General features: G+C 64.4%; 56 protein-coding genes (2 of these 56 only partly in view). 32 read left to right on the top strand and 24 right to left on the bottom strand.

Annotated features, from left to right (window positions below; all coding sequences use genetic code 11):
• From ggt to CK224_RS10890, 5 genes are all read left to right on the top strand, one after another.
• Nucleotides 1-1142: the 3' portion of a gamma-glutamyltransferase gene (gene ggt / locus CK224_RS10910; RefSeq protein WP_095781755.1), read on the top strand. The gene continues 445 nt to the left of window position 1, outside the view; the window shows 1142 of its 1587 coding nt (coding positions 446-1587); its start codon lies beyond the left edge, outside the window; its stop codon occupies nt 1140-1142.
• 50 nt (nt 1143-1192) lie between these two features.
• Nucleotides 1193-2722, top strand: a complete 1530-nt coding sequence (locus tag CK224_RS10905; RefSeq protein ID WP_095781754.1) for an acyl--CoA ligase — start codon at nt 1193-1195, stop codon at nt 2720-2722.
• On the top strand, nt 2722-3699 hold the full coding sequence (locus CK224_RS10900) for a 2-dehydropantoate 2-reductase (protein WP_095781753.1): 978 nt from the start codon (nt 2722-2724) through the stop codon (nt 3697-3699). The genes CK224_RS10905 and CK224_RS10900 overlap by 1 nt, the downstream gene beginning before the upstream one ends.
• Nucleotides 3700-3806: 107 nt before the next feature.
• Complete coding sequence (locus tag CK224_RS10895) at nt 3807-4160, top strand: nuclear transport factor 2 family protein (RefSeq protein WP_066988871.1); 354 nt, start codon at nt 3807-3809, stop codon at nt 4158-4160.
• A 184-nt stretch (nt 4161-4344) separates the two neighbouring features.
• Nucleotides 4345-4692 (top strand): ArsC family reductase, encoded by a 348-nt coding sequence (locus tag CK224_RS10890; RefSeq protein ID WP_095781752.1) that lies wholly within the window; start codon nt 4345-4347, stop codon nt 4690-4692.
• Between the two features lie 196 nt (nt 4693-4888).
• On the opposite strand, the gene CK224_RS10885 is transcribed toward CK224_RS10890, so the two are convergent.
• The 3 genes from CK224_RS10885 to CK224_RS10875 all read right to left on the bottom strand — a co-directional run bounded on the left by CK224_RS10885 (nt 4889) and on the right by CK224_RS10875 (nt 7570).
• A complete protein-coding gene (locus CK224_RS10885; RefSeq protein WP_095781751.1) occupies nt 4889-5236 on the bottom strand; it encodes a DUF488 domain-containing protein in 348 nt (115 codons plus the stop codon).
• 22 nt (nt 5237-5258) lie between these two features.
• Nucleotides 5259-6515 carry an aminopeptidase gene (locus CK224_RS10880; protein WP_066999089.1) on the bottom strand — a complete coding sequence of 419 codons (1257 nt, stop codon included), beginning with the start codon at nt 6513-6515 and terminating at the stop codon, nt 5259-5261.
• A 140-nt stretch (nt 6516-6655) separates the two neighbouring features.
• A complete protein-coding gene (locus tag CK224_RS10875) occupies nt 6656-7570 on the bottom strand; it encodes a LysR substrate-binding domain-containing protein (protein ID WP_095781750.1) in 915 nt (304 codons plus the stop codon).
• Nucleotides 7571-7666: 96 nt separating this feature from the next.
• On the opposite strand from CK224_RS10875, the gene CK224_RS10870 reads away from it, so the two are divergent.
• The 3 genes from CK224_RS10870 to sbmA all read left to right on the top strand — a co-directional run bounded on the left by CK224_RS10870 (nt 7667) and on the right by sbmA (nt 10479).
• Complete coding sequence (locus CK224_RS10870) at nt 7667-7864, top strand: hypothetical protein (RefSeq protein WP_066999065.1); 198 nt, start codon at nt 7667-7669, stop codon at nt 7862-7864.
• 72 nt (nt 7865-7936) lie between these two features.
• Complete coding sequence (locus CK224_RS10865) at nt 7937-9097, top strand: YbfB/YjiJ family MFS transporter (protein WP_066999062.1); 1161 nt, start codon at nt 7937-7939, stop codon at nt 9095-9097.
• A 122-nt stretch (nt 9098-9219) separates the two neighbouring features.
• Complete coding sequence (gene sbmA, locus CK224_RS10860) at nt 9220-10479, top strand: peptide antibiotic transporter SbmA (protein WP_066999060.1); 1260 nt, start codon at nt 9220-9222, stop codon at nt 10477-10479.
• 69 nt (nt 10480-10548) lie between these two features.
• On the opposite strand, the gene CK224_RS10855 is transcribed toward sbmA, so the two are convergent.
• Complete coding sequence (locus CK224_RS10855; RefSeq protein WP_095781749.1) at nt 10549-11553, bottom strand: polysaccharide deacetylase family protein; 1005 nt, start codon at nt 11551-11553, stop codon at nt 10549-10551.
• A 202-nt stretch (nt 11554-11755) separates the two neighbouring features.
• On the opposite strand from CK224_RS10855, the gene CK224_RS10850 reads away from it, so the two are divergent.
• Nucleotides 11756-12421, top strand: coding sequence for a tetratricopeptide repeat protein (locus CK224_RS10850; protein WP_095781748.1), 666 nt, complete (start codon nt 11756-11758; stop codon nt 12419-12421).
• Nucleotides 12422-12427: 6 nt separating this feature from the next.
• A complete protein-coding gene (gene der / locus CK224_RS10845) occupies nt 12428-13858 on the top strand; it encodes a ribosome biogenesis GTPase Der (protein WP_095781747.1) in 1431 nt (476 codons plus the stop codon).
• Nucleotides 13859-13966: 108 nt separating this feature from the next.
• Here the strand turns inward: der and CK224_RS10840 are convergent, their stop codons facing one another.
• On the bottom strand, nt 13967-14884 hold the full coding sequence (locus CK224_RS10840) for a LysR substrate-binding domain-containing protein (protein ID WP_095781746.1): 918 nt from the start codon (nt 14882-14884) through the stop codon (nt 13967-13969).
• Nucleotides 14885-15002: 118 nt separating this feature from the next.
• Here CK224_RS10840 and CK224_RS10835 point away from each other — a divergent pair, with 118 nt between their 5' ends.
• From CK224_RS10835 to CK224_RS10805, 7 genes are all read left to right on the top strand, one after another.
• Nucleotides 15003-16277 carry an MFS transporter gene (locus tag CK224_RS10835; RefSeq protein ID WP_095781971.1) on the top strand — a complete coding sequence of 425 codons (1275 nt, stop codon included), beginning with the start codon at nt 15003-15005 and terminating at the stop codon, nt 16275-16277.
• A gap of 140 nt (nt 16278-16417) precedes the next feature.
• On the top strand, nt 16418-17599 hold the full coding sequence (locus CK224_RS10830) for a cell wall hydrolase (protein WP_095781745.1): 1182 nt from the start codon (nt 16418-16420) through the stop codon (nt 17597-17599).
• A gap of 289 nt (nt 17600-17888) precedes the next feature.
• Nucleotides 17889-18281 (top strand): AtpZ/AtpI family protein, encoded by a 393-nt coding sequence (locus tag CK224_RS10825; protein WP_066999046.1) that lies wholly within the window; start codon nt 17889-17891, stop codon nt 18279-18281.
• Between the two features lie 65 nt (nt 18282-18346).
• Nucleotides 18347-19108 carry a F0F1 ATP synthase subunit A gene (locus CK224_RS10820; protein WP_066999043.1) on the top strand — a complete coding sequence of 254 codons (762 nt, stop codon included), beginning with the start codon at nt 18347-18349 and terminating at the stop codon, nt 19106-19108.
• Between the two features lie 79 nt (nt 19109-19187).
• Complete coding sequence (locus CK224_RS10815; protein ID WP_066999040.1) at nt 19188-19412, top strand: F0F1 ATP synthase subunit C; 225 nt, start codon at nt 19188-19190, stop codon at nt 19410-19412.
• Between the two features lie 62 nt (nt 19413-19474).
• Nucleotides 19475-20056, top strand: coding sequence for a F0F1 ATP synthase subunit B (locus CK224_RS10810; protein WP_066999038.1), 582 nt, complete (start codon nt 19475-19477; stop codon nt 20054-20056).
• Nucleotides 20057-20066: 10 nt separating this feature from the next.
• Entirely contained in the window at nt 20067-20558 is a 492-nt protein-coding gene (locus CK224_RS10805; protein ID WP_095781744.1) for a F0F1 ATP synthase subunit B, read from the top strand.
• 220 nt (nt 20559-20778) lie between these two features.
• Here CK224_RS10805 and CK224_RS10800 read toward each other — a convergent pair whose 3' ends face one another.
• Together CK224_RS10800 and CK224_RS10795 are read right to left on the bottom strand one after the other, a co-directional pair.
• Complete coding sequence (locus CK224_RS10800) at nt 20779-21477, bottom strand: ribonuclease HII (protein WP_095781743.1); 699 nt, start codon at nt 21475-21477, stop codon at nt 20779-20781.
• A 253-nt stretch (nt 21478-21730) separates the two neighbouring features.
• Nucleotides 21731-22885 (bottom strand): PA0069 family radical SAM protein, encoded by a 1155-nt coding sequence (locus tag CK224_RS10795; protein WP_141245809.1) that lies wholly within the window; start codon nt 22883-22885, stop codon nt 21731-21733.
• 148 nt (nt 22886-23033) lie between these two features.
• On the opposite strand from CK224_RS10795, the gene CK224_RS10790 reads away from it, so the two are divergent.
• Together CK224_RS10790 and CK224_RS10785 are read left to right on the top strand one after the other, a co-directional pair.
• Nucleotides 23034-23537, top strand: a complete 504-nt coding sequence (locus CK224_RS10790; protein WP_095781741.1) for a glycosyltransferase — start codon at nt 23034-23036, stop codon at nt 23535-23537.
• Between the two features lie 193 nt (nt 23538-23730).
• Entirely contained in the window at nt 23731-24705 is a 975-nt protein-coding gene (locus tag CK224_RS10785; protein ID WP_095781740.1) for a hypothetical protein, read from the top strand.
• Between the two features lie 14 nt (nt 24706-24719).
• Here CK224_RS10785 and moaB read toward each other — a convergent pair whose 3' ends face one another.
• From moaB to CK224_RS10755, 6 genes are all read right to left on the bottom strand, one after another.
• The gene (gene moaB / locus CK224_RS10780; RefSeq protein WP_095781739.1) at nt 24720-25268 is read right to left on the bottom strand and encodes a molybdenum cofactor biosynthesis protein B; all 549 of its coding nucleotides are present in this window, start codon (nt 25266-25268) and stop codon (nt 24720-24722) included.
• Nucleotides 25268-26149, bottom strand: a complete 882-nt coding sequence (locus CK224_RS10775) for a 4-(cytidine 5'-diphospho)-2-C-methyl-D-erythritol kinase (RefSeq protein WP_095776218.1) — start codon at nt 26147-26149, stop codon at nt 25268-25270. The genes moaB and CK224_RS10775 overlap by 1 nt, the downstream gene beginning before the upstream one ends.
• Before the next feature lie 26 nt (nt 26150-26175).
• Nucleotides 26176-26361: a hypothetical protein gene (locus tag CK224_RS10770; RefSeq protein WP_066999017.1), complete on the bottom strand. Its 186-nt coding sequence runs from the start codon at nt 26359-26361 to the stop codon at nt 26176-26178.
• 83 nt (nt 26362-26444) lie between these two features.
• The gene (locus CK224_RS10765) at nt 26445-27302 is read right to left on the bottom strand and encodes a S49 family peptidase (RefSeq protein ID WP_066999014.1); all 858 of its coding nucleotides are present in this window, start codon (nt 27300-27302) and stop codon (nt 26445-26447) included.
• Nucleotides 27303-27410: 108 nt separating this feature from the next.
• A complete protein-coding gene (locus tag CK224_RS10760; RefSeq protein WP_176477906.1) occupies nt 27411-28205 on the bottom strand; it encodes a methyltransferase in 795 nt (264 codons plus the stop codon).
• The gene (locus CK224_RS10755) at nt 28205-28429 is read right to left on the bottom strand and encodes a DUF2007 domain-containing protein (RefSeq protein ID WP_066999078.1); all 225 of its coding nucleotides are present in this window, start codon (nt 28427-28429) and stop codon (nt 28205-28207) included. The genes CK224_RS10760 and CK224_RS10755 overlap by 1 nt, the downstream gene beginning before the upstream one ends.
• A 162-nt stretch (nt 28430-28591) precedes the next feature.
• Here CK224_RS10755 and CK224_RS10750 point away from each other — a divergent pair, with 162 nt between their 5' ends.
• From CK224_RS10750 to CK224_RS10730, 5 genes are all read left to right on the top strand, one after another.
• The gene (locus CK224_RS10750) at nt 28592-29605 is read left to right on the top strand and encodes a polyprenyl synthetase family protein (RefSeq protein ID WP_095781969.1); all 1014 of its coding nucleotides are present in this window, start codon (nt 28592-28594) and stop codon (nt 29603-29605) included.
• Between the two features lie 107 nt (nt 29606-29712).
• Nucleotides 29713-30378, top strand: coding sequence for a GntR family transcriptional regulator (locus CK224_RS10745; RefSeq protein ID WP_066999005.1), 666 nt, complete (start codon nt 29713-29715; stop codon nt 30376-30378).
• A 212-nt stretch (nt 30379-30590) separates the two neighbouring features.
• Entirely contained in the window at nt 30591-31199 is a 609-nt protein-coding gene (locus CK224_RS10740; protein ID WP_095776217.1) for a biotin transporter BioY, read from the top strand.
• Nucleotides 31196-31612 carry a DUF1284 domain-containing protein gene (locus tag CK224_RS10735; protein ID WP_066999000.1) on the top strand — a complete coding sequence of 139 codons (417 nt, stop codon included), beginning with the start codon at nt 31196-31198 and terminating at the stop codon, nt 31610-31612. Before CK224_RS10740 ends, CK224_RS10735 begins: the two co-directional genes overlap by 4 nt.
• Nucleotides 31613-31799: 187 nt before the next feature.
• Complete coding sequence (locus CK224_RS10730; RefSeq protein ID WP_095781738.1) at nt 31800-33575, top strand: tetratricopeptide repeat protein; 1776 nt, start codon at nt 31800-31802, stop codon at nt 33573-33575.
• Nucleotides 33576-33625: 50 nt separating this feature from the next.
• Here CK224_RS10730 and CK224_RS10725 read toward each other — a convergent pair whose 3' ends face one another.
• Nucleotides 33626-34087, bottom strand: coding sequence for a GNAT family N-acetyltransferase (locus CK224_RS10725; protein WP_066998995.1), 462 nt, complete (start codon nt 34085-34087; stop codon nt 33626-33628).
• 172 nt (nt 34088-34259) lie between these two features.
• Here CK224_RS10725 and CK224_RS10720 point away from each other — a divergent pair, with 172 nt between their 5' ends.
• Nucleotides 34260-35204, top strand: a complete 945-nt coding sequence (locus CK224_RS10720; protein ID WP_082954005.1) for a glycine--tRNA ligase subunit alpha — start codon at nt 34260-34262, stop codon at nt 35202-35204.
• Here CK224_RS10720 and CK224_RS10715 read toward each other — a convergent pair.
• Nucleotides 35201-35383, bottom strand: a complete 183-nt coding sequence (locus CK224_RS10715; protein WP_095781737.1) for a hypothetical protein — start codon at nt 35381-35383, stop codon at nt 35201-35203. The genes CK224_RS10720 and CK224_RS10715 overlap by 4 nt on opposite strands.
• A gap of 253 nt (nt 35384-35636) precedes the next feature.
• Here CK224_RS10715 and CK224_RS10710 point away from each other — a divergent pair, with 253 nt between their 5' ends.
• A complete protein-coding gene (locus tag CK224_RS10710) occupies nt 35637-36038 on the top strand; it encodes a DUF559 domain-containing protein (protein WP_095781736.1) in 402 nt (133 codons plus the stop codon).
• A gap of 69 nt (nt 36039-36107) precedes the next feature.
• On the top strand, nt 36108-38540 hold the full coding sequence (gene glyS, locus CK224_RS10705; RefSeq protein ID WP_095781735.1) for a glycine--tRNA ligase subunit beta: 2433 nt from the start codon (nt 36108-36110) through the stop codon (nt 38538-38540).
• A 57-nt stretch (nt 38541-38597) separates the two neighbouring features.
• Here glyS and CK224_RS10700 read toward each other — a convergent pair whose 3' ends face one another.
• Nucleotides 38598-39080 carry a hypothetical protein gene (locus CK224_RS10700; RefSeq protein WP_095781734.1) on the bottom strand — a complete coding sequence of 161 codons (483 nt, stop codon included), beginning with the start codon at nt 39078-39080 and terminating at the stop codon, nt 38598-38600.
• Between the two features lie 276 nt (nt 39081-39356).
• Between CK224_RS10700 and CK224_RS10695 the strand changes: the two genes are divergently transcribed.
• From CK224_RS10695 to CK224_RS10685, 3 genes are all read left to right on the top strand, one after another.
• The gene (locus CK224_RS10695; protein ID WP_176477905.1) at nt 39357-40319 is read left to right on the top strand and encodes an L-threonylcarbamoyladenylate synthase; all 963 of its coding nucleotides are present in this window, start codon (nt 39357-39359) and stop codon (nt 40317-40319) included.
• Nucleotides 40320-40398: 79 nt separating this feature from the next.
• The gene (locus CK224_RS10690) at nt 40399-41829 is read left to right on the top strand and encodes an FAD-binding oxidoreductase (RefSeq protein ID WP_095776210.1); all 1431 of its coding nucleotides are present in this window, start codon (nt 40399-40401) and stop codon (nt 41827-41829) included.
• Between the two features lie 184 nt (nt 41830-42013).
• Nucleotides 42014-42580 carry a DUF6101 family protein gene (locus tag CK224_RS10685; RefSeq protein WP_095781732.1) on the top strand — a complete coding sequence of 189 codons (567 nt, stop codon included), beginning with the start codon at nt 42014-42016 and terminating at the stop codon, nt 42578-42580.
• Between the two features lie 164 nt (nt 42581-42744).
• Here the strand turns inward: CK224_RS10685 and ubiA are convergent, their stop codons facing one another.
• Complete coding sequence (ubiA, locus tag CK224_RS10680; RefSeq protein ID WP_095781731.1) at nt 42745-43728, bottom strand: 4-hydroxybenzoate octaprenyltransferase; 984 nt, start codon at nt 43726-43728, stop codon at nt 42745-42747.
• Between the two features lie 403 nt (nt 43729-44131).
• Here ubiA and purD point away from each other — a divergent pair, with 403 nt between their 5' ends.
• On the top strand, nt 44132-45412 hold the full coding sequence (gene purD / locus CK224_RS10670) for a phosphoribosylamine--glycine ligase (protein WP_095781730.1): 1281 nt from the start codon (nt 44132-44134) through the stop codon (nt 45410-45412).
• A gap of 102 nt (nt 45413-45514) precedes the next feature.
• Here the strand turns inward: purD and CK224_RS10665 are convergent, their stop codons facing one another.
• The 6 genes from CK224_RS10665 to CK224_RS10640 all read right to left on the bottom strand — a co-directional run bounded on the left by CK224_RS10665 (nt 45515) and on the right by CK224_RS10640 (nt 54497).
• Nucleotides 45515-46882 carry an alpha-glucosidase/alpha-galactosidase gene (locus CK224_RS10665; protein WP_095781729.1) on the bottom strand — a complete coding sequence of 456 codons (1368 nt, stop codon included), beginning with the start codon at nt 46880-46882 and terminating at the stop codon, nt 45515-45517.
• 20 nt (nt 46883-46902) lie between these two features.
• Nucleotides 46903-48573 carry an ABC transporter ATP-binding protein gene (locus CK224_RS10660; protein ID WP_095781728.1) on the bottom strand — a complete coding sequence of 557 codons (1671 nt, stop codon included), beginning with the start codon at nt 48571-48573 and terminating at the stop codon, nt 46903-46905.
• A 10-nt stretch (nt 48574-48583) separates the two neighbouring features.
• Nucleotides 48584-49717: an ABC transporter permease gene (locus CK224_RS10655; protein WP_095781727.1), complete on the bottom strand. Its 1134-nt coding sequence runs from the start codon at nt 49715-49717 to the stop codon at nt 48584-48586.
• Nucleotides 49718-50725 (bottom strand): ABC transporter permease, encoded by a 1008-nt coding sequence (locus CK224_RS10650; protein ID WP_066998120.1) that lies wholly within the window; start codon nt 50723-50725, stop codon nt 49718-49720.
• Between the two features lie 112 nt (nt 50726-50837).
• Complete coding sequence (locus tag CK224_RS10645) at nt 50838-52922, bottom strand: ABC transporter substrate-binding protein (protein ID WP_095781726.1); 2085 nt, start codon at nt 52920-52922, stop codon at nt 50838-50840.
• Nucleotides 52923-53030: 108 nt separating this feature from the next.
• Entirely contained in the window at nt 53031-54497 is a 1467-nt protein-coding gene (locus CK224_RS10640; protein ID WP_095781725.1) for an alpha-glucosidase/alpha-galactosidase, read from the bottom strand.
• A 251-nt stretch (nt 54498-54748) separates the two neighbouring features.
• Between CK224_RS10640 and CK224_RS10635 the strand changes: the two genes are divergently transcribed.
• Nucleotides 54749-55591, top strand: coding sequence for an AraC family transcriptional regulator (locus CK224_RS10635; RefSeq protein ID WP_095781968.1), 843 nt, complete (start codon nt 54749-54751; stop codon nt 55589-55591).
• 12 nt (nt 55592-55603) lie between these two features.
• On the opposite strand, the gene CK224_RS10630 is transcribed toward CK224_RS10635, so the two are convergent.
• On the bottom strand, nt 55604-56242 hold the 3' portion of the coding sequence (locus CK224_RS10630; RefSeq protein WP_095781724.1) for a glycoside hydrolase family 25 protein. Its footprint extends 522 nt past the window's final position; only the last 639 of its 1161 coding nucleotides appear in the window; its start codon lies beyond the right edge, outside the window — the gene reads right to left on this strand; it ends in the stop codon at nt 55604-55606.

Here is a 56242-nt window from a genome sequence, read left to right as displayed (position 1 = left end):
TGCACGACCGCGTCGCCTTCGACTGGGAGGATCCGGAAACCGACCTGTCGGCCGACGAAGTGGCGGCGCGCATTTTCCTGCCGGGCGGCAAGCCGCCAAAGCCCGGCGATGTGCATCGCCAGCCGGAACTGGCGGAAACGCTGCGCATCATCGCGAAACGCGGCCGCGCCGGTTTCTACGAAGGCGCCGTTGCGGAAGACATCGTGGGCCGGCTTCGCCAACTCGGCGGCCTTCATACTCTGGACGATTTCGCCGCGACGAAGGGCGACTACAAGACGCCGGTCAGCACCTCCTATCGCGGTCATGACATCCACCAGATGCCGCCGAACAATCAGGGCCTGACCGCGCTATTGATGCTGAACGTGCTCGCCGGCTTCGATCTCGGCGCGCTTGACCCGAATGGCGCAGAGCGCCTGCATCTGGAGATCGAGGCCGGCCGGCTGGCCTATCGCGACCGCGACAACCTGCTCGCGGATCAGGATCACGTTGCGGTGCCGGTGAAGGAACTCCTCTCCATCGCCTATGCCGACCGGCTGCGCGCCGAGATCGAGCGGGAACGCGCCATGACGCATTTGCCGCGCGTCGATTTGCCGGGCAGCGACACGGTCTACATCACCGTCGTCGACCGCGACCGGAACGCAGTGAGCTTCATCAACTCGACCTATTATTCCTTCGGCAGCGGCGTCGTCGGTCCGAAGACCGGCGTCGTGCTGCAGAACCGCGGCACTTCGTTCCGGCTCGATCCGAAGCATCCGAACGCAATAGCGCCGGGCAAGCGGCCGATGCACACGATCATGCCGGGCATGATGGTGAGGGACGGCCGTGCCGTGATGCCCTTCGGCGTCATGGGCGGCGGCTATCAGCCCTTCGGCCATGTCCATCTTTTGACCAACATGATCGACTTCGGCATGGATCCGCAGCAGGCCTTGGATGCGCCGCGCGTCTTTTACAATCACGACGTCGTGGAAGCCGAGCGAAGCGTGCGTCCCGATACGATCGAGGGCCTGCGCCGCCGCGGCCATCGTGTTGTCGAGCCAGACCATCCGCTCGGCGGCGGGCAGGCGGTGCTCATCGATTGGGAAAAAGGCACGCTGACCGGCGCCTCCGATCCGCGCAAGGACGGCTTGGCGCTCGGATATTGAGCAGCGCTTTGCTGGACATAGGCCGATCGTTCGAAACATAGTCTGGAACCATGACAACAAGCGAAAATCCCTTTGATCTTGCTCATCGCCTCGCGCCCGGCGCCGAAGACGCGCCAGCCATCGCCGCGCCCGACCGGACAGTCCTCTCGCATGGGGGGCTGCGCCGTCTGATCCAAGAGACCGTGACCCGGCTCAACACGCTCGGCATCGGCCGTGGCGACCGCGTTGCCATCGTGCTGCCGAACGGCCCGGAGATGGCAACGGCCTTCATCGCGGTCGCCGCCGCCGCGTCCACCGCGCCGCTCAATCCAGCCTACCGGGCCGACGAGCTCGATTTCTATCTCAGCGACATCGGCGTCAAGGCGATCCTTGTCGGCAAGGACGAGCAAGGACCCTCGGTCGAAGTTGCCGAACGCCTCGGCATTGCGGTGCTGCGGCTGGCGGTGCCTGAAGGCGCGCCGGCCGGCATCTTCACCATCGAGGGCGGCCCGGTCGGGCCGCCGGTTGCCTCCGGCTTGGCCGAAGACAGCGACACCGCTCTCCTTCTGCATACCTCCGGCACTACATCGCGGCCGAAGCTGGTGCCGCTCAGCCACGCCAACCTCGCCGCCTCGGCCGCGCATATCGGCGCCACGCTGGGCCTGGGCTCGGCCGACCGCTGCCTCAACATCATGCCGCTGTTTCACATCCACGGGCTGATCGCGGCGGTGCTGTCCTCGCTCGCCGCCGGCGCCAGCGTCTTCTGCACGCCGGGCTTCAACGCGCTGCGCTTTTTCCAATGGCTCTCCGAAGCGAAGCCAACCTGGTATACGGCGGTGCCGACGATGCACCAGGCGATCCTGCCGCGCGCCGCGCGCAATCCCGAGCAACTGGCCGAAGCGAAGCTGCGTTTCATCCGCTCGTCGTCGGCCTCACTCCCGGCGCAGGTCATGGCAGAGCTGGAGGCGACTTTCGGCTGTCCGGTGATCGAGGCCTACGGCATGACCGAGGCCGCGCACCAGATGGCGTCCAACCGGCTGCCACCCGGACTGCGCAAGCCGGGCAGCGTCGGCGCCTCGGCCGGACCGGAAGTGGCCGTCATGGCGCCGGATGGAAGGCTGCTCGAGCCCGGCGAGATCGGCGAGATCGTCATTCGCGGCCCGAACGTCACCGCCGGCTACGAGAAGAATCCGGACGCCAACGCCAGCGCCTTCGCGCATGGCTGGTTCCACACCGGCGACCAGGGCGTGCTGGACGAGGACAATTATCTGCGCGTCACCGGCCGGCTGAAGGAGATCATCAATCGCGGCGGCGAAAAGATCTCGCCGCTCGAGGTCGACGGCGTGCTGATGGATCATCCGGCGGTGGCGCAGGTCGTCACCTTCGCCATGCCGCATGACAAGCTCGGCGAGGAAGTGGCTGCCGCTGTCGTGCTGCGGGAAGGCCAGAGCGCCAGCGAGGCCGACATTCGCGGCTTTGCCGCGACGCGGCTCGCCGATTTCAAGGTGCCGCGCAAGGTGGTGATCCTGGACGAGATCCCGAAGGGCGCCACCGGCAAATTGCAGCGCATAGGCCTCGCGGCAAAGCTCGGTTTGAGCTGATGCGCATTACAGTCTTCGGCGCCGGCGCCATCGGCGGCTATCTCGCCGCCAAGCTGGCGACTGCCGGCCGCGTCGATCTGTCGATCGTCGCGCGCGGCGCGCATCTCGAAGCGATCCAGGCCGATGGCCTACGCCTGATCGAGGACGGCAAGGAGACGATCGCCCGGGTGAGGGCAGCGGTCACGACCGAAGAACTCGGCATTCAGGATTACGTGGTGCTGGCGCTGAAAGCGCATTCTCTGGCGCCGGCGCTGGGCGAGATTGCACCGCTGCTGGGCGAGGGGACAGCCGTCGTCACCATGCAGAACGGCGTGCCCTGGTGGTACTTCTACAAGGCCGGCGGCGCGCTCGAAGGCACGCGGCTTGATGCGGTCGATTCCGGCGGAAGGATCTGGGAGACCATCGGGCCTGAGCGCATCATCGGCTCCGTCGTCTATCCGGCCGTCGAGGTCGATGCGCCCGGGCGGATCCGCCATGTCGAGGGCACGCGCTTTTCGCTCGGCGAGCCTTCGGGCGAAAAGAGCGAGCGGGTGAGTGTGTTGGCGCGCGAGATGGTCAAGGCCGGGCTGCAGGCGCCGGTCCGCGAGGACATACGTTCGGAAATCTGGGTGAAGCTTTGGGGCAATCTCTCGTTCAACCCGATCTCGGCGCTGACCGGCAGCACGCTTGCGGCGATCGTCGCCGATGAAGGCACGCGGGCCGTCGCCCGCGCCATGATGCTGGAGGCGCAGGCGATTGGCGAGCGCCTCGACGTGCGCTTCCTGATCCCCGTCGACCGGCGCATCAAGGGCGCCGGCGATGTCGGCGGGCACAAGACCTCGATGTTGCAGGACCTCGAACGCCGCCGCCCGATGGAGGTCGACGCGCTGGTCACGGCAGTGCAGGAGCTTGGCCGCCTGACCGGCCAGCCGACGCCGGCCATCGACACCGTGCTGGCGCTGGTGCGCCGGCTGGCGATCGAGCGCGGGTGTTATTAGCAGACCGGCATTCGATCCTGACACGATTTGTCAGCTACCGACGCTTCGGCGATGGCAGGTCACGAGGGAGCTCCCTATCTCGGGTCTGTCCAAACCGGGAGGAAATCATGACCACTGCCGAAGTCGCCAAGCATTTCACCGAACTCCTCAAGCAGGGCGACAACCGCGGCGCTGCCGCGAAATACAATGCCGATAACATCGTCAGCTACGAGGCGATGGAAGGGCCCATGGCCGTTTGCAGCGGCAGGGACGCCGTAAAGCAGAAGGGCGAATGGTGGGAAGCGAACCATGAGGTTCACGGCGGCTCGATCGAGGGCCCCTACGTCAATGGTGACCAGTTCGCCTTGCGCTTCACCTTTGACGTGACGCCCAAATCTACCGGCGAACGCGTCAAAATGGATGAGGTTGGCCTCTATACGGTCAAGAACGGCAAGATCAGCGAAGAGCGCTTCTACTATTGAAGCCGATCGGCGTCTGGCATTCCGAATCTTCGTTGCAGGATCTGAAAATCAGACATGGCGGCCAAGATGATATTCCGGCCGCCATGGAGAGCGCCAAATCGTCTTCACGTAGTCACGCTGGCAAAGCGGGCAAGGCAAGCCTAGGATTCGGCCAGATTCGCAATCCATCCGCCCGAGGTCCGAATTGCCGATCACCATGTACGGCATCACCACCTGCGACACGATCAAGAAGGCGCGCATCTGGCTGGAGAGCCGCGACCTTCCCTACCGCTTTCATGACTATCGCGCCGAAGGGATCGAGGCGGAAAGGCTGAATGGCTGGGTCGATAAGGTCGGCTGGGAGAGACTGCTCAACAAGGGCAGCACGACTTTTCGCGAACTGCCGGAGAAGGACAAGGAAGCGCTCGACGAGAAGAAAGCGAAGATGCTGATGCTCGCCAAGCCAACTATGATCAAGCGGCCCGTGCTGGAGGTGGGTGGCCGCATCCTGGTTGGCTTCAAGCCGGATGTTTATGAAGAGGCGGTGAAGTAGGATTCGGCAGGCGCGGCACATTATCCCCTCGTCATCCTAGGGCGGAGCAAGGAGCGAAGCGGCGCGCGCAGACCCTAGGATCCATGCCGCGACGCTAGAGCGTTGTGCGGTTAAGAGTTCTGCTCCGTTGCGTCCTTCGGTGACAGTCACGGCATGGATCCTCGGGTCAAGCCCGAGGATGACGACGAGAGAGAGGTTACTCCCTCCGCAAATACCCCATCAACGCCACCGCATTGTTACGCGCCTCGTCATGCGCGCCGAAGAGCAGCGTCACCTTGCCGTGGCGCAGCAGTTCTCGCAGCTGCGCCACAGCTTCCTCGTTGCCGTCCAGCTCGGCGCGGTACCGCTTCTGGAACTCCGGCCATCGTTCGAGATCATGCCCGAACCATTTGCGCAGTTCGGTGCTCGGCGCGATCTCCTTCAGCCAAAGGTCCAGCGCGGCGTCCTTTTTGGAGACGCCGCGCGGCCAGACGCGGTCGACAAGCACCCGCTGGCCGTCGCTCCTCTCCGACGCGTCGTAGACGCGCTTTACCGCTACGTCCAAGGCTGTCTCCGCGTCGGGTCTCTCAGGCCCACTCGCCCTTGCGCATCACCGGCACGCGGCTGCCGTCCTTGCCGACGCCGTCGATGTCGATCTTGTCCGAGCCGATCATCCAGTCGATGTGGATGAAACTCTTGTTGCCGCCGCGCTCGGCAATCTCGTCCTGGCTGAGCGAGGCGCCGTTGACGAAGCACTTCGAATAGCACTGTCCCAGCGCGATGTGGCAGGCGGCGTTCTCGTCGAACAGCGTGTTGAAGAACAGCAGCCCGCTCTTCGAGATCGGCGAGGAATGCGGCACCAGCGCCACTTCGCCGAGCCGGCGCGCGCCCTCGTCGGTGTCCAGCACCTTTTTCAGAACGTCCTCGCCCTTCGAGGCCTTGGCCTCGACGATCCGACCGACCTCGAAGCGCACCGAGATCTCGTCGATCAGCGTGCCCTGGTAGGAGAGCGGCTTGGTCGAGGAAACATGGCCTTCGACGCGCCTCGCATGCGGCGTGGTGAAGACTTCCTCGGTCGGGATGTTCGGATTGCAGGTGATGCCGTTCTTCGCCGTCGAAGCGCCGCCCATCCACTCATGACCTTCCGCCAGGCCGACGGTGAGGTCGGTGCCCGGTCCGGTGAAATGCAGTGCGTCGAAATTGTGCTCGTTCAGCCATTTCGTGCGCTCGGCCAAGGCCGCGTTGTGCGCCTTCCAGTTGCCGATCGGATCCTCGACATCGACGCGCGAGGCCGAGAAGATCGCGTCGGCGAGCCTCACCACCGCAACATCGTCGGGCTCGCCCGGGAACACTTGGCGAGCCCAGGCAACATCCGGATATGCGACGATGTTCCAGTTGATGTCGAAACCGGTGATTTTTTCGAGCGCCGGCTGGTACGCCATCGAATTCGCCTTGTTGGCGCGCGCCACCCTGGCCGGGTCCTGCGCCGACAGCAGAGACGGATCCTCGCCGCGCACCGCAAGCCGCGCCGCATTGTTGGCGAAGGCTTTCGCCATGCCTTCGTAAAGCCAGCCGGCGGCGCGGTCGAAGCCGGCGTCGGCGCCATAGCGGAAACGCGCCAGCGTGATCTCGTCGTCGTTGAAGATCGGCGTCACCAGCCCGGCGCCGGCCTTATAGGCATGCTCGACGATGCGCCGGGTCAGCGGCAGCGCCGCGATCGAGGACGTCAGCACCAGGTCCTGTCCCGGCTGCAGCTGCAGCCCGACCTTGACGGCGACTTCGGCCAGCCTGTCGAGCTTCACCGGGTCGATGGTTGCCGAGACGCCGCGCGAATGTGTGGTCATGATCCTGCCTGCCATGTTTTTGGGGTCTGGTCCTTACATAGACCGCTGCGCCTGGCCTTTCCACCGCGATCAACTGGGCCTCCAGGCATGATCGCGAAAAGTGCATGGCGGTGTTCGGACAAGATCATGCTCAAACGAGCTCAGGCGGCGCTGTCGAGCGCCCGGATCTGCGCCATGGTCGCTTCGATCTCCTCGCGGACCCAAGCCTTGAAGTCGCGCACCTTTCGGCTTTCGCTTTTGGTGGCCGAGGTCACCATCCAGTAGCCGAGCCCGCTTTCAGCTCGCACCCCGAAGGGGGCGACCAGCCGGCCATCGGCCAGCGCATCGGCGGTCAGCAATTGCCAGGCGAGCATCACGCCATGGCCGGCGATTGCAGATTCCAGGCAGAGCATCGGATCGGTGAAGCGCGCGCCTTTTTGGAAAGTGACCGGCTCGACGCCGGCCGCCTTGAACCAGCTATCCCAGCTGATCATTGCCCGCTCGTCGGTGATGGCGCAGGTCCGCGCCAGGTCCTCGATCGAGTTCAGCTTGGCCGCGATCGCTGGTACGCAGACCGGAAACACTTCCTGCGCCAAAAGCAGTTCCGCGTTTACTCCCGGCCAAGCGCCGTCGCCCATCCGAATCGCAATGTCGATATCGGAATGGTCGAGATCGGCGAGCCTGCCTGAAGCGTCTATGCGCAAGAGCACGTTGGGATGGCGGGCAAAATGCCGCGACAGCCTGGGCAACAGCCATTTCGAGGCGAAGGCGGGCGCCACCGACACAACCAGGGTGCATTCCGTTGCCTCGCCGGCCAACGCCACCGCTTGCGCAAGCTCGCGGAAGCCGGCGCTCAGCCGGGCCGTGAAAACGACCCCGAATTCCGTCGGCACGAGTCCGCCGGACGTCCGCTCGAACAGCGCCTGCCCCAGCTGGTTTTCCGTGCGCTTGATCTGCTGGCTGACGGCGCTGACCGAGACATTGAGTTCGGCAGCCGCCGCGGCAAGCGATCCAACGCGGACAACGGTTTCGACGGCACGCAAGCCATTGAGGTGGACACGGTTCAGGATCGTCATCCAGTTTTTCTAAACTGGCTGGTTCCAAATCTCAATTGAAACGTGCCAAAGAAAAGCGGATTGTAGCGAGGCAAACCGGGCTTTGGAGGCAGGTCGATGAAGATTTTCTCTTTGCTGAAGGGCCTTTCCGGCGCTGAGCCAAGACAGGCTTGGCAGGAGGACGGCGAGATCGCCCGCTGGACGGTCGATCCTCTGTCGCATCCGGTGCTGGACGCCATGTCGGAGCGCGAGCTCGGCGATATGCCGTTCCGGCTCACGGCCGGCCGCACGGTGTACGAGACGGCTTGCCGCTGAAGGCGGGCCAAGCCGGCCTGGCCCAACGCAATCGCATTGTTTCGCACGTGCACACATTTATGCTGCGCTGCAATGAAAGCCGCTTCGCCATCTCCCTTGCGCCTTGCCCTCGCCGGCATGACGGCTCTCGCCGTCGCCATGGGCATCGGCCGCTTCGTCTACACCCCGATCCTGCCCGGCATGATGGAAGAGTTGCACCTGACGCCGGCAGACGCCGGCTGGATCGCTTCCGCCAACTATCTAGGCTATCTCATTGGCGCGCTTGCCGCAGCCGGCGGCTGGGCGCATGGCCGCGAGCGTCTGCTGATGTTCGCAAGCCTTGCCGCGAGCGCCGTGCTCGCAGCTCTGATGGGACTGAACGAGACGATGGCCGCTTTCCTCGCCATTCGTTTTCTCGCCGGCCTGGCCAGCGCCTTCGTCATGGTTTTCATGTCGTCGATCGTCTTCAGCCATCTTGCAAAGGCAGGCCGCGGCGATCTGCAAGCGCTGCATTTCGGCGGTGTCGGCCTGGGCATTGCGGCGTCCTCGGCGCTGCTGGCCATCCTCGTCACGGCCCATGCCGGCTGGCCCGCGGGCTGGCTATGGTCGGGAGCAATTTCCGCTGTCGGCCTGCTCCTCGTCGCGATCCTCGCGGGCTCCGCCACGCCCGCCAATGGCGTCGATGGGCCTGAACCGGCGTTGCCGAAGGATAGATCGCTGACGAAGATAATCCTTGCCTATGGGCTGTTCGGCTTGGGCTATGTGGTGACGGCCACTTTTCTGGTCGCCATCGTTCGCCAGGACGGCGGCGGACGTGTCTTCGAGGCCTCGGTCTGGATGATCGCCGGTCTTGCCGGCTTCCCCTCGACCTGGTTCTGGCAAAAGCTCGCCGGCAGGATCGGGCTTTATACGGCCTATGCCGTGAGCTGCATGGTCGAAGTGGTCGGCGTCATCGCCAGCGTCGTCATCAAAGGTTTCAGCGGGCCGCTTTTGGCTGCTATATTGCTCGGCGGCACGTTCATCGCCATCACCGCGTTCGGCCTGCAGGCGGCAAGGCAGCTTGCGCCGCAGGCGCCGCGCCGCACTTTCGCGGTGATGACCGCCGCCTTCGGCCTCGGCCAGATCATCGGTCCGATTGCCGCCGGCTTGCTCGCCCAGGCCTCGGGCAATTATGTGCTCGCCTCGACGATGGCGGCTGCCGCTCTGCTGGTCTCCGGCGTCGTTGCCTGGTCGGCTGCACCAAAATCGCCATGATTTGTGGTCTTGTTCGGTGCCGGGCGCCGGGCCGGGCATTTTCTTTCCCAGTAATGTGTGACCTTATGCCCGCCGAACAGCAACGCCGCTGATTTGCGGTCAGACCGAGGAAACCCGCCACAGTGTTCGTATCCTTCTTCCCGCAGCCGAAGCTTTTCTTCACCTCGGCCGCCCTCTGGAGCCTTGCGGCGATCCTGTTCTGGTTCTTCGGCGGCGAACAGCTGGGCGCCATCCTCGGCATGCCGCCGGCGGCTGCGGGTGCGCCGCCCATCATCGGCATCGCGGTTCTATGGTCGAAGCCGTTCTTGTGGTTCTACATGTACTTCGTGGCCTGTGTGGCGATCTTCTACGCGTTCTGGAGCTGGTATGCTCCGCATCCGTGGCAGAACTGGTCGATCCTGATGACCGCCGTCATTCTCTTCTTCATCTATTTCAACGTGCAGGTCAGCGTCGCCGTCAACAACTGGTACGGACCTTTCTTCGATTATGTCCAGGGGCTGATGTCGGGAACGACGCCATCGACTGACATCGAGTTCTACAGGGGGTTGGCCGACTTCTCCTGGCTGGCGCTGGTCGGCATGAACGTGCAGGTGGTCAACGCCTTTATCGTCAGCCACTGGATCTTCCGCTGGCGCACGGCGATGAACGACTACTTCATGGCGAACTGGGGCCGGCTGCGCCACATCGAGGGCGCTTCGCAGCGCATCCAGGAAGATACGATGCGCTTCTCGCAGATCATGGAGGACCTGGGCTCGAGCTTCGTCCAGTCGATCATGACCCTCATCGCCTTCCTGCCGGTGATGATCCAGCTGCAAGCGCACATCACCGAGTTGCCGATCCTGGGCGCGGTGCCGCAGCCCCTGGTCGTTGCCGCGCTGGGGTGGTGCATATTCGGCACGGCCTCGGTGATGCTCGCCGGCATCAAGCTGCCGGGCCTCCAGTTCCGCAACCAGCGCGTCGAGGCCGCCTATCGCAAGGAACTCGTCTACGGCGAAGATCATCCCGACCGGGCGCAGCCGGCGACGACGACGGAACTGTTCGACAATGTGCGCCGCAACTACTTCAGGCTCTATTTCCACTACATCTATTTCAACGTCGTCCGGTACACCTACCTGCAGGCCGACAACATCTTCTCGCTGCTGATCCTCGGGCCCTCGCTGGTTGCGCACAAGATCACCTTCGGTGCGCTGAACCAGATTTCGAACGCCTTCGGCAAGGTGACGAATTCGCTGCAGTTCCTGTTGAATTCCTGGTCGACCATCGTCGAGCTGCAGTCAGTGCACAAGCGCCTGCGCGCCTTCGAGGCGACGCTGGAAGGCGAGCCGCTGCCAGACATCGACCAGCGTTATCTCGCGCGGCAGAGCGCGGAGGATCCGGCCTGAACTCGGAACAATTGCGGAACGCCTTTCCGTCCGGGATTGCGCCCAGGCAAGAGATTGGAAGTGGGCGGCTCAGCCCCCCACGGCAACCTGTGCTTCGCCAGAGCGCTGCCGCGCCACATAGTCGCCGAAGCTGATGCACTCGACCTGCTGCATGACGCAGACCTCATCCGCGAAGCGCTCCAGCGCGTTCCAGTAGGCGCCGGCATTCATCTGCGTGAAGTGGAAGCCGAGCTCCAGCGGAAGTCGTTTGCCGTTGTATTGCGCATCGAAGGCTGCGCGAAACGCCCGATAGGCGCGGTCGGCGAACTCGCCCGCCATCGACGGCTTCTCGAAGCCGCCCGAATGGCGGACATAGAGGTTGTAGTCCATGGCGACCACCCGCTTCGACTTCGGCCCTTCCGGAATCTGCGGTAATGCAAAGCGGGTGGTGCCGTTCTTCATCGCCGGCAGGGCAGGGCCGTTCGAGACACCGCTTGCGTCATATTGGAAGCCGGCCTCGGGCAGCGCTTCGTAAAGCGCCTTGCCGGTCGAGAGGTACGGCGCGCGAAAACCGATCACGGCATGGCGGGCGAATTCACGCCAGCCAGAGGGCTCGGGCGAAATGCCGTTGATCGCATAGGCGTTTTCGAGGACGCGGCGGAACGCCGAGAACTCTGCCAGCCAGTTGGCCTTGCTCCAGCCCTTGCCGTCGAAATGTCCGCAGGCATGACTGCCGATGTCGTGACCTTCGGCGGCCGCGAGCCGGATCTGTTGCAGCCGGTCCGCGACATCCTGCTCCGAGGCGGCGAAGCCGATATTCGATTTGCCGGCACCCTTGCCGGGCGCGACGTACTCGGCGCGCGTTTTCGGCGAGAGCAGGAAGACGCAGGACAGAAAATACGTGAAATGCGCGCCGGTGCGCTTTGCCAGCGCGCGGCTGCGCTCCCAATGCGAGATCTCGCGTGCGCTGTCGAAGGAGATAAGCACGATCTGCTTTGGTTTCGCCGCCATCGGTTCCGGCGGATCGGCAAGCCCCGTGCCAACGGAGCCAAGCCAGGCGAGGCTGAACGCAAGGACGCGGAACGAACGTGGCACTGGCAACCTTTTGGGCAACCTTTGGGGCTGTAGGAAAGCCGTCTATCGCCCAAATGTAGCATCGATGCGTTCCGGCAAGGCCTGTGGGGCACTGGGAGCCTCCGCCGATTTTCCGGCGATCCCCCTTCCATGCCGACGAAATTTCGCTAAAACGCGGGGCTCAAGAAGCGCTCCGTTCCGGGGCCGCAATGGTTTTTGATTGATGTCGGACGACAGTTTTATCCGCGAAGTCAACGAAGAGATTCGTCGCGAGCAGGCGCAGGCGCTGTGGGACCGCTTTGGTCCGGCCCTGCTCGGTGCCGCGATCCTGATCGTGGTGGCGACTGCCGCCTTCGTCGGCTACCGCTACTGGGACGAGACCCGCGCCAACCGGTCGGGCGATGCCTTCTCGCAGGCGCTCAAGCTCGCAAACGACGGCAAGAACGACGAGGCGATCGCCGCTCTCGATCAGCTGGAAAAGGATGGCTATGGCGCCTATCCGCTGCTCGCCCGCATGCGGGCGGCGACCGTCAAGGCCGACAAGGGAGACGTCGACGCCGCCGTCAAGGATTTCGATGCGGTCGCGGCCGACAGCGCCATTCCCGCAGGCATCCGCGACATGGCGAGGCTGAGAGCGGCGCTGCTGCTGGTCGACCACGGCTCGTTTGCCGATGTCTCCAGCCGTGTCGAGGCGCTCACTGCCGACACCAATCCGCTGCGCAGCTCGGCGCGCGAGGCGCTCGGCCTTGCCGCCTGGAAGGAAGGCAAGTCGGCGGATGCGCTGAAACTGTTCGACCAGATCGCTTCGGATGACGGCGCCCCGCGCAATACGCGCCAGCGGGCGCAGTTGATGTCCGAGCTGATCCGCGGGTCGGGCAACGCTTCGTGACCCCGGATGACGTTCAAAGTCGCCATCATCGGCCGGCCTAACGTCGGCAAATCGACTCTTTTCAATCGGCTGGTGGGAAAGAAGCTGGCGCTTGTCGACGACACGCCGGGCGTGACGCGCGATCGTCGCGTCCATGCCGCCAAGCTTTACGATCTTCACTTCGACGTCATCGACACCGCCGGCTTCGAGGATGCGGCGGCCTCGACACTGCCCGGCCGCATGCGCCAGCAGACCGAGATCGCCATCCGCGAGGCCGACCTGATCTTCTTCACCGTCGATGCCAAGTCGGGCCTGATGCCCGACGACCGGACCTTCGCCGACGTGGTCCGCAAATCCGGCAAGCCGGTGGTGCTGGTGGCCAACAAGGCGGAAGCGCGAGGCGCGCAAGGCGGCATGCTGGAAGCCTGGGAACTCGGCCTCGGCGAGCCGATCCCCGTCTCGGCCGAGCATGGCCAGGGCATGCCCGATCTGCGCGATGCGGTGATCGCGGCACTCGGCGAGGAACGCGCCTTCGGCGAGGACGCGCAACAGCCGGGCGATGAGATCGCCGTGAGCGAGGTGCTTATCGGCGAGGATATCGCCGACTCCGACGCCGAGCCGGCCTATGACGAGACCAAGCCGCTGCGCATAACCGTGGTCGGCCGCCCCAATGCCGGCAAGTCGACGCTGATCAATGCGCTGATCGGCGAGGAGCGGCTGCTGACCGGACCCGAGGCCGGCATCACCCGCGATTCCATCTCGGTCGACTGGGACTGGCGCGGCCGCCGGATAAAGCTGTTCGACACCGCCGGCATGCGGCGCAAGTCCAAAGTCCAGGAAAAGCTCGAGAAGCTTTCGGTGCAGGATGGCCTGCGCGCTATCCGCTTCGCCGAGATCGTCATCATCGTGCTCGACGCCACCATACCCTTCGAGAAGCAGGACCTGCAAATCGCCGACCTGATCATTCGCGAGGGCCGCGCGCCGGTGATCGCCTTCAACAAATGGGACCTGATCGACAACCCGCAGGAGCTTCTGGCCGAGCTGCGCGAAAAGACCGAGCGGTTGCTTCCCCAAGTGCGCGGCATTCAGGCGGTGACGGTCTCTGCCGAGACCGGGCGCGGCCTCGATCGGCTGATGGACGCCGTCATCAAGACGCACAAGGTCTGGAACAGCCGCGTCTCGACCGGCAAGCTCAACCGCTGGCTGGAAGGCATTCTGGCGCATCATCCGCCGCCCGCCGTCGCCGGCCGCCGGCTGAAGATCAAATATGTCACGCAGGCAAAAACCCGGCCGCCGGGTTTCGTCGTCTCCTGCTCGCGCCCGGACGCGATGCCGCAATCCTATGTCCGCTACCTCTCGAACAGCCTGCGCGAGGCTTTCGACATGCCCGGCGTGCCGATCCGCATGGCGTTGCGCACGTCGGAGAATCCTTTCGCGGGTCGGGCGAAGAAGCGCTGAGCCCTTTGTGGGAAAGGGTCGGCAGCGCCCCTCCCGTCGTCATTCACGGGTCTGTGCCGTGTCGCTTCGCTCCTTGCTCCGCTCGAGGATGAAGAACAGCGTGGAATCCTACGCGACCGCTCGCAAGCCCTCGCCGAAACGCGCTCCCTCCGGCAGCGTATCCAGCGCCGCCTCCAGCAATATCTCTGCCAGCCGTGCCGCCACCGGATCGAGCTCGGCATCCTTCTGGTGCAGATGCAGCGCCATCATCGGCAGGAGCGGCAGCCCGAGCACGCCCGGCGCGATCGCCCTGACAGTGGCTGGCAGGCCGATATCGGTGCGGATCGTCAGCCCGAGACCCGCGGCGACCGCCGCCCAGATGCCGCCGAGGCTGGGACTCGAGAACGCCATGCGCCAGGCGAGGCCGGCCCGGTCCAGCGTCTCGGTCGCCACGGTGCGCAACAGGCATGGCGCCTCGAACAACACCAGCGGCAGCGCTTCACCATTGTGGCCGGCTTGCATCGGTTTCGCCGGGCCGATCCAGCGCGCCTGCACCTCGGCGACATGCCGGCTGTAGGGCAGGATCGTGCCGTCGTGCCAGGCCAGCGCGATGTCGAGGCTGCCTGAGACGACGCGCTCGGCGAGCTCGTGGCTGCGTCCGATCCGCGCTTCGATCCGGACCTTGGGATGCGCACGGGCAAACCGGCCGAGCACCTCCGGCAGCACGGCCTCGCCGAAGTCCTCCTGCAGGCCGAGCCGCACCCAGCCTTCCAGCTCGACGTCGCGGATAGCTGAGGCCGCCTCGTCATTGAGCTCGATGAGACGCCGCGCATAGCCGAGCATCGTTTCACCAGCTTCGGTAAGCGCCAGGCCGCGCCCCGCCTTGCGGAAGACCGGGGTCGCCGCCTGTTCTTCCAGCTTCTTCAGCTGCGCGCTGACGGCAGAGGTCGAGCGGCCGAGCCGCTCGGCCGCCTTGGCGAAACTGCCAAGCTCCATGCCGGTGACGAAGGTCCTGAGCACGTCGAGGTCGAATGTGACGCGTCGCATGAGATCGTCCCTATTTTCAGGATTATCGATTAAAAACTTGCTGATTTTCTGGATGAAGCTATGGCGCTACATCCGACCGGTCAAGACCGATCGACCGGCGCAGAGGGAATACGAGATCATGTCCGCCAGCGTAACTCGCAACGATTGCCGGCGGCCCGCGGCAGGCGCCGCCGCTTCGGCTGGCCGCGCCTTCGGGCCCACCCATCGATGGAAAGTGCTCGGCATCGGCGTCGCCGCCAATGCCGGCTTCTCCGCTACCTTCTCCGGCATCCCGGCGACGGCTGTGGTGATGCGCCAGGGTTACCATCTCGACAATGCCTCGCTCGGCGCTGCGCTCGGTCTGCTCGGCCTCGGCGTGGCGCTCAGCGAACTGCCCTGGGGCGTGCTTACCGACCGCTGGGGCGACCGCCGCGTGCTCCTGACCGGGCTCGGCGCGACGGCCGTGTGGCTTTTTGCCATGGCAATCCTCGTCGTGCCGACGAAAATAGCCGCTCCCGGTGTCGTGCTGCTTTCGGCCAGCCTGCTCGTTGCCGGCCTGCTTGGCGGCAGCGTCAACGGCTCCAGCGGCCGCGCCATCATGGGCTGGTTCGGCGAAGGCGAGTGCGGCTTCGCCATGAGCATCAGGCAGACCGCGGTGCCGCTTGGCGGCGGGCTCGGCGCGCTCGTCCTGCCGTCGCTAGCCTTGGGCCTGGGCTTTGCCGCCGTCTTCGGCCTGCTGGCGGCTCTCTCCGCGCTCTCGGCTTTCTTTGCCTGGCGCTGGCTGCACGAACCGCCGACGCAAGGCGACGCGCATGCCGCCGCCGTCACGACCGGCCCGGCGCCGCTGCGCAACATCGAGGTCTGGCGCATCTCGGCAGCCATCGGCCTGCTCTGCTTCCCGCAGGTGGCGGTGCTCACCTTTGCCTCCGTCTTCCTGCATGACTTTGCCGGCATGGGCACATGGGTGACCAGCGCCACCCTCGCCGCCGTGCAGACGGGCGCCATGGCGACGCGCGTCTGGAGCGGCCGCTTCACCGACCGCCACCGCAACCGAAGGCCGTTCCTTAGATTCTGCAGCGCGCTGAGCGCGCTGGCCTTCCTGGTGCTATGGATTCTGGCCATCGCTGCGGCCAGCCAGCCGTCGCTGCTGTTGCTCCTGCCCCTTATGGTGATCGTAGCCGGCATCTGCGTATCGGCCTGGCATGGAGTTGCCTATACCGAGCTTGCGACACTTGCCGGAGCCGGCCATGTCGGCACCGCGCTCAGCCTCGCCAACACTCTGGTCTTTGTCGGCTTCTGCCTGGTGCCGATCGCCATTCCCTGGCTTCTGCTTCTCTTCGCATGGCCGGGCGTGTGGCTGGCGGCGGCGATCTGCGCGGCGATCGCATGGCGGATCTTTCTGCGCACGGCCTGACGTTTTCGCCGGCTTTCCACAGCTGGCGGAGGCCGGCTTATCTGCAACATGAAAAAAACACGATCGGTGCCGTTAACCCCCCATCAAGGTTAATGCTTCATTTTGGCTCTCCGGGGTCAGTAGCGTTTCTGGAGAGTTCCGTGCATCGACGCGTTCTTACGCGGCTCGTCGCCGCCGCCGTTGCGAATAAACGTTCCTTCCTTCCTCCTTTGGTTCTGGGGCTCGGCTTCTGGGTCGGCTTTCCGTCCGTCGTCGCTTACCAGGATATGGCAAGCCTCGTGTCCGGGCTGGAGTCGCCCAGCCATCGCTGGAATGCCTATGTCGAAAAATCCGTCGCCGGCTCGGTGCACGCCGCCGAGATGCCGTTCGTCGATTCGGCCGCCACGGGCTCGATCTCCGGCTCCGGCGTGGACCTGCCTGGCGTTGGCACGGTGGCGCTCCGCGGCAAGGGCAATGTCGCCGGCGCTACGCCCGATGAGGACCGCGTCGTGCGCGCCGACAAGAAGGGCCGCCTCGTCCAGGTGTCGCCGGTTGCGCCGCCGAAGAATTTCAGCGCCGGCTCCATCTTCGAGCGTACCTCCTCGCTGCTCCGTCCGGCGATGGACAGCGGCCTGAAGCTGACTTTCGCCAAGCCCGGCATCAAGGGCAAGGAAATCCAGATCGCCCAGGCCTTCCACATCCGCGAGGACAAGAAGCCCGATCCGGATTTGCCGGCGGCTCTCATCGCTCTCGTCAACAACGACAAGCCGGATATCCTCGCCACCGCCTATGCCCAGTCGGCGCCGGACTATGCCAAGGCCTCACCTTTTGAGGCTCTGCTGCAGGACGATGCGAACGACGGCCGCTTCATTCCGCCGATGGGCAAGGGCGATCACGCCTGGATGCAGAACCCGCTGCCGGCGGCCGTCTTCTCCAAGCCGGAACAGGAGTGCCTCGCCAAGGGCATCTATTTTGAGGCGCGCAGCGAACCGGTGCGCGGCCAGGCCGCGGTGGCGCAGGTGATCCTCAACCGCGTCCGCAACCCTGCCTATCCGAAGACGATCTGCGGCGTCGTCTACCAGAACGACAACTGGTTCAACCGCTGCCAGTTCTCCTTCGCCTGCGACGGCAGGAAGAAGCGCATCAGCGACCCGGTCGCGTACAAGACCGCCCAGGATGTCGCCATGGCGGTGACCGCCGGCAAGATCTTCATCCCCGAGGTCGGATCCTCGACGCATTACTACGCCAACTACGTTCATCCGGGCTGGGCGCGCGCCATGCAGCGCATGACCAGGATCGGCCTGCACATCTTCTATCGCACCTATGGCGGCGGCTGGAGCTGAGCCGCTTAGGCGGCTCGAACTGAGCCGCTTGATCGGCACCCGCGGCAACGCTCTTTCTCGCTTGCTGCGCGCACCGATCGGAGCGGCTTGCCGCCCGGATTCGCGCCGAGTCCTCGCACAGGCGTGACGGGCACGATGTCGCACCCGGATAAGTCGTTGATTTGAAACGGGAAAATACATCGCTTTGAAGTTCGGCCCGTGGCTTGACGGGCGCGGACCCGCTAACTATGTTGCCGGCGACTTTAGAAGCGGACGGACGGTGATCGTCTGCCCGGGCAGGGGGGTTGCGATGGCCGACAAAAACGGGCCAGACGGAACCGGAGAAACCGGCCGCGGCAGGCAGCCAGAAGCCACCATCCGCGACGACGAACTTGAGCGCCGCCGGCGCGAGCTTGAAGCATCGCTTGCATCAAGACGCACGGACCGGCTCGAGGGGAAAGACGAAGCGAAAGCTGCGACCGGTTACGGTCAGGCCCTGAAACTGTCCAGCGAGTTCATCGCCGGAGTGGTGGTTGGTGTCGGCCTGGGCTGGATCATCGACCGCTTGGCGGGAATCGCGCCCTGGGGTCTGATCGTCGGCCTGTTGCTGGGTTTTGGCGCCGGTATACTCAATGTCCTGCGTTCGTCGGGACTTGCATCGGAATTCGGCCAGGGCGGCAAGCCGCCCGAACCGAAGGACTGAAGTAAGGCGCCGCAAGGCGCGAAAGAAACTTAAGAAGCCGGTTGTGGCTTTGACGGGGATTTAAAGTGGCTGCTGCTGACCAGGTCGATCCGATCCACCAGTTCCAGATCCATCCGATCATCCCGCTTCATATCGGCGGCTACGACATTTCTTTCACCAACTCCGCTCTGTTCATGGTCGTGACGATCGCCGTCGCTTCCGCTTTCCTCTACATGAGCACCGCCAGCCGCGCCCTCATTCCTGGCCGCCTGCAGTCGGTCTCGGAAATGGCCTATGAGTTCGTCGGCAACATGCTGCGCGATGCGGCGGGCAAGCAGGGCATGCAGTTCTTCCCGCTGGTGTTCTCGCTGTTCATGTTCGTGCTGGTCGCCAATCTGATCGGCCTGTTCCCTTATTTCTTCACCGTCACCAGCCACATCATCGTCACCTTCACGCTGGCGATCCTGGTCATTGGCACCGTCATCGTCTACGGCTTCGCCAAGCACGGCCTCGGCTTCCTCAAGCTGTTCGTGCCGCATGGCGTGCCTGGCTATCTGATGCCGCTGGTGGTGGCGATCGAAGTCATTTCCTTTGTCTCGCGTCCGGTCAGCCTCTCGGTTCGTCTTTTCGCCAACATGCTGGCCGGCCACATCACGCTGAAAGTGTTTTCGGGCTTCGTCGTCAGCCTCAGCGCGCTGGGTGCGGTCGGCATCGCCGGCTCGGTCCTGCCGCTCGCCATGGCGGTTGCCCTGACGGCGCTGGAACTGCTGGTCGCCTTCCTGCAGGCCTACGTCTTCGCGGTGCTGACCTGCATGTATTTGAACGACGCTCTGCACCCGAGCCACTGATCGATTTTCACCGGCGCCCCGGCGCCAGCATACCCAACGTACCAACCGCAACGATTACGAAAACCACAGGAGTTTTGAAATGGACGCAACTGCAGCAGCTGCTATCGGCGCTGGTATCGCCTGCATCGGCATGGGCGGCGCCGGCATCGGCCTCGGCAACATCTTCGGCAGCTATCTCTCGGGTGCGCTCCGCAACCCGTCGGCTGCTGACGGCCAGTTCGGCCGCCTGATCTTCGGCTTCGCCGTGACCGAAGCGCTGGGCATCTTCTCGCTCCTCATCGCGCTGCTGCTGGTCTTCAGGTAAGAACCACGCGCTGACGAAAGGGGCCGCATGGTGCGGCCCCGCCGTATGGACAGGGGAATGAGATGTTCGTGACATCTGCCTTTGCGCAAGAATCCGCGCCGGCCACGGCCGAGGGCGATACGCATGCGGGCACCGCCGTGCCTGCCGAGGAGCATGGCACGTTCCCGCCGTTCAATGCCGAGACCTTCCCGTCGCAGATCCTGTGGCTCGTCATCACCTTCGGGCTCTTCTATCTGTTCCTGAAGCGGGTTGTGATGCCGCGCATCGGCGGTATCATCGATGTCCGCAACGATCGCATCACCCAGGATCTCGACCACGCCGCCAGGCTGAAGGGCGAGGCGGACGCTGCCGTTGCCGCCTATGAGCAGGAATTGGCGGAAGCCAAGGCCAACGCCAACAAGATCGGCCAGCAGGCGAGCGACGCCGCCAAGAGCGAAGCCGAAAGCACGCGCAAGAAGCTCGAGGCGGAACTCGAGAAGAAGCTCGGCGAAGCCGAGGCGAGCATCGCCTCGATCAAGGCCAAGGCGATGAAGGAAGTCGGCACGATCGCCGAGGACACCACGTCGGCCATCGTCGAGGCGCTGGTCGGCGGCAAGACCGACAAGGCCGAGATTTCGGCCGCGGTCAAATCCGCGACCCGGTGAGGAGGCCATCATGGACGCCACATCACTTGCCACGCTCTGGGCCACCATTGCCCTGATCATCTTCCTCGGCGCCGTCATCTATCTGAAGGTGCCGGGCGTGCTCGCAAAGTCGCTCGATTCCCGCGCGGCCAAGATCAGCAGCGAACTCGAGGAAGCGCGCCGCCTGCGCGAAGAGGCCCAGCAGCTGCTCGGCCAATACCAGCAGAAGCGCAAGGAAGCCGAGAAGGAGGCCGCCGACATCGTCGCCGCCGCCAAGCGCGAGGCCGAGCTCCTTGCTTCCGAGGCGCATAAGAAGACCGAGGACTACGTCGCCCGGCGCACGGCGCTTGCCGAGCAGAAGATCAGCCAGGCCGAACGCGAAGCGATCGGCGAGGTGCGTGCCAGCGCCGTCGACATCGCCGTCGAGGCCGCCCGTGCGCTGCTCGCCGCCAAGGTCGACGCCAAGGCCGGCGCCGATTTGTTCAAGTCGGCGCTGCAGGACGTGAAGGCCAAGCTGAACTGAGCGGCTCTGCCGTTGCTGACATGAAGCCGCCTGGGCAACCCGGCGGCTTTTTTGTTTTGGGCGCGAATAATCTCCCCTCTTGAGGGGGAGATGTCGCCGAAGGCGACAGAGGGGGTCGTTGCGCGTAGAGCTCGACCCCTTGTGCGACCAAAGAGGGCGTCGGTGCTTCACGCGCGACGACCCCCTCCGCCTGCCGGCCATTTCCCCCTCAAGGAGGAGATTAATCTATTCCCTCGAAGCTCTCTTCCGCTTCCGCCAGCTCGACGCCGCCCAACCGGAACGGCGCGAACGACGCCCGGTGCAGTCGCGCCACCGGGCCGTGCGCCTCGATCGCGGTCCGGTGGCGGACCGTCGCGTAGCCCATATGCATTTCGAAGCCGTAATGCTCATGATGGCCGCCGCAGCCGCACATCATGCGGTCGCGCATCACCTTGGCGACGATCGAGGCGGCGGCGATAGATTGCGAGCGCTGGTCGCCCTTGATCAGCGCGCGTCCCTCGCAGGTGAGCCCTGGCGGCACGTCGCGGCCGTCCGCCAGCGCCAGTTTGGGCGGCAGCGACAGTCCGGCGGCGGCGCGGCGCATTGCTTCCAGGCTGGCTTTCAGAATGTTGCTGTTGTCGATGCCTTCGGCGCTGATCGAGGCCATCGAGACGCTGAGCGCCGAGCCCAGGATTTTGAGGAACAGCGCCTCGCGCTGCAGATGGGTGAGGCGCTTGGAATCGTCGAGCCCTTCGGGAATGTTGGCCGGGTTGAGCACCACGGCCGCCGCCACCACCGGACCGGCAAGCGGCCCGCGGCCCGCCTCGTCCATCCCCGCTACCGGCCACAGCCCCTCGGCCATCGCTTTCGTTTCAATCGAGAAGTCGGGCTTCTCGACCATTTCGAAGAGAAGCGGAGAATCGGAACGCGCGCGAGCCATGGTGCGGCGAGGTTCGCATCGGCTCCGATTCTCCGCAAGTCCCTCCGGGTCGGATGGGGCGTCGGACCGGGAGGGCACCGTCTCACGGCCGGGGGACTGGGCCGGACGGGATTCTTGAGCAATTTTAGGAAGAGTGCGTAGCGGGCCTTCCGTACGAAGTTACATCAAAACAGAGGGTTAGCGGATCGCAATCCGGGCGCAAAACTCTGCCTCCCGAGTTGCCTTGGCGCCGGCCTTCGCGGCGGCATCGTCTTCACAGCAGCATCAACTGCTCGCCGACGCCGGAGCCTGCGACGAATTGGTCGGTCCGAAGCTGCCGCCGCTCGGCATTGAGTCCGAGCCGCTTGGCGGCGATCTCGAAGCGCCGGCCGATCTGCCAGGCATAGGGTCCGGCGCCCTTCATGCGCTTGCCCCATTCCGAATCGTAGTCCTTGCCGTCGCGCATCGAGCGGATCAGCGACATCACATGCCGGTAGCGCTCCGGATAATGGCGCAAGAGCCAGTCCTTGAAGATCGGCGCCACCTCGAGCGGCAGACGCAGCACGACATAGCCTGCCTCCCTGGCGCCGGCGGCACGCGCCGAATCGAGGATGCGCTCCATCTCGGGATCGGTGAGGCCGGGAATGATCGGCGCCACCATCACCGAGGCGGGGACGCCGGCATCCGAAAGCTGCCTTATCGCTTCCAGCCGCTTTGTCGGCGTCGAGGCGCGCGGCTCCATGGTTCTCGCCAGCATGCGGTCGAGCGTCGTCACCGACAGCGCCACCTTGGCGAGGCCGCGTTCGGCCATGCGCGACAGGATATCGATATCGCGCGTCACCAGTGCCGACTTGGTGACGATGCCGACCGGATGGCCGCGCGCCTCCAGCACCTCCAGGATCTCGCGCATGATGCGGTATTGCTTTTCGATCGGCTGATAGGGATCGGTGTTGGTGCCGATGGCGATGGTGCGCGGCTGGTAGCCGGGCTTCGACAATTCCCTGTCCAGCATTCGCGCCGCATCCGGCTTGGCAAAGAGCTTGGATTCGAAATCGAGCCCCGGCGACAGGCCCATGAAGGAATGCGTCGGCCTGGCAAAGCAGTAGACGCAGCCATGCTCGCAGCCGCGATAGGGATTGATCGAACGATCGAAGGAAATGTCCGGCGACTCGTTGCGCGTGATGATGGTGCGCGGCTTCTCGACCTGCACCTCCGTCTTGAACGGCGGCAGTTCCTCCAGCGAGTTCCAGCCATCGTCGAACACATGCCGGCTGACCGGCTCGAAGCGGCCGGACGGATTGATGCCCGCGGAGCGTCCGCGATTGCGGTCCGGCCGCACGCGCATGCCGCTCTGTTCTATCATTGCATTTGCCATCTCGGCTCTGCCTGCTCCGAAAGCGGCAATGTCGGCGCGCACGATCTGTTCCATTTTCGCCCTCTCCCAGGGACTGTCGGCAGGCTGTCGAATCGCTCTGTTCATGAAACTATTCCTATTTTGCCAATGAGAACAAAGCAAGAACTTTTTCGTTCAGAACGCGCAACTGGCGCAGCGCCGCGCTTTCCGCTATTCGGCTAAAATGCTCAGCGTCCTCATCGAAACCAGGAACGACGAAGAAGGCCTTGCCCGCACGCTGGCCTCGCTGATCGGCGGCGCGGTCGAGGGCGTGGTGCGCGACGTCATCGTCTGCGACACCGGCTCGACCGACCAGACGCATCGCGTCGCCGAGCATGCCGGCTGCCACCTCGTCGCCGGCGGCATCGCAACGGGCATCGGCCAGGCCAAGGGCGACTGGCTGCTGCTTCTGGAACCCGGCGCCCGGCTCGCCGAAGGCTGGATCGACGACGTCGTCGCTCACGCGGCGAGGCAGACGATGCCGGCGCGTTTTTCACGCGCCCGCGGCAATCGCATGCCGTTTCTGGTCCGGGTTTTTTCGGGCAACCGGGCTCTGGAGGAGGGGCTTGTCATCAGCAAGCGCCAGGCCGCGGCGCTGGCGAAAAGCGCCCGCAGCGCCGAAGCCCTGGCGCGCGGCCTCGCCACCAGACGGCTGAATGCCGAAATCTGGGTGGCGCCGCCGAAGTGAGCGCACGCCCTCCTTCTCTCGAGCAGGCGAAAAGAGAGAAAAGGCCGCGAACTTTGCCGGCCCATTCTATTGTGCATTGCACAAAAACCTGCAGTGGATTAGCATCTGCTTGAAGCGGGACAATCGGGATTGGGTGACGATGAAGCGGCAGACGGCTGGCGCTTCGTCGGACGCCATGTAAACGAGGAACCCGATGAAGCTTGGTACTCCAGACAATTCAGGCGCGGCCAGCCTCGAGGCGATCGCCCGCAATGGCAGCCTCTTCAGGCGCATCGCCGTGCGCATCCCGACCTATCTGAAAGATCTACGCGAAAATCCGGCTTGGCTGCCGATGTTCGTGCTGGCGCGCACCATGCCGGGGCGCCGCATGCACTGGCTCGGCGCCAGACGCGTCCGCCCGCTCGACAATGCGGGAGAGACGATGTTTGCCGGAGTCGATCGCGAGGCGGTGGTCGCGGCGCTTCGCTCCGATGGACTGTTTTCGGGGTTGACGCTGCCGCCGGCGATCCATGAGGAGATCGCCGTTTTTGCGCAACGCACGCCCTGTTTCGGCAATTTCGACCGCCGTCTCGAATTCATGCCGGGCGACCATGCCGAGGCGGAGAAGCGTTTCGGCCGCTCGCAGCTCAGCGGGCATTATTTCGAACGCATCCTCGATTGCCCGGCGGCGCTTGCCATCCAGCGGGATCCGCTGCTCCTCGAGGTCGCGCAGCACTATCTCGGCGGCCAGGCGAAACTGATCACGACGCGCGTGTGGTGGAGCTTTCCGACCGGCAAGGCCTCGGATGCCGACAAGAATCTCGCCTCGCTCGGCAAATACCATTTCGATCTCGACGATTGGCGGATGCTGAAATTCTTCTTCTATCTGGTGCCGGTCGACGCCGGCACCGGCCCGCATGTCTATGTCCGCGGCAGCCACAGGCGCCGCGCGCTCAAGCACCAGCTCACGCTTCTGGTCGGCCACCCCGCGGAAGACGTGCTGGACGTCTACGGTCCGGAAAGCCCTGTGACGCTGACGGGCGAGGCGGGCCTCGGCTTCGTCGAGGATCCGTTCGGCTTCCATATGGGAACGGTGCCGACGCATACGCCGCGGCTGATGATGGAAATCGGCTTCGGCGTCTCGCGGCCGTCGCGCCGCCGCTTCCACGGCGAGCCGGTCATCCGCTGAGCCGGACGGGGCCGCTACTCCAGCTTGCCGCCGCGCCTGAGGTGCTCGTCCAGCCGCGGCATGATCTCGACGAAGTTGCAGGGCATGTGCCGGTAGTCGAGCTGCGCCTTGATGATGCCGTCCCAAGCATCCTTGCACGCGCCGGGCGAGCCCGGCAGCACGAAGATAAAGGTGGCGTTGACGACGCCGCCGGTCGCCCGGCTCTGGATCGTCGATGTGCCGATCTTGTCATAGGAAATCCGGTGGAAGACTTCCGAAAAGCCGTCCATGCGCTTTTCGAAAATCGGCTCCAGCGCGTCCGGCGTGACGTCTCGCCCCGTGAAGCCGGTGCCGCCCGTGGTGATGACGACGTCCACCGTTTCATCCTTCGACCAGGCGAGCACTTTTTCGCGGATCTTCTCGCGGTCGTCGGTCACGATGTCGCGAGTGGCCAATACATGACCAGCCTCTGCGATGCGGTCGGCCAATATCTGCCCCGATTTGTCCTCGGCTAGGCTGCGCGTGTCGGAAACGGTCAGCACCGCGATGCGCACCGGGATGAAGGGGCGGCTTTCGTTGGTCATCAGTCGGTCTCCATGCTGCGCGTCGCGGCCACGAACCAGCCCGGATGGCGGCGGCGGATGTCGATCGCCGCGCGCTTGGCGACATTGCCGGTCTCGAACAGGCCGAAGCAGGTAGCGCCGGAGCCCGACATGCGGGCAAAGGCGGCTCCCGCTTTTTTCAGCGCCTTGAGCGCATCTCCGATCGCCGGTTGGATGGCGCGAGCGGCAGGTTCGAGATCGTTCCGCGTCGTGTCGAGCCAATTGCGCATGCCGTGAAAATCGAGGCGGCCGGGCAGCGGCGGCAATGCCTCATTGTCAGGTTTGGAAAGCGCTTTGAACACTTCGGGTGTCGAAACGGCCACGCCCGGGTTGACCAGGATGAGCGCCAGCGCCGGAAACTCCGTCAGCGGCGACACTTCATCGCCAATGCCGCGCGCAATGAGCGGCCTTGCCTTGAGGCACATCGGCAGATCGGCGCCGAGCGTCAGCCCGATCCGCGCCAGCCCCGCCTCCCCGATGTCGAGCTTCCAGAGGCGCGAAAGGCCGTTGAGCGCCGCCGCCGCGTCGCTCGAGCCGCCGCCGACGCCGGAAGCGACCGGCAGGTTCTTCTCCAGCCGGATGGCGACTGGTGGCGTCTGTTGCGCGCCGGCTTCCCGCCGCAACGCGTCGCGCGCTTTGAGTACCAGATTGTCGCCATCGATTGGCACGCCGGCGGCGAAGGGGCCAGACACCGAAAACGCATCGTCTTGGGCCAGCTCGATCTCGAGCCGGTCGCCAAAGCGCGTGAACACGGCAAGGCTGTCGAGTAGGTGATAACCGTCGGCGCGCCGTCCGGTGACGTGCAGCGCGAGGTTGATCTTGGCAGGCGCAAGCCATGTCCGGGACTTGGCCTCGGCCTCCAGAATGTCGGCTGCTGGCGAGATGGTGTTCAGTCCTTAGCCAGACGGTACTCGCCGGTCTTCGGATCCTTGACCAGCGTTCCCATCGTGCCGTTGGCCGCCTGCTTCTCGGTGCGCCGGATCTTGGCCGTCACGCGCTCGGCCTCGCGTACGAAAGCGCGATAACCGAAATAGGCGGCGGCGCCGACGACAACGAAGAAAATGATCTGCGGCATCTCACAACTCCTCCCGCGTTCTCGCGGCAAGGCCGGCCGGATGGGTCGGTCAAGCGGCCATGCTAGACGCAATCATGGCTTTTTCAAAGCCCGAAGCGCGCCCACAGCGCGCGCTCTTCCGCCGCATCGATGACGCCGCTGGCCGCGGCCGCGGCGATGTCCGGCGCCGAAAAACGCGATCCGAACAAGCCGAAACGGCCGAAAAGCCCGCGCGGCGCGGTGATCAGCCTGAGCTGCGTCTTTTCGCCGAAACGGGTCTTGAGCACGCTGCGCATGTCGCCCAGCGCATCGACGAGGCCGAGCTCGAGACCCTTTTTGGCGGTCCAGAACAGTCCGGTGAACAGATCCGGGTCGTCCTTGAGCTTGGTGCCGCGCCGTTCCTTGACGAGATCGATGAAGGTCTCGTGCACTTCGAGCTGCAAGGCTTTCAGCCGCTCGACGTCTTCCCTCTTTTCCGGCTTGAAAGGGTCGAGCACGGCCTTGTTCTGGCCCGCGGTGTGGACGCGCCGCTCGATGCCGATCTTCTTCATCAGCTCCGGGAAGCCGAAGGAGGCGGAGACGACGCCGATCGAGCCAACGATCGAGGAAGGGTCGGCGAATATCTCGTCACCGGCGATTGCGATCATGTAGCCGCCGGAGGCCGCCACATCCTCGACGAAGACGAGCACTCGTCTGTCCTTCTCTGCCGCCAGGTCGCGGATGCGCTTGAAGATCAGCCGCGACTGCACCGGCGAGCCGCCCGGCGAGTTGATCGAAATCGCAACCGCCGGCGCGTCGAAGCCGAACGCCTTCTCGATGAGCCCGGCCGTCGAGGCGAGCGACAGGCTTGGCCGGAACTGGCCGCCGCCGGGCATGATCGTGCCATGCAGCCGGATGACCGGAATGGTGACGACTGTCGAGCGCCAGGATTTCGGCAGCAGGCGGTTGAAGAAGCGTTTCACGAAAGCTTGTCTCCACAAGAGATGCTAGAGCAAGGTCAGACCTCATCCTTGCTCCCGGGCATGTAGGAATTCGCCGCGCAACGGCAATGCCGCATCGCCGGCCTCTGATCAATCGCCGAACAGCGACGCGAGCCCGTTGTTGATCATTTCGGTCCGCTCGGTCGGCTCGTTGCCGGATGCGCCGTGCAAGGTGAGCGGAGGCCGGATCGACAGTTTTCCGCGCGCGCCGAGCACCGCCCTGACGACGATGCGGATCGCCGCCGCGTCTGGGCGCGGGTGCACGCAGAGCATCTCGGCATCGCCGAAGCGGCCTTCCATCGCATCCAGGATGGCGACAAGCTGCTCCGGCCGCGCAATCGCCGCCAGTCCGCCGCGCGGCTTGACGACGGCGGCCGCACTTCTGATCCAGCGCTCGAACAGGCCGTCCTCCGTCACATGCGCTTCTCTGCGCAGCGTGTCCGGCGTGGCGCGATCTTGTGCCGCGTTGAAGGGCGGGTTCATGACGACGAAGTCGAACGAATTGTCGGCAAGTCCGGCTCCGTGCCGTGCCCGTCCCGCAAGCGTGACGTCGGCCTTAAGCACCGAGGCGCGGTCGCCGAGATGCGCGTTGCCGGGATGGGCAAGCGTGGCGGCGGCAAAGGCCGCCATCTCCGCGGAACGCTCGACCAGAACCGCGTGTGCCAAAGGGCAGCGCGACAGCACGGCGAGCGTCGCCGCACCGGCGCCCGCGCCGAAATCGGCGAGCCGGCCGGAAAAGCCGGACGGGACGGCAGCAGCCAGCATCATGGCGTCCATGCCGGCACGGTGGCCTTGTCGCGGCTGCACCAGCCAGAAGCGCCCGCGATGGAAGGCGTCGACCGTGTGGGCCGGCGTGTCCGGGACGAGGGCGGCTGATGCTGCCATTATTGCCGGCGGATCTCGTTCTCGATGCCGGCATCCTTCAGGATGCGCCGCGCGGCATCGGCTTTCTCGGCATCGACCATGACGCGCCTGGGCAGGATGCCGATCGATCCGTCGAGCACGCTCATGTTCTGGTCGGCGACGAAGCAGGCGATGCCGGCGTCGCGCATAAGCGATTCGACGAAGGAGATGAGGACGGCGTCGTTGGTGCGGACAAGCTCGATCATGGAATGAAAATCGCAGGTTGCGGCGCTCATGTAAACGCCGGGGCCGCCCAGCGCCAGCCAAACCGCGCCAATTCGCCTCTTGCCGTGCGCGGTTGTGCCGACCTAGAGTCCCACCGGGACCAGGGTGTTGTCGGGCGCGTCAATGAGACGGGAGTGATCGTGGTGGGTGTCGTTCTGAATATCGAAGGCAAGCGGGAACCTGCTTCCATCCAGGATCTCATCGACCTGACGGCAGCCGACATGGGACGGGTCAACGAGCTGATCCTGTCGAAGGCCGGCTCCGACGTCGAGATGATCCCGGAGGTCGCCAACCACCTGATCTCGTCCGGCGGCAAGCGGCTGCGGCCGATGCTGACGCTCGCCGCCGCCCAGATGTTCGGCTATGCGGGCGAGGGGGACGTCAAGCTCGCCACCGCAGTCGAATTCATGCACACCGCGACGCTGCTCCACGATGACGTCGTCGACGAGAGCGCGCTTCGCCGCGGCAAGAAGACGGCGCGCATGATCTGGGGCAACCAGGCGAGCGTGCTGGTCGGCGACTTCCTGCTCGGCCAGGCTTTTCGCATGATGGTCGAAGTCGGCTCGCTGGAGGCTCTCGACATCCTGTCGAGCGCCGCCTCCATCATCGCCGAGGGCGAGGTGATGCAGCTTGCGGCTGCCAAGAATCTGGAGACCACCGAGGACGAGCACTTCGCCGTCATCAAGGCCAAGACCGCCGCCCTGTTCTCGGCCGCCGCCGAGGTCGGTCCGGTGATCGCGCTCGCTTCCCGCACCGACCGGGCGGCGCTGCGCTCCTATGGCATGAATCTCGGCCTTGCCTTCCAGCTGATAGACGACGCGCTGGACTATGGCGGCTCCAGCAAGGACCTCGGCAAGAATGTCGGCGACGATTTCCGCGAGGGCAAGGTGACGCTGCCGGTGATCCTCGCCTATCGGCGGGGCACCAAGGCCGAGCGCACTTTCTGGAAGCGCGCCATCGAGGAAAATGCCGCCGACGATGCCGGGCTCGAAAAGGCGATCGGTCTGATGACCCGCCATGGCGCCATCGCCGATACGATCGGTCGCGCCCGTCACTTCGGCGAGATCGCCCGCGACGCGCTCGCGCCGCTGGAGGCGACGCCGCAGAAATCGGCGCTGATCGACGTCATCGATTTCTGCATCAGCCGCGTCAACTGAGCGCCTGTCGGTTCTCCTTGGCATCGCCTGGCGTCCGCCGGGCGGGCGCATGTGATTCCGCTCTGGCCGTCTCGACAAACGGCAGCTCAGCAAATTATCTATAAAACATGGCCACCACAGAGGACACGATCGCCGTCCGCATCAGCAAGGAACTGGCGGACCGCATCATTTCGGGCGTTATCGAGCCCGGATCGCGGCTGCGCCAGGACCATGTCGCCGAGGAATTCGGCACCAGCCACGTGCCGGTGCGCGAGGCCTTCCGCCGCCTCGAGGCGCAAGGTCTGGCGATCAGCGAGCCGCGCCGCGGCGTGCGTGTGGCCGCTTTCGACCTCGGCGAGGTCAGGGAAGTGGCCGAGATGCGCGCCGCGCTCGAAGTGCTGGCGCTGCGCCACGCCGCGCCGCATCTGACGCCGGCGATCCTCGACCGCGCCGAGGAGGCGACCAAGGCGGGCGACAAATCCCGCGATGTCCGCTCCTGGGAGGAGGCCAATCGCACCTTCCACCGCTTGATCTTGACGCCCTGCAACATGCCGCGCCTGCTTTCCACCATCGACGACCTGCATGCCGCAAGCGCGCGTTTCCTGTTCGCCGCCTGGCGCTCCGAATGGGAGACCCGCACCGATCAGGATCACCGGGCGATCCTGAGCGCGCTGAGGCAAGGCAACACGGAATCGGCCGCCGCCACGCTCGGCCGGCATGTGCAATGGATCGGCCAAAAACCGGTCAAGACCGCTTCCGGCAGGACTCGCGACGCCTTCGCCATCGTCGGCTAACGCGAGAACACAGACACAGCTGCCTTTCTGCGCTCCGTAGCAGTCAAATGTCGGTTTGGGTGCCCCAATGCCCGGTGAATGGCTGAGCCTCATTGCTCCTGCGATCTGCCTCCGCAAGGCAGCGCTTGCCATCTCCGCAAAAATGTGGATTCGATAATAGATCGATTGCAGGAATTATCTATAATTTCAACTCAACCAGGGACCACCTCACCGTGACAAACATCGCCGTTTCGACCCGCCAGTCTTCCTTCAGCCCGCTCCAACTGCACAGCCGCTCCGTTGCCTGGCAGTTCGGCGCCGTCGTCCTCGGCTCGCTGTTCCTGGCGCTGTCGTCCTACATCGAGGTGCCGATGGTGCCGGTTCCGGTGACCATGCAGACCTTCGCGGTGACGCTGGTCGGTGCGCTCTATGGCTGGCGCTTCGGCGCGCTGACCATCACGGCCTGGCTTGTCGAGGGTGCCGCCGGCTTCCCGGTTCTGGCCGGCGGTGCGGCCGGCGTGCAGCATTTTATGGGCCCGACCGGCGGCTATCTCTTCTCCTTCCCGATCGTCGGTGCGATCGTCGGCTGGCTGGCCGAGCGCGGCTGGAACGGCAATCGGGTGATGCTTGCCTTCGCCGCCATGCTCATCGGCAATCTTCTGTGCCTGGTTCTCGGCACGGCCTGGCTTGCCGCCATGATCGGCGCCGAGAAGGCCATCACCTTCGGCTTCCTGCCCTTCATTGTCGGCGGCCTCCTGAAGTCGGCGCTGGGCGCCGCAACGCTGAAGCTCTTTTCCACCTATCGGGCCGAACCGCGCGACCGCTCGTCAAAGACGCAATGACCGTCAGGCTGCGCGCCCATCATCTGCTCTGCCTGCTGACCTATGTCGGCAAAGGCTACTCGCCCGCCTTCACCGCCAATTACGACAAGGTGGTGAAGCGGCTGGGCGACGGCGAGGCGGTCCTGATCGTGTCGGGGCCGGACGACATCTGCACCCCGATGCTGGTCGAGCCCGAGCCGCACTGCCTGGGCGAAGGCGCCGCCGAGCGCGACGGGCTCGCGGCGCGCGACGTCGGCGCTCTCCTCGGCCGGTCCGTCCAGGCCGGCGACCGGCTCGTGTTGGATGCCTCTAGCCTGGCGCCGATGCGCAAGGCGTTTTCCTCCGGCCTGACGCGTCAGGCGTGCTCGGGCTGCGAATGGTCCAACCTGTGCAGCGCGGTTGCCCTCAGCGGATTCCAAGATACGCGTCTTTAGGCGGCGCTGTCTGCGGCTTCCCGCGCCGGATTTTTTTGGACGCACGCCGTATTTTTTAAGCCGATGATTGCATTGTGATTCGCTGCGGATTGAAGCCTGACCCCAAAAAGGCCATGCTTTGTCGGGAAAACATCGACTCTGTGGGCGGTCCGCCAAGGGGGGATCGCGTCTGGCTGAAAGGGATACAATGCGGCAAGGACGTGCGCGCTGGCTGACGAGGCTGGCATTTTTAACGGGTGTGGCGCTGTCGGTGCTGCCTGCCCATGCCAAGGAAAACTCCCAACCGGTCCAGATCACGTCCTTTTCGGGCGCCTATCTTGCCGCCCATATTGCCGAAAGCGACAACGATCTCGACAATGCCATCGCCTATTACAAGCAGGCGCTGGCCTTTGCCCCCAATGACACCGAGCTGCAGCAGAGCCTCATGCTGGCGCTGGTCGCCCAGGGCCGCTTCGAGGAATCGCTGGTCTATGCCGACAAGCTCAAGGAAGTTCCCGATGTCGAGCGCTTCTCGCGTCTGGCGCTTGCGGTCGATTCCTTCCACAAGAAGGACTACGCCAAGGCTCAGTACTGGCTTAAGCTGTCGCTCGAATCCGATCTCGACCGGCTGCTCTCCGGCGTCATGGACGGTTGGGCCAAGGAAGGCGCGGGCGATGCCTCCGAGGCGATGGCTTCGATCGATAAGCTGAAGGGGCCGGACTGGTTCGGCCTGTTCAAGTCCTTCCATCGCGCCCTCATCGCCGACGCCGCCGGCCTTTCCCCCAAGGCCGATGAGATCTACGCCGCCACCCTGGCCGATACCGCCGCCGGCGGCTCCGCGCCCGAGACGTGGATGCGCAATGCCCAGGCCTATGCCTCGTTCCTCGCCCGCAAGGGCGACAAGACAAAGGCGATGGCGGTGCTGAACCAGGCCGAAGCCTTCGCGCCTGGCAAGCTCGAAATCACCACGCTGCGCGACAGGATCAGCAAGGGCGACAAGATCGAGCCCCTGGTCGCTACCCCGGCCGACGGGGCCTCGGAAATCCTGCTCGACCTCGCCACCGCGCTCAACCGTGGCGGCGGCGAGCCTTTCGTGAGGCTCTATCTGCAATATGCGCTGGCGCTGAAGCCGGACAGCGACGCCGCCCTCGTGCAGCTCGCCGCCGTCGCCGAGCAGCTGAAGGACGGCGAAGGCGCGATCGCGCTCTATCGGCGTATTCCGGCCTCCTCGCCATTGAAGGAGCTTTCTGAGCTGCAGCTTGGCCTGAACCTTGCCGACATCGACCGTCACGACGAAGCCATCGCGCATCTCAAGGGCTATGTCGATGCGCACCCGACCGACATGCGCGGCTACCTGGCGCTTGGCGGCGTCTACTCCTCGAAGGAGGACTACCGTTCGGCTGCCAATCTCTACGACAAGGCGGTCGAACAGCTGAAGACGCCGACCGCCGCCAACTGGAACATCTTCTACCAGCGCGGCATCGCCTATGAGCGGCTGAAGGAATGGCCGAAGGCCGAGCCCAATTTCCGCAAGGCTCTGGAGCTGCAGCCCGACCAGCCGCAGGTTCTGAACTATCTCGGCTATTCCTGGGTCGACATGAACATGAACCTCAAGGAAGGCCTGGCGATGATCCAGAAGGCCGTGGATCTCAGGCCAAGCGACGGCTACATCGTCGACTCGCTTGGCTGGGCCTATTACCGCCTCGGCCGCTTCGACGACGCCGTGCGCGAAATGGAGCGCGCCGTATCGCTGAAGCCCGAGGATCCGGTTCTCAATGACCATCTGGGCGACGCCTATTGGCGCGTCGGCCGCAAGCTGGAAGCGACCTTCCAGTGGACCCAGGCACGCGACCTGAAGCCGGACCCGGATGTGCTCGCCACCTTGCAGCAGAAGCTGCTGAAGGGCCTGCCGCCGATCGAGTCCAACACGGCGCAGGAAACGCCGAAGGTGAAACCGGTCCCGCCCGCGGCGCCGAAGGGCTGAGGCGCACAATTCTGCAGTTTGGCGGGGCCCTTTTGGGCCCCGCAACGTTTTCAAAACATCTTGCGGTAGACGACGAACCCCGAGCGCTCGCCGATCCTGTCATAGAGCTGCATGGCGGTGTGGTTGGTCTCATGCGTCAGCCAGTAGACGCGACCCGAGCCCGCGGCTTTGGCGCGCTCGTAAACGCCTTCGATCAGCGCCCGGCCGACGCCTTGGCCGCGCGCGGCTTGTGAGGTGAAGAGATCCTGCAGATAGCAGTTCGGCGCGATCGCCGTGGTCGAGCGGTGGTAGAGATAATGGACGAGGCCGAGAAGCTTGCCGTCGCGCTCGGCCACCAGAGCATGCACCGGCTCGTAAGCGTCGAAGAAGCGCGACCAGGTCATCTGGGTGATCTCGCCGGCAAGCGCGGTCTCGCCCGAGCGGCCGTAGAATTCGTTGTAGCCGTCCCAGAGCGGCAGCCACTGCTCGTAGTCCTGCTGGGTGACGGGGCGGACAGTGAGTTGACCAGGCATGGCGGGAACCTTTGTCGTTGCGGCTCACCGAAGCAAACGGCCCGCGTGAGCGGCCTTCAATGGGCCAGCCGCCGGCAAAGCGTTCAACCTCTCCTCGATGCGGCGCCGTGCCTTGACGCTTGCCGGCCCGGCAACTAGGGAAAGCCCACTCCCAGCGCTTTCCGAGGCCGCCGTGACCGTCGAGATCCCTGCCCACATGCATCCCAGCCGCTCCTTCCAGGGGCTGATCCTGACCTTGCACAACTACTGGGCAGCTTACGGCTGCGTCATCCTGCAGCCCTACGACATGGAAGTCGGCGCCGGCACCTTCCACCCCGCCACCACTTTGCGCGCGCTCGGCCCGTTGCGCTGGAACGCGGCTTACGTGCAGCCGTCGCGCCGGCCGAAGGACGGCCGCTACGGCGAGAACCCGAACCGGCTGCAGCATTACTATCAATATCAGGTGATCCTGAAGCCGAACCCGCCGAACCTGCAGGAGCTCTATCTCGGATCGCTGGAAGCCATCGGCGTCGATCCGCTGCTGCATGACATCCGCTTCGTCGAGGACGATTGGGAAAGCCCGACGCTGGGTGCCTGGGGCCTCGGCTGGGAGTGCTGGTGCGACGGCATGGAAGTGTCGCAGTTCACCTATTTCCAGCAGGTCTGCGGCATCGAATGCGCGCCGGTGGCGGGCGAGCTCACCTATGGGCTCGAGCGCCTCGCCATGTATGTGCAGGGCGTCGACAATGTCTATGACTTGAATTTCAACGGCCGCGAGGGGCCTGAGAAGGTCACCTATGGCGACGTGTTCCTGCAGGCCGAGCAGGAATATTCGCGCCACAACTTCGAATTCGCCAACACGGCGATGCTGCTTCGGCATTTCGAGGACGCCGAAGCCGAGTGCAAGGCGCTGCTCGCCGCCGGCGCGCCGGCGTCGAACGACAATTCGTCGATGCACCGTCTGGTTTTCCCCGCCTATGACCAGTGCATCAAGGCCAGCCACGTCTTCAATCTGCTTGACGCCCGCGGCGTGATTTCCGTGACCGAGCGCCAGAGCTACATTCTGCGCGTGCGCAACCTTGCCAAGGCTTGCGGAGAGGCGTTCCTGCAGACGCGCGCGGGCGGCCTGGCGACTTAGCCCAAAGTCACGCTGGCGATCTCGGCGGCGGCTGCCATCGGCAACGTGATCTGGACTGTCGCGGCATCGATCGTGCGCAGTGCCTGTCGCACGCCCGGCATCGAGAATGTGCCATGCATCTGGGCGGCGAAGCAGGCGCTCAGTGCCAGGACCTGCAGGGTTCTCGATGCCGTCTTCATGATCGTTCAGCCAATAGTTCTCCGTCTGAGCGTTGGTCGCTTCAGCACTGCGTTTGGTTCATGGGGTGTCTGTTCTTATGACGGGTGGGCTCGCGTCGTCCCGACAAAGAACTGAAAATTTCCTGAAATAGCTCGAACTGCCGACCGGCAGGCAGGGTGACAGGCGCGAGCCGAGTTGCTATGCGCCCTCTACCTCCCCCTTGATGGGGGAGGTCGCCTCGAAGCGGCGGGTGGGGGTGACGGGCGCTTCCCTATGCCAAAACTTGATCGGTTCAAGCTGCAGTCCGCACGAAGGCTGCGCGCGGCAATGACCGAGGAGGAACGCAGGCTGTGGCGGCACCTCTGGCGTATTCCGGTCGAAGGAACGCACTTTCGTCGACAAGCGTCGGTTGGCGGTTACTATCCTGACTTTATCTCCCATCGGCTGAAGCTGATCATCGAGGTGGATTGCTTCCAACATGGCTTTGATGGCCAGCAGTGCCATGATGCAGCCCGAACGAGATGGTTTGAGAGCCAGGGCTATCGCGTCGTCCGCTTCTGGAACCACGAGATAAAAAACGAACTGGATTCCGTTCTCGATACAATCTATGCGGCTGTGGAAGAACGAAAATCACACCTTGGTCTGCGCGATGGTGCCGAAGGTGCTGGCGGCTGAAACGCCGCCACCCCACCCCGGCGCTGCGCGCCGACCCTCCCCATCAAGGGGAGGGTAAGGAGCTAACTGATGCCTGACCTACTCCTAGAACTCCGCTCGGAAGAAATCCCCGCGCGCATGCAGCGCAAGGCGGCCGGCGATCTTCGCAAGATGCTGACCGACGGCTTGGTCGAGGCGGGTCTGACCTATGAGGCGGCGCGCGAATACTGGACGCCGCGCCGCCTGGCGCTGGACGTGCGCGGGCTGACGGCGCGCTCGAAGGACATTCGCGAGGAGATCAAGGGCCCCTCGACCACCGCGCCCGACCAGGCGGTGCAGGGTTTTCTGCGCAAGGCCGGCCTTTCGTCGATCGCCGAGGCGCATGTCCATTCCGATCCCAAGAAGGGCGACTTCTACGTCGCCCACATCTCGAAGCCGGGCAGGGCGGCGGAAGAGATCATCGCCGAGCTGGTGCCGGGCATCATCAAGAACTTTCCCTGGCCGAAATCGATGCGCTGGGGCGCGGCCTCGGCCAAGCCCGGCTCGCTGCGCTGGGTGCGGCCGCTGCAATCGATCGTCTGCACCTTCGGCCCGGAGACCGAGGAGCCGGTGGTGGTCGATTTCGAGATCGACGGCATCCGCTCCGGCAACGTCACCTACGGCCACCGCTTCCATGCACCGGGCCCGATCACCGTGCGCCGCTTCGACGACTATGTGGCGAAGCTCGAAGCGGCCAAGGTCGTGCTTGATGCCGACCGGCGCAAGGAGATCATCCTGGCCGATGCCCGCAATGTCGCCTTCGCCAACGGCCTCGACCTCGTCGAGGACGAGGGCCTGCTGGAAGAGGTCTCCGGCCTGGTCGAATGGCCGGTCGTGCTGATGGGCGAGTTCGAGCAGGATTTTCTCACCATCCCGGCCGAGGTCATTCGCCTGACCATTCGCGCCAATCAGAAATGCTTCGTGACGTCGCGCCCGATCTCCCCGCTAGAGGGGGAGATGTCGGCGAAGCCGACAGAGGGGGGTGCCGTCCCGCCGTCCTCTCAGCGCGAGGCGCCCCCCTCTGCCCTGCCGGGCATCTCCCCCTCAAGGGGGGAGATTGGCCAATCGCCACTCTCCGATCGCTTCATCCTGGTTGCCAATATCGAAGCGAAGGACGGTGGCAAAGAGATCGCCTACGGCAATGGCAAGGTGGTGCGGGCGCGTCTCTCAGACGCGCTCTATTTCTGGAAGACCGACCAGGGCGATCTGCCCGACCTCGGCACGCTGCAAGACTCGGCGGCGAAGTTCGAGCTGGATCTGAAGAAGCCGCTCGACCAGCGCATGGCGCGCCTTGACCATCTCAACGTCACCTTCCATGCCAAGCTTGGCACACAAGGGCAGCGCGTGGCGCGCATCAAGCGCTTGGCCGAAGAATTGGCGCCGACGGTGGCGAAGTCGATCTCCCCCCTTGAGGGGGAGATGGCCGGCAGGCCAGAGGGGGTTGCTTCGGCTGGTGCGACGCATTCTGGCATTTCGAAGAGGGAAGAGGTTGGCACTCCACGCGAGACGACTCCCTCTGTCGCCTCTGGCGACATCTCCCCCTCGAGGGGGGAGATTACCGCGCTCGTCGCCCGCGCCGCGGTGCTCGCCAAGGCCGACCTGCAGACCGAGGTGGTAGGCGAGTTCCCGGAATTGCAGGGCGCCATGGGCTGCAAATATGCGCTGCTCCAGGGCGAGCATCCGTCGGTGGCCGCGGCCGCCGAGGAGCACTACAAGCCGCAAGGCCCGTCCGACCGGGTGCCGACCGACCCGGTGTCGGTTGCTGTCGCGCTGGCCGACAAGCTCGATACGCTGACAGGCTTCTGGGCGATCGATGAAAAGCCGACAGGCAGCAAGGATCCGTTCGCGCTCAGAAGAGCTGCACTCGGCGTGGTCCGGATCCTGATCGAGAACCGCATTCGCCTCGGACTGACATCGGTCTTCGCCAACGCCTTTGCGAGCTTCGCCAGCGATGCCGCACAAATTTCGGATCTCCTCGGCTTCTTCCATGACCGCCTCAAGGTATATCTCCGCGAAAGCGGTGCACGATACGATCTTATCGACGCCGTCATCACGCCGCAGTCCGACGACCTTCTGCAGATCGTTCGCCGCGTCGAGGCGCTGGGCAAGTTCCTCGACACGGAGGATGGCAAGAACCTGCTTGCCGGTACCAAGCGCGCCGCCAACATCCTGGCTGCCGAGGAGAAGAAGAAAACACGGGTCGCCGAGATAGTTGAGCCGGCGCTGTTCCGCGAAGATGCGGAAAAGAAGCTGTCGGCCGCGGTGAATCAGGCCGAGAAGGAAGCCGGCCAAGCGATTCAAAACGAAGATTTTTCCGCCGCCATGCTGACGCTTAGCGTCTTGCGTGAACCGGTTGATTCATTCTTTGAAGGGGTTCTCGTGAATGATGAGGACCAGGCCGTGCGCGCCAACCGCCTGGCCCTGCTTGCCCGCATCCGCGCCGCCACCGCCCAGGTCGCCGATTTTTCAAAAATCGTCGGCTGACAGCCAGAATGCCGGTCGGAAGCTGCATGCTCCGTAAGGCGCGGGAGGCCGTCGCGCCTACATCGCCTTGCTGAACCGCGGCGGCGTCGGGGCAGCTTCCGGTTGGGCTTCCGGTTGCGTCTCGCCGTCAGACGCGGTTGCCGTCGTGGCGGGGTTGTTCTCGGAAGCCTTGGTATCGCCGTTGGCGGCAGCCTGAGCCGTGCCGTTGGGGGGCGTGGCCGCAGCCGTACCGTTGGGATGCGTGGCGGCGGGCGCGGTGCCGTTTGCCGGTGTCGCGGCCTCTTTGGCCGGGGCAGTCGCCGCAGGCGTCGCCGAAGCGCCGCCGACGATGCCGCCGCGAATGATCGTCGGCGCCTGCGCGTGCCTCTGTCCGGATTTCTCCGGGATCGCGGCCACTTTCTCATCGGTGACGGCTGGCACCGGCTCGCCGAGCGCCACAACTGACGGTGTAACCTTGCCGGGCTCGATCGCGGCCAGCCTGACGACGGATGGCGTCGAGGTCGCCACGCCGAGCACGACGATGGACGAAGCCTGTGCCAAGCCGCTCGTCGCCAGAAGACCGATAACGACCGCTCCTAGAGCAATTCCAGGAAAGGGACGTAACAGCTTTCCGTCCGCAATTGCATCAAAGCAAGACATACGCATCACGACAACTCTCCGCCCACCAACCGGAAATCCGCACCCTAGCGTCGGCGAATTGATGCCGGCTTGCGCGGAAACTTAACATTTTAGGGATTGATAAATCGCCAATGCCCGCCCTTGCCCCTGCTTCCATGCCGTACTACGGGACCGGCATGTTCAGGATCGGTGGTGAATTTGGCTGAGATACTTGGCGTCGGCGAGGCGATGGAAAGGGCGCTGGCGCTGCTCGAAGGCGGCGATGTTGTCGCCATCCCGACCGAGACCGTTTACGGACTGGCAGGTGACGCCACGAAGGGGGCTGCCGTGGCGCGTATTTTCGAGGTCAAGGGTCGCCCGCGCTTCAACCCGCTGATCGCCCATGTCGCCGACCTCGCCATGGCAAACCGCATTGCTACATTCGATCTATTGTCAACAAAGCTGGCGGAAGCTTTCTGGCCCGGTCCGCTGACGCTGGTGTTGCCGCAGCGCGCGGAAAACGGCATCCATCCGCTCGTCACAGCCGGGCTTGACACGATCGCGCTGCGCATGCCGAGAGGCTTCGGCGGCGAGCTGATCGCGAGATTGGGCCGGCCGCTCGCGGCGCCCAGCGCCAATTCCTCCGGCAGGATCAGCGCCACGACGGCCGAGGCCGTGGCGGCTGATCTCGGCGAGAAGATCAAGCTGGTGGTCGACGGCGGCGCGACGCCCGTCGGCCTGGAATCGACGATCGTCAAGATCGAAGACGGCAAGCTGCGTCTGCTACGACCCGGCGGCATTGCTGCCCGGGACATTGAAGCGGTCGCCGACGTTGAGGTGATCCGCGGCGCTGCCGGAATCCAGGCGCCCGGCATGCTCGCCTCGCATTACGCGCCGCGCGCATCGATGCGGCTCAATGTCGGCAAGCTCGCCAGCGGCGAGGCGCTGCTCGCCTTCGGCCGCGCTCGCGCTGAAGGCTGGCGGGATGCCGTGGCGCTGCGCAATCTTTCCGAGGCGGGCGATCTGCGGGAGGCCGCCGCCAATCTTTTCGCCTATATGCAGGCGCTCGACCGCAGCGGCGCGGCCACGATCGCCGTCGAGCCGATCCCGGCCGACGGCTTGGGCGAGGCGATCAACGACCGGCTCGCGCGCGCCGCCGCCCCGCGTGACAAGATCGACTGAGCCTATCTCTTTGTTTTGACGCAATTCCGGACGGAAAACCGCTTCACACTTTTCCTGGAATTGCTCTAGGCTTGGGCGCATGAACGACCAGCCCTTCGACCTCGATCCTGCCCTCATCGACCGCTTCGCTGCCATTGTCGGCGACAGATACGCGCTGCGCGATCAGGCTGACATCGCGCCCTACGTCACCGAGCGGCGCGGCCTCTGGCATGGCCGGACACCGCTGGCGCTGAGGCCGGGCAGCGTCGAGGAAGTGAGCCGCATCATGCGGCTCGCGACCGAGACCGGCACGCCGGTCGTGCCGCAGAGCGGCAACACCGGGCTGGTCGGCGCCCAAGTGCCGGACAAGTCCGGCCGCGACATCGTGCTCTCGCTGTCGCGGCTGAACCGCATCCGCGAAATCGATGTCCTGTCGAATACCATCACCGCCGAGGCCGGCGTCATCCTGCAAACCCTCCAGGAAGCGGCCGACGCTGCCGACCGGCTGTTCCCGCTGTCGCTTGCAGCCCAAGGCTCCTGCCAGATCGGCGGCAATCTCTCTTCCAATGCCGGGGGCACCGGCGTGCTTGCCTATGGCAATGCGCGCGAGCTTTGCCTCGGCGTCGAAGTGGTGCTGCCGACCGGCGAAGTGTTCGACGATCTGCGCAAGCTGAAGAAGGACAACACCGGCTACGATCTGAAAAACCTCTTCGTCGGCGCCGAGGGCACCCTCGGCGTCATCACCGCCGCGGTGCTGAAGCTCTTTCCGAAGCCGAAGGGCAGGGAGGTTGCCTTCGCCGGCCTGTCGTCGCCCCAGGCAGCGCTCTCGCTGTTCAGCTTGGCGATGGATCGCGCCGGTGCTTCGCTCACGGCTTTCGAGCTGATCGCCAAAAGGCCTTACGACTTCACGCTTAAGCATGGGCAAGGGATCACCCGACCGCTGGCGGATGACTGGCCGTGGTATGCCCTGATGCAGGTCTCTTCAGGTCGCTCGGAAGAAGATGGCAAGGCGCTGATCGAGGAGATTCTTTCGGCCGGCCTCGAGCAGGGCATCGTCGGCGATGCGGTGGTGTCGGCAAGTCTTGCCCAGGGCGACGCCTTCTGGAATTTCCGCGAGACGCTGCCCGAATGCCAGAAGCCGGAGGGCGCCTCGATCAAGCACGACATCTCGGTGCCGATCGCCTCGATCCCGGAGTTCATCGAAAAGGCGGCCGGCGTGGTCCAGACTGTCTGTCCCGGCGCCCGCGTCGTCTGCTTCGGCCACATGGGCGACGGCAATCTTCACTACAACATCTCTCGCCCGCTGGATTGGCAGGACGAGCCGTTCCTTGAGCTCTACCACCCGATGAACAAGGCCGTGCACGATGTCGTGCGTTCCTTCCACGGCTCGATCTCGGCCGAGCACGGCATCGGCCAATTGAAGCGCGACGAGCTGATCGCCACGGCCCCGCCAATGGCGATCGATCTGATGCGCCGAGTGAAGGCGGCCTTCGACCCGGCCGGCATCATGAATCCCGGTAAGGTTATCTAATTCTTCCAACATCTTGTGGCTGGTCGCATTCCGATAACCATCGGCTCCGATCAGCAAAATTTAACTGACTTTCTTAAGCGCGGCGGTAAGAAGCGAGCGCTAATGTTTCCCGCATAACGAGGCCGGAAGAACCGGCCCGGAGAGAACCGGAAAACGGCCCTCAGGAGAAACAGGAAGGCATTCGATGAACACTGGACTGAAGCCAGTCTGGGCGGGGCGCAACATGCGTCTCGACCCGTTTCGCCTGCCGCAGATGGTAAGCTATGCCACGCGCGACGACTATGGCGATGTAACCTTCACCATCGACCAGCGCGGCGCCGTCATCCGCCGCACGCTGGAGATGAGCGGCGTGCCGGCGATCATCGCGCTGCCCGCCAATGCCTTCCGTGGTGTCGCCGCCCGCGCCATGGAGGATCCGGACGGCAATGTCACCGTGACGCTGGAACTTCTGCACAATGATCCGATGCTGTCGGTGCCGCTTTTGGTCGCCGACGATCTCGACGACGTCGCCGCCGACTGGCGCGCCTGGGCCGACGCCTATCGCCTGCCGATGCTTCTGATCGAGGCCGACGGCGTCGCCCGCACGCTGGAGGAATCGCTGGGCGCCGCAATCAAAGCGCTGCCGCCGCAGGAACGCCGCCAGGGCCGTGTCTCCAACATGCGCCGCCCGCGCTTCCTCGCCCGCCGCAGGACCGGCAATCTCGGCCTGCGTCTCGTCGTCGGCGGTGAGGAGATTATCGCGCGCGAATAGCAGCGACCCTTCCCTTCTCCCCCCTGTGGGAGAAGGTGTCGCCGAAGGCGACGGATGAGGGGTTCTCCAGGAAACGCCGAGCTCTCACTCCGCTGAAACACCCTCAACCGTCTCGGCACTGCGCGCCGATCCACCCTCCCACGACAAGGGGAGAAGGAGAGGCGCTACACCAGCGGCTTCAGCACCACCCAAAACGCCCCGCCGATCAGCCCCAGAAAAATCAGCCAGCCGACCTGGTTGTTCGACTTGAACAGCTTCAGGCACTGATCGGGATCGTTGATGTCGAGCCGGATGATCTGGCGCGCCATATGCGCGCCGGCGGCAATCAGCCCGGCCAGCGCCGGCATCGGCACTTGAGCCGAGGCAAAGGCGATGGCGAAGCAGGCAAGCGTGCCGCCATAGAGCCCGGTGAGCCAGGTCTTGGTGTTGTCGCCGAACAGGCGTGCCGTCGAGCGCACGCCGACGATGGCGTCGTCTTCTTTGTCCTGATGCGCGTAGATCGTGTCGTAGCCGATCACCCACAGGATCGAGCCGATATAGAGCATGATGGCGGGGCCATCGAGATCGCCGAACTCGACCGCCCAGCCCATCAGCGCGCCCCAGGAGAAGGCGAGCCCGAGCACGAATTGCGGCCAATTGGTGATGCGCTTCATGAACGGGTAGATCGCGACAATGGCCAGCGAGGCGATGCCGAGCGGAATGGCGAAGCTGTTGAACTGCAAAAGCACCGCGAGCCCGACCAGCGCCTGGATGATCAGAAACGCCCAGGCCTGGCGGCGCGTCACCTGGCCGGCCGGCAGCGGCCGCGAGCGGGTGCGCTCGACCTGGTTGTCGATGTCTTCGTCGACGATGTCGTTGTAGGTGCAGCCGGCGCCGCGCATGGCGACGGCGCCGATGAAAAACAGGAACAGGTACCAGGGCGCGGGCAACAGCGTCAGCAGCGGATCCGTCGGCCGCGGATAGGCGCTGGCCGCAAGAGCCGCCGACCACCAGCAGGGCCACAAGAGCAGCTGCCAGCCGATCGGCCGGTCCCAGCGCGCAAGCTGCGCATAGGGCCACAGCCAGCGCGGCAGCACTCGGTAAACCCAATGGCCGCTCGGCGCGTCCGCGACGCGGCCCTGGGCTGCTTTCGACTGGATCGTTTTCATCGTGCTGGAGTGGCAGCAGCGATGGGCGCCGTCAAGCAGCCGTGTTGTCGCTCAGCCAGTGAAAACATCGTGACTGGCGAACCATGCTTTCGCTGTCTCGATGAAGGCGAGTGCCGCCTTCGATAGGCGCAGGCGCGCGTTGTGGGCGAGGACAAGCGCTGCATGGGAAGCACATCAAGCCCGGCCAGAGGTTGCGCGAGGGCTGGTTCCCCATCGTTTTCCGGAGCTGAGTCGACTTCGGATTGGGCCGGGCGGGGTCGGTTCCCCACCGGCAAATTGCCTCATTGCGTCTTGATGTGGGCAATCTTCCCGTGTGCAATCGCCCTCCGAAACGCCAAGACGCCTTGACCCGTCGCCCTTGGACCAATAGCGGGTTCGGGGACACGATCAGCAAGAGGTGGCCATGAACGTTCTTCTTCTCGGCTCGGGCGGCCGCGAACATGCGCTTGCCTGGAAGATCGCCGCGTCGCCGCTGCTGACGAAGCTCTATGCTTCACCCGGCAATCCCGGCATCGGCCGTTTCGCCGAACTGGTCAAGCTGGACATCGCCGACCACTCCACTGTGGCCGCCTTCTGCCAGGAGAAGAAGATCGACCTCGTCGTCGTCGGTCCGGAAGGGCCGCTGGTGGCTGGCATTGCCGATGATTTGCGCGCCTGGGGCATCCGCGTCTTCGGCCCCTCCAGGGCGGCGGCGCGGCTCGAAGGCTCGAAGGGCTTTACCAAGGATCTTTGCGCCAAGTTCAACATCCCGACCGCAGCCTATGGCCGCTTCGCCGATCTCGCGGCGGCCAAAGCCTATGTCGAAAAGACGGGCGCGCCGATCGTCATCAAGGCTGACGGGCTTGCCGCCGGCAAGGGCGTCACCATCGCCATGACGCTGGAGGAGGCGCTTGCCGCGCTCGACGCCTGTTTCGACGGCGCTTTTGGCGCCGCCGGCGCCGAGGTCGTCGTCGAGGAATATCTGACCGGCGAGGAGGCGAGCTTCTTCTGCCTCTGCGACGGCGCTACCGCGCTGCCCTTCGGCACCGCGCAGGACCATAAGCGCGTCGGCGACGGCGATACCGGTCCGAACACCGGCGGCATGGGCGCCTATTCGCCGGCGCCGGTGATGACGCCCGACATGACCGAGCGCACCATGCGCGAGATCGTCGAGCCGACGATGCGCGGCATGGCCAATCTCGGCGCGCCTTTCGCCGGCATCCTCTTCGCCGGTTTGATGATCACCGACCAAGGCCCCAAGCTGATCGAGTACAACACCCGCTTCGGCGATCCCGAATGCCAGGTGCTGATGATGCGGCTGAAGGACGACCTGCTCGTCCTGCTCAACGCCGCCGTCGACGGCCAGCTCGCGCACATGTCGGTCCGCTGGAGCGACGGGGCGGCACTGACCGTGGTGATGGCGGCGAGGGGCTATCCCGGCACGCCGGAAAAGGGCTCGGTCATCCGCGGTCTCGACGAGGCCGCCAGCGACGGCGCCGAAATCTTCCACGCGGGCACCGCCATCAACGGCGGCGCGCTAGTCGCCAATGGCGGCCGCGTGCTCAACGTCACGGCAACCGGCACCACCGTCGGGGAGGCACAGAAAAAGGCCTACGTGGCGATCGATCGTATCGACTGGCCGCAGGGTTTCTTCCGCCACGACATCGGCTGGCGCGCCGTCGAGCGTGAGCAGACCGGCAAATAGGACATTTCACCGTTTCACGGAAACGGCGAAATGTCGTGTCTCTTTGTTTTGACGCAATTTCGGACGGAAAACCGCTTCCCACTTTTTCTGAAATTGCTCTAATCAGGCAGCCTTGCTTTTGCCCGGTCGCGCCCAGGCCGGCAACCAGTCGCCATGCGCTGCAAGCAGGTCGTCGACTAGCGACCAGATCTGATCGAGATCGAGCTCGGCCGCCGTGTGCGGGTCCATCATCGCCGCGTGGTAGATGTGCTCGCGGCTCTCGCTCATCAGCGCCCGCACCGTCAATTCCTGAACATTGATGTTGGTGCGGATCAGCGCCGTCAGCTGCGGCGGCAGCTCGCCGATATAGGTCGGCTGGATGCCGGAAGCATCGACCAGGCACGGCACTTCCGCCGCGCAATCGAAAGGCAGCGAGGTGATGCAGCCATTGTTGCGGACATTGCCGTAGATGACCGACGGCTCGCCGGTCCAAACCGAGTTCATGATCGAGGAGGCATATTCCTTTGATTGCTCGACCTCGATCCGGTCGGCCGAGCGGTAGGCCTCCGCCTGGCCCTTCCAGCGCTCGATCTGCTCGATGCACCGCTTCGGATATTCGTCAAGCGGGATGCCGTATTTCTCGATCAGATCGGGGCGGCCTTCCTTGATGAAATAGGGCGTGTATTCGGCGAAATGCTCCGAGCTTTCGGTGACGAAATAGCCGAGCCGGGTCAGCATCTCGTAGCGCACCTTGTTGGGGCAGCGCGGGTTCCAGCCGGGCTTCGGCGCGCGGCCCTCGCGATAGGCGCGGACAAGGTCGGGATAGAGGTCGCGATAGGAGCCGTCCGGCTGGCGATGCTCGAACTTGAGGTAAAAGGCCATGTGGTTGATGCCAGCTGCGCGGTAGCGGATCTCCTCATAGGGAAGGTCGAGATCGTGCGCCAACTCCATCGCCGTGCCCTGCACGGAATGGCAGAGCCCAACCTGCTTGATCTGGGGGAATTTCGCGGCGATCGCCCAGGTGTTGATCGCCATTGGGTTGACGTATTGCAGCATGATCGCGTCGGGGCAGACGGCGAGCATGTCCTCGCAGATCCTCCACAGATGCGGCACCGTCCTCAGGCCGCGCATGATGCCGCCGACGCCGAGCGTGTCTGCGATCGTCTGGCGCAGGCCATATTTCTTCGGCACCTCGAAGTCGGTGACGGTGCAGGGCTCGTAACCGCCGATCTGGAAGGCGACGACGACGAAGTCGGCGCCGGACAGCGCCTTGCGTTGGTCGGAATAGGTCTCGGCCTTCGCCTTCACGCCAAGGGTCGCGATCAGCTTGTTGACGACGATGGCGCTCTCTTCCAGCCGCTGCGGATTGATGTCCATCAAAGCGATCGTCGCGCCCGACAGCGGCGGGCGCTGCAGCACGTCGCCGACAATGTTCTTCATGAACACCGTCGAGCCGGCACCGATGAAGGTGATCCTGGGATTTCTTGCCACTGTGAGCCTCCGGAATATGGTCACGCCACGTCGAAAGCGGCCCGGACGAGCCGTTCGGTGTAGGCGGTCTTGGGGTTGGTGAGGACCTCGTCTACGGGCCCCTGTTCGACGATCTTGCCGTGCTGCATGACGATCACGCGGTGGCAGAGCGCCCGCACCACCTTGAGGTCGTGCGAGATGAAGAGATAGCTCAAGCCGCGCTCGTCCTGCAGCTTGCGCAGCAGGTCGATGATCTGCGCCTGGACGGAAAGATCGAGCGCCGATGTCGGCTCGTCGAGCAGGATGAATTCCGGCTCCAGTGCGATGGCCCGCGCGATCGCGATGCGCTGCCGCTGGCCGCCCGAAAATTCGTGCGGAAACCGCGACAGGATATCGCCGGGCATGCCGGCGCTGACCAGCGCCTCGCGCACCCGCTCGATCCGCTCGCGTCGTGTGGCCCCGATCCTGTTGACGACCAGCCCTTCCTCGATGATCTGGCCAATCGTCATGCGCGGGTTGAGCGAGGAGAACGGATCCTGGAAGACGATCTGCATGCGCGAGCGCAGCGGCCGCATCTCGGCGCGCGTGAGATCCTGGATCGGCTGGCCATCGAAACGGATCTCGCCGCGCCTCGCGTCGAGCAGCCGAAGCAGCGCCTGGCCGAAAGTGGTCTTGCCGGAACCGGATTCGCCGACCAGGCCCAGCGTCTCGTGACGGCAAAGTTTGAGGTCGAGATCGTCGACCGCGACCAGCTCGCGCCAGTCCGGCTTCAGGAACGTGCCGTGCCGCAGCGTGAAACAGACGCGCACGCCGTTCGCCTCGAGGATCGTGCTGGACTTTTCGGGCAGCGGCTTCGGCCGGCCGTGTGGTTCGGATGCGAGCAGCCGCTTGGTGTAGGGATGCTGCGGATCGGCGAAGAGCCGCTCGGTGACGTTATGCTCGCGCATCTCGCCATGCTGCATGACATAGACATAGTCGGAGAATTTGCGCACGACGGTAAGATCGTGCGTGATTAGAACCACCGCCATCCGCATTTCTTTCTGCAGATTGCGGATCAGGTTGAGGATCTGCGCCTGGACGGTGACGTCGAGCGCGGTGGTCGGCTCGTCGGCGATCAGCACATCGGGCTCGTTGGCCAAAGCCATGGCGATCATGACGCGCTGCCGTTGGCCGCCGGAGAGCTGGTGCGGATACTGCCTGAGGCGTGCTTCGGGTTCGGGAATCTGGACATGCCGCAAAAGCTCGAGCGCTCGCGCCCAGGCCTCTTTGCGGCTCACCTTGCGGTGCACCCGGATCGCTTCGGCGATCTGGCTGCCGACCGAATAGATCGGGTTGAGCGAGCTCATCGGCTCCTGGAAGATCATCGAGATGCGGTTGCCGCGCAGCTTGCGCCGGGCGCTCTCGGCGAATTTCAGAATGTTCTGTCCGAGATAGTCGACGCTTGACCTCGGCGATACCGTTGCCCGCCGCGACAAGAGCCCCATGACGGTGCGCGCGGTCACCGATTTGCCGGAACCGGATTCGCCGACGATCGCGATCGTCTCGCCGCGATAGAGCTGGAACGAGACGTCCTTAACCGCCTCGACGATGCCGTGCTCGACCTTGAAGGCGACTTCGATGTTGCGGGCGTCGATGACCGGCTGGTCGTGGCGTCCGTCATGGTCGAGCCGGACGGCGGGTGCGAAGGATTGGGCAAGCGCGATCGTCGTCATTCCTGTCACCTCAATAGGGATCGACGGCATCGCGCAGGCCGTCGCCCAGCGCGTTGAAGGCAAAGACCGTGATCAGCACGAAGCCGACCGGCGACAGAATCCACGGATAGGTGCCGATGACCGAATAGGTCGCGGTGTCCTGCAGCATCAGGCCCCACGAGATCAGCGGCGGCTTCACTGCGAAGCCAAGAAAACCGAGGAAGGCTTCGAGCAGCACCACCGTCGGGATCGCGATCGTCACGGCGACGATCACATGGCTCATCACATTGGGAAAGATGTGCTGGATGATGATGCGCCGATCGGTGGCGCCCACCGCCATGGCCGCGCGCACATAGTCGATGCGCGCCAGCGCCAGCGTCTTGCCGCGTACCTCGCGCGACATCTGCGCCCAGCCAAGCGCCGACATGACGATGATAACGAAGGCGAGAAAGACATTGGTCGGCGCGGTGACCGGGATCAGCGTCGTCAGCGCCAGGTAAAGCGGCAGTTGCGGGAAGGCGAGCACCAGTTCGACGAAGCGCTGCATCCAGACATCGAACCGGCCGCCGAAATAGCCGGACACCATGCCGACACTGGTGCCGATCACGGTGATTATGAAGACCACCGTCAGCGCGATCATCAGCGAGACGCGCGAACCATGGATGGCGCGCGACAGCACATCACGGCCGAACTTGTCGGTGCCGAGGAAATGCACCGGCTGGCCGTCCATCGAGCCGAAGAAATGCCGGTTCGCCGGGATGAGGCCGAAGAGTTTGTAGGGCGCGCCCTCGACGAAGAAGCCGAGCAGTCGTGGATGATCGTAATCGGGGCCGACGATCGGCTGGAAGGTCACCGGGTCGAGGTCGGTCGATTCGGCCAGCGCGTAGATTCTTGGCCGCGCGACGAAATTGCCGTCCTTGTCGTGAAAGCTAGCCACCTGCGGCGGCGCGAAGGCGATATCGGTCGCTTTCGGGTCGAGAGGCGCGAGGAATTCCGCGAAAAGGGTCATGAGAAGCAGCAGCACAACCAGGCATAGCCCGGCGATGCCGGTCCAGGAGCGCTTCAGCCGGCGCCAGACAAGCGCGATGTAGCTCTCGTTGCCATGCGCGGCCGGAATCGCGGCTCCTTCGGCGGGTGGCGGGGGTGAGGGATCGCGGGCCAGCATCTAGTGCTCCCCGAACTGGCGCACGCGGGGGTCGAGCAGGACCAGCAGCATGTCGGCGATGATGTTGCCGACGATCAGCGTCGCCGACAGAACCATCATGAAGGTTGCGGTCACATAGACGTCGCCCACCGCCATCGAGCCCACGATCGCCGGCCCGACGGTCGGCAGCGCGAAGATGATCGCCGTCTCGATCTCGCCGGTCAGCATGTAGGGCAGCACCACGCCTTGATACATGACCAATGGATGCAGCGCATTGGGCACGGCATGGCGCATCACGACGGCGCCGCCAGTCAGGCCCTTGGCTTTGGCCGTCTCGACATATTGCGCGTTGAGCGTGTCGAGCAGGTTGCCGCGCATGACGCGCATATTGTAGGCGAGCCCGCCGAAGGTCGCGATCGCCACCACCGGCCAGACATGCTTGACCAGGTCGAGGAATTTTGCCCACGACCATGGCGCGCCGCCATATCGCGGCGAGAAGAAGCTGCCGATCTCCGACACGTTGAACTGGAAGACCAGCAGGTAGACGATGATCAGCGCCATCAGGAAGCGCGGCACCGTCATGCCGAGGAAGGAGATGGCCGAGAGCGTCGAGTCGATCCAGGAATACTGGCGGGTCGCCGCCCAAATGCCGAAGCTTATGCCCAGCACCGAGGCGAGCAGGTGGCAGACCAGCGCCAGGAGCAGCGTGCGCGGCAGGCGCTCGCCGACCACGTCCGCCACCGGCCTGTTGTAGTAGAGGCTGTAGCCGAAATCGCCGCGCGTGACGATGCCGCCGATCCAGTTGAGATACTGAACGGGCAGCGGCTTATCGAGGCCGTGTTCTTTCCGGTAGGCCTGGGCCTGTGCATCCGCCTCGGCATAGGAGGCGCCGCCCTGGTTGATGAGCTGCGATTTGATATAGTCGGCATAGTCGCCCGGCGGCGCCTGGATGATGGCGAAGGTGACCAGGCTCAAGATGGCGAGCACGGGAAGCGCCGACGCTATGCGCATGAGCAGGAATCGCAACATGGATGGTCGGCTTCCTTTGCTGGCCGGTCGCTCCCTGGGCGCTACCGGAGATTTGGCTTTGTCCGGCCGCGCCAGCTGGCGCGACCGGAGTTCTCTTCGTCAGGGAGGTTAACTAGTTCATCGGCCCCTTGTCTCCGGGCTTGCCGGGAAGCTCGTCGGGGAAGAGCTCATATTTCGCCTGTTTGTCGGCTGCGACGAAGACGCGTTCGCGGATGATCGAATCCTCGGCCCAGTTGAACATGAAGATCGGCGTTCCCTGCGGGATGTTGGAGAAGCGCTTGTTGACGATCAGCGCGCCGGGATATTCCGTCAGCCCGACATTGTAGACGTGCTCGGTCGAGATCTTCTGGAACTTCTTCATCAGGTCGGCGCGCTGGTCGTTGTCCTGCGTCGTGACGAACTTGTTCACGATGTCGACGAGGTCCTTCTCGAACGGCATCAGATCGACTTCGCCGCTTTCAGGCGCGCGATGGTTCCAACTGGTCTTGGGACCAACCGGAGCGAGTTGCTCCGTGTTCTGCACAACGGAGGTGAGCTCCTGGTCATTGCGCCGGATCAGCCAGTCGAAGCGGCCGGAATACTGGATCGCGTCGCGCTGCGTGCCGTTGACCCCGTTGAGCACGACCCTCAGCCCAAGCTTCTCCATCTGCGCCACGACGCCCTCGGCAAGGCTCTTGTCGGTGGTGTAGTCATTGTTGACCAGCATCACGATCTCGACGTTCTTGCCGCCGGCGGTGCCCGCCGGGAAGTTCACGAAGCCGTCGCCGTCGGTATCCTTGAGACCGGCCTTGGCGAGCTCGGCCTTGGCCCCTTGGAGATCGAACGGGTAATAAACCGTCGACTTGCGGTCATAGAAGCTGGTGCCGGAGGAGAAGCCGCCGGGATAGATGGCGGTGAACGGTCCCTTGACCAGCGAGTCGCCGAGCGCCTTGCGGTCGATCGCCATGGTTACGGCCTTGCGGAAATCCTCGTTGCGGTTCAATTCGCGGATCGCTTGGCCTCGCTCGTCCGGGTTGCCCCAGCCATTGGCGGAAAAATTCATACGCAGATTGTAGCCGATGAGCCGCGGACCGAAGGCAAGCCGTGCCGGCGCGTTCTTGTCAGCCGCGCGCTTCAGCGAGGCGACGAAGTTCTCGGGCTGCTCGAGATTGGAGAAGTCGCCCGAGCCTGCGACGGCCTGGACGTCGCGATCTGCCCAGGTCGAGAGCTTGTATTGCAGCTCGTTGAGATAAGGCAGTTGGTTCCCCTTCTCGTCGACCTTCCAGTAGTAAGGATTGCGCCGCATGACGATGATGTCGTCCGGGCGGTATTCGACCGGCACCCAGGCGCCCATCACCGGCATGTTCATGTATTCCGGCGGGAAGGCATTCTTGAACTGGTCGTAGGTGTTCTTCGAATATTTCGGATGCTGCGGCTTCAAAATGTGCGCCGGGCCGGGGCAGAAAGTGCCGTAGGCCATCGCATAGAGATATTGCCTCGGAAACGCTTCCTTGAACGTCCATTCGACGGTGTAGTCGTCGATCTTCTTGAGCGTCGTGCCGACGCCGAAGGTTTCGGGCGTCGCCCCGTTCAGTGGCGACACGTTGGGGTCGACGACCTCGTCGTCCCAGTAGAACATGACGTCCTCGGCGTTGAAGGGCACGCCGTCCGACCATTTGGCGCCTTCGACAAGATGCATGGTGAGCTTGTGGCCGTCTTTCGACCATTCCCAGCTCTTGGCGAGGTTCGGCAGCGGCTCGGTGTCCTTGGCATCGACCTGGAACAGCGGCGCGGTGCGTGTCAGGCATTCGGAAAGCGCGATGTCGATGCCGCCCCAGCCTTGCGTCTGGCCGGCACCGTAGTTCCAGCCTTCCGGCCTGCCGCCGATGACATGGCGCATCGTGTCACCATAGACGCCGATGCCGTCCGGCATGTTGGCAGTCTTGAAGACCAGCGGTTCCTTGGGCAGCCTGTCCTTGAGCGGCGGCAGCTTGCCGGTCTTGACGTATTTCTCCGTCACCCAGTCCGGCTCGTGATAGTCGGGCAGCGCCTTGAACTCCAGGATGGAGTCGCGCGCCACATAACGGATCTTGCCCTCGGCCGGGAATGTCGCCGGCTCCGGCGGGATCCTCGGTTCCGAAGCGAAAGCGGTGAGCGCCGGAATAGAAACGCCGAGCGCCAGTCCGGCGGCAATGCCAATTCTGTGTAAGTTCCTCATTGTCTCCTCCCAGATGTTTTGAACGTCTGCTGCTTGCCCGCCGCTTGATCTTTATTTTGGAGGCCGTTTTCGGCGGTCTGCCTCCTGCAGGTCCGCCTGCCCGAAATCTCAGCCGGCCTGTTTCAGCGCCGCCTTTTCGGCGCGCAGTTCCTCGATCGAGCGCACCTTGCGCCGCGCCGCGCCCGCCCATTCGCGGGTCTTGACCTTCGACTTCGCAAGTCGCTCCTTTGCCGCCGGCACGGCGTCCGCATATTGCGGCAGCCAGGCGGCCTGGGCGACGACCATCTCGTCCACCATCTGCCAGACCTCCTCCGGCGTCGACACCGCGCCGACCAGCGGATCGTGCAGCATGGCGAGCTTCAAAAGATCGATGTCGCCGGCGATCGCGGCATGCACCGACATGCGCTGGACGTTGATCGATGACATGCAGGTGGCGGCGCATGGCTCGGGCAGCGTGATGCCGGCGGCCATGTTGATGCCGAACCGATCGACGAAGCCGGGCGACTCGATGATGGCGTCCTGCGGCAGGTTAGTGATCACGCCGTTGTTCTTGACGTTGAAATGGCCGCGATAGACGCGGTTTGTCTCCAGCGCCTCGAGAATGTGGCTGGCATGCTCGTTGGAGCGCCTCGCAGGGTCGATCGGCTTCGACGCCGCTTCGAGGAACTGCGGATACTCGGTTTCGAACCAATTGCGGGTCTCGGTCGAGTAGCGCAGATAGCCGCCGGTCTCGCCATGGATCCAGTCCGACATGTCGATCCAGCGCGTGATCTCGTCGGGGCGCTTGCGGTACCAGGGCAGGTATTCGGACAGATGTCCGTTGCTTTCGGTCGAATAGACGCCGAAGCGCTTCAGCACGTCGATGCGCAGCTTCTCCTGCTTCGAATAGACCGGATGCGCTTCGAAGGCGGCGACCAACTCGTCCTTGCCGATCGCGCGGCCGTTCAGCCTGAGGTCGATGAACCAGGTCTGGTGGTTGATGCCGGAGCAGAAATAGTCGAGCTCCCTGGGCGAGTTCGCGCCGAGCACCTCGGCGATCTGTTCGGCGCCGTGCTGCACGCCGTGGCAGAGCCCGACCGTGTCGACCTTGCCGTATTCGATCGCGGCCCAGGTGTTCATCGCCATCGGGTTGGCGTAGTTCAGGAACTTGGCGTCGGTCTCGGCTACTTCGCGGATGTCCTTGCAGAAGTCGAGGATCACCGGGATGTTGCGCTGGCCGTAGAGGATGCCGCCGGCGCAGATCGTGTCGCCGACGCATTGGTCGATGCCGTATTTCAGCGGGATGTGGATGTCGTCGGCATAGGCTTCGAGGCCGCCGACGCGCACGCAGCTGATGATGTAGCGCGCGCCTTCCAGCGCCTTGCGGCGGTCGGTCGTCGCCGTCACTTTGGTCGGCAGCCCGTTTGCTTCCACGATCCGATCGAGGATCGCCTGGATCATCCCGAGATTGTGCTCGCTGATGTCGGTCAGCGCGAATTCGATGTCCTTGAATTCGGGCACGCAGAGAATGTCGGTGAACAGCTTCTTGGTGAAGCCGACGCTGCCGGCGCCAATAATAGCGATTTTGAAGCTCATCACCTTCACCTCGATCCAATCGAATGTTAGGCAAGGAGCAGCAAGGGAGGATATGGCCGCGCGCCGGCAGGCGCGCTCGCCATTTGGAGCCCGAAATCCGGCTCTTTCTCCTCCCGCCCGCTCCTCGACCGCGGGTCTTTCCCGTTCTTGAGTGAGCCGGATTATGCGCTTATTCGCTGGCGCGGCCAGAGAAGGATTATGCTTTCGAGGGTAATTTTGTGCTGCAGGATCTGATTGCCAATGGAAAGCTGATGCGCACGATTTCGCTGCCGCGCGGGCGCCAGCGCCTGCATGCCATGCCGACCAGCACCGGCTACGAGGTGCGTGAGGACGAGACTTACGACTGGGACGGGCGAAAGCGCGGCCAGACCCCGTTTACCGTGCTCCAGCATACGATCAGCGGCACTGGGCAATTGCGCTATGAAAGCCGCAATTACCGCCTGCAGGCGAACGATACGCTGCTGGTGCTGGTGCCGCACAACCATCGCTACTGGCTGGCCAAGGGCGACCGCTGGGAATATTTCTGGATATCGATGAACGGCGAGGAGGCGCTGCGCGTCCACAAGTCGATCCTCAGCGTCTCAGGTCCCGTGTTCCGGCTGCAGCCAGCGACCATCGATCACCTTGCCGATTGCAGCCTGCGCCTCATCAAGGGCGCCGCCTCGCCGGGCGCGGCCTCGGCAATCGCCTATGAGGCGGCGATGGCGCTTTACGACGATGTCTTCGGCTCGCACGCCTTCGCCGAGAAGCAGAGCGCCATGCAGCCGGTCATCGATCACATCAACTCCAATCTCGACAAGCCGCTGCCGGTGGCGGAGCTGGTCGAAATCAGCGGCCTCAGCCGCGCCCATTTCTCGCGCTGCTTCGCCGAGAGCGAAGGATTGCCGCCGGCCGAATTCGTCCTGCAGCAGCGGCTGCAGCGCGCCGCCAAGTTGCTGACCAAGACCGATTTCCTGCCGGTCAAGGAAGTCGCTGTTCTGTGCGGTTTCGACGACCCCAACTATTTTTCCAAGGTGTTTCGCCGCTGCTACGGCATCACGCCCACACAGTTCCGCACCACCGGCATGTATGCCAGCCTGGGCAATCATCGTTGACGCTGCCGTTGACTACTGCCTGCGGTGGTCGAGCGTCGTCGATGCAGTGCTGACCGGATCGGCGGCCGCGAAGGCGGCGTCGAGCTGTTCGGGCGTGCGCTGTCCGGCTCGTTTCCAGGCGACATATTGCACGATGCCGAAGCTCGGGCGCTGCGGCACGGTCTTGACCACCGGCATTCGAAATCCGTCGCGGAATTTCTCCCAGCGCGCGCCGAGCACCGCGACCATTTCCTCGATGGTCGGCGGCGTCGCCACATCGGCATAGGTGATGGTGACCTTGCCGGCGAGGCCCGCTTCGCGCGGGATCGGCACCGGGATCGAGGCGAGGTAATCCGCCGGCACGTCGATCAAGCCGCCAAAGGCCCATTGCTGGCGCAACGCATCGGCTTTCATCGGCGCGACGCTGACGTCGATGTCGTTGGGCGTGCCCGGCACGCGATAGGGGCAGCTGAAGCGGCCGCAATTCGCCTTTGCCGCGAACTGCCAGAGCGCGTAACCCTGCCAGTTGCCCATCGGGAAATGCACGTCGATGTCCGGCTTGTAGCGCGCATACCAGAGCGGCAGCCGCGACAACAGCCGGTAGGTGTAACGGTTGTCGGCGATGTACTGGGCGGTCTTGCCGTTCGAGTAGAGCACCGGGAAGCGACCGAG

This window comes from Mesorhizobium sp. WSM3862 (assembly GCF_002294985.1).
Classification (GTDB): Bacteria; Pseudomonadota; Alphaproteobacteria; order Rhizobiales; family Rhizobiaceae; genus Mesorhizobium.
The sequence above is the reverse complement of the archived record's forward strand: the minus strand, read 5'-3'. Positions and strand labels throughout refer to the sequence as shown.

Coding starts and splice junctions, on each gene's coding strand:
- CK224_RS10905 (WP_095781754.1), top strand. CDS start 1,193: ATGACAACAAGCGAAAATCCCTTTGATCTTGCTCATCGCCTCGCGCCC.
- CK224_RS10900 (WP_095781753.1), top strand. CDS start 2,722: ATGCGCATTACAGTCTTCGGCGCCGGCGCCATCGGCGGCTATCTCGCC.
- CK224_RS10895 (WP_066988871.1), top strand. CDS start 3,807: ATGACCACTGCCGAAGTCGCCAAGCATTTCACCGAACTCCTCAAGCAG.
- CK224_RS10880 (WP_066999089.1), bottom strand. CDS start 6,515: ATGACCACACATTCGCGCGGCGTCTCGGCAACCATCGACCCGGTGAAG.
- CK224_RS10875 (WP_095781750.1), bottom strand. CDS start 7,570: ATGACGATCCTGAACCGTGTCCACCTCAATGGCTTGCGTGCCGTCGAA.
- CK224_RS10870 (WP_066999065.1), top strand. CDS start 7,667: ATGAAGATTTTCTCTTTGCTGAAGGGCCTTTCCGGCGCTGAGCCAAGA.
- CK224_RS10865 (WP_066999062.1), top strand. CDS start 7,937: ATGAAAGCCGCTTCGCCATCTCCCTTGCGCCTTGCCCTCGCCGGCATG.
- CK224_RS10850 (WP_095781748.1), top strand. CDS start 11,756: ATGTCGGACGACAGTTTTATCCGCGAAGTCAACGAAGAGATTCGTCGC.
- der (WP_095781747.1), top strand. CDS start 12,428: ATGACGTTCAAAGTCGCCATCATCGGCCGGCCTAACGTCGGCAAATCG.
- CK224_RS10840 (WP_095781746.1), bottom strand. CDS start 14,884: ATGCGACGCGTCACATTCGACCTCGACGTGCTCAGGACCTTCGTCACC.
- CK224_RS10835 (WP_095781971.1), top strand. CDS start 15,003: ATGTCCGCCAGCGTAACTCGCAACGATTGCCGGCGGCCCGCGGCAGGC.
- CK224_RS10825 (WP_066999046.1), top strand. CDS start 17,889: ATGGCCGACAAAAACGGGCCAGACGGAACCGGAGAAACCGGCCGCGGC.
- CK224_RS10815 (WP_066999040.1), top strand. CDS start 19,188: ATGGACGCAACTGCAGCAGCTGCTATCGGCGCTGGTATCGCCTGCATC.
- CK224_RS10810 (WP_066999038.1), top strand. CDS start 19,475: ATGTTCGTGACATCTGCCTTTGCGCAAGAATCCGCGCCGGCCACGGCC.
- CK224_RS10805 (WP_095781744.1), top strand. CDS start 20,067: ATGGACGCCACATCACTTGCCACGCTCTGGGCCACCATTGCCCTGATC.
- CK224_RS10800 (WP_095781743.1), bottom strand. CDS start 21,477: ATGGCTCGCGCGCGTTCCGATTCTCCGCTTCTCTTCGAAATGGTCGAG.
- CK224_RS10795 (WP_141245809.1), bottom strand. CDS start 22,885: ATGGAACAGATCGTGCGCGCCGACATTGCCGCTTTCGGAGCAGGCAGA.
- CK224_RS10790 (WP_095781741.1), top strand. CDS start 23,034: ATGCTCAGCGTCCTCATCGAAACCAGGAACGACGAAGAAGGCCTTGCC.
- CK224_RS10785 (WP_095781740.1), top strand. CDS start 23,731: ATGAAGCTTGGTACTCCAGACAATTCAGGCGCGGCCAGCCTCGAGGCG.
- moaB (WP_095781739.1), bottom strand. CDS start 25,268: ATGACCAACGAAAGCCGCCCCTTCATCCCGGTGCGCATCGCGGTGCTG.
- CK224_RS10770 (WP_066999017.1), bottom strand. CDS start 26,361: ATGCCGCAGATCATTTTCTTCGTTGTCGTCGGCGCCGCCGCCTATTTC.
- CK224_RS10760 (WP_176477906.1), bottom strand. CDS start 28,205: ATGGCAGCATCAGCCGCCCTCGTCCCGGACACGCCGGCCCACACGGTC.
- CK224_RS10755 (WP_066999078.1), bottom strand. CDS start 28,429: ATGATCGAGCTTGTCCGCACCAACGACGCCGTCCTCATCTCCTTCGTC.
- CK224_RS10745 (WP_066999005.1), top strand. CDS start 29,713: ATGGCCACCACAGAGGACACGATCGCCGTCCGCATCAGCAAGGAACTG.
- CK224_RS10735 (WP_066999000.1), top strand. CDS start 31,196: ATGACCGTCAGGCTGCGCGCCCATCATCTGCTCTGCCTGCTGACCTAT.
- CK224_RS10730 (WP_095781738.1), top strand. CDS start 31,800: ATGCGGCAAGGACGTGCGCGCTGGCTGACGAGGCTGGCATTTTTAACG.
- CK224_RS10725 (WP_066998995.1), bottom strand. CDS start 34,087: ATGCCTGGTCAACTCACTGTCCGCCCCGTCACCCAGCAGGACTACGAG.
- CK224_RS10715 (WP_095781737.1), bottom strand. CDS start 35,383: ATGAAGACGGCATCGAGAACCCTGCAGGTCCTGGCACTGAGCGCCTGC.
- CK224_RS10710 (WP_095781736.1), top strand. CDS start 35,637: ATGCCAAAACTTGATCGGTTCAAGCTGCAGTCCGCACGAAGGCTGCGC.
- glyS (WP_095781735.1), top strand. CDS start 36,108: ATGCCTGACCTACTCCTAGAACTCCGCTCGGAAGAAATCCCCGCGCGC.
- CK224_RS10690 (WP_095776210.1), top strand. CDS start 40,399: ATGAACGACCAGCCCTTCGACCTCGATCCTGCCCTCATCGACCGCTTC.
- CK224_RS10685 (WP_095781732.1), top strand. CDS start 42,014: ATGAACACTGGACTGAAGCCAGTCTGGGCGGGGCGCAACATGCGTCTC.
- ubiA (WP_095781731.1), bottom strand. CDS start 43,728: ATGAAAACGATCCAGTCGAAAGCAGCCCAGGGCCGCGTCGCGGACGCG.
- purD (WP_095781730.1), top strand. CDS start 44,132: ATGAACGTTCTTCTTCTCGGCTCGGGCGGCCGCGAACATGCGCTTGCC.
- CK224_RS10660 (WP_095781728.1), bottom strand. CDS start 48,573: ATGACGACGATCGCGCTTGCCCAATCCTTCGCACCCGCCGTCCGGCTC.
- CK224_RS10655 (WP_095781727.1), bottom strand. CDS start 49,717: ATGCTGGCCCGCGATCCCTCACCCCCGCCACCCGCCGAAGGAGCCGCG.
- CK224_RS10650 (WP_066998120.1), bottom strand. CDS start 50,725: ATGTTGCGATTCCTGCTCATGCGCATAGCGTCGGCGCTTCCCGTGCTC.
- CK224_RS10645 (WP_095781726.1), bottom strand. CDS start 52,922: ATGAGGAACTTACACAGAATTGGCATTGCCGCCGGACTGGCGCTCGGC.
- CK224_RS10640 (WP_095781725.1), bottom strand. CDS start 54,497: ATGAGCTTCAAAATCGCTATTATTGGCGCCGGCAGCGTCGGCTTCACC.
- CK224_RS10635 (WP_095781968.1), top strand. CDS start 54,749: ATGCGCACGATTTCGCTGCCGCGCGGGCGCCAGCGCCTGCATGCCATG.